Here is a 57,671-nt window from a genome sequence, read left to right as displayed (position 1 = left end):
ACTCTCCCTGGTCGAAGCCCCTAAAGGTGAACTGCCTATCACCGGCATCTACTCAATGGGAAGCACCTCTTCCGTTGGGCAAAACAGCGTGTCCGATTTGGATATCTGGGTTTGCCATCAATCCTGGCTGGATAATGAAGAGCGCCTGAATCTGCAGCGTAAATGTGCCCTGTTGCAAAAATGGTGTGCCTCGCAGGCCATCGAAGTCAGCTTTTTCCTCATTGATGAAAACCGCTTCCGTCACAACGAAAGCGGCAATCTTGGCGGTGAAGATTGCGGTTCTACCCAACATATTTTGCTGCTGGATGAGTTCTACCGCACGGCGGTAAGAATGGCCGGTAAACGTATCCTGTGGAATATGGTGCCAGGCGAAGAAGAGCATCACTATGATGACTACGTGATGTCGCTGTATGCGAAAGGCGTGCTCACGCCAAACGAGTGGCTGGATTTGGGCGGCCTCAGCACGTTATCAGCAGAAGAGTATTTCGGTGCCAGCCTGTGGCAGCTGTATAAAAGTATCGATTCGCCGTATAAAGCGGTGTTGAAAACGTTGCTGCTGGAAGCTTATAGCTGGGAATACCCGGATACTAAACTGCTGGCGATGGACATCAAACAGCGTCTGCACGACGGCGAGATCGTCTGCTTTGGCCTTGATCCTTACTGTATGATGCTGGAACGCGTAACACGCTATCTCACCAGTATTGACGATCAGCCCCGCCTTGATTTGGTTCGCCGCTGCTTCTATTTAAAAGTTTGCGAAAAGCTCAGTAGTGACGATCACCCGCAGCGTAGCGGCTGGCGCCGTGAGATCCTGTCGCAGCTGGTTAAAGCCTGGGGCTGGGACGACGAAAAGATTGCTATTCTGGACAACCGTGCCGAATGGAAAATCGAGCGCGTGCGTGAAGCGCACAATGAGTTGCTGGATGCGATGATGCAAAGCTATCGCAACCTTATCCGCTTTGCCCGCCGCAACAATTTAAGCGTCAGCGCCAGCCCGCAGGATATCGGCGTGCTGACCCGTAAATTGTACGCCGCCTTTGAGGCCTTGCCGGGCAAGGTGACGCTGGTTAATCCGCAGATTTCTCCCGATCTGTCCGAATCCAACCTGACCTTTATTCACGTTCCGCCGGGCCGTGCCAACCGGCCAGGCTGGTATCTGTACAACCAGTCGCCGGACATGAGCTCGATCATCAGCCATCAGCCGCTGGAATATAACCGCTATCTTAACAAGCTGGTCGCCTGGGCCTGGTTCAATGGACTGCTGACCAGCAAAACGCGGCTGCACATCAAGGGCAATGAGCTATGCGATCTGGCGCGCCTGCAGGAACTGGTCGACGACGTCTCCAGCCATTTCCCCCTGCGTCTGCCTGCGCCCACGCCCAAGGCGCTCTACAGCCCGTGTGAAATCCGCCATCTGGCCATCATTGTTAACCTTGAGCACGATCCAACCTCGGCGTTTCGTAACCAGGTGGTGCATTTCGATTTCCGCAAACTCGATGTGTTCAGCTTTGGTCAGCAGCAGCAGTGTTTAATTGGTAGTATAGACCTGCTGTACCGTAACTCGTGGAATGAGGTGCGTACGCTGCACTTCAGTGGCGAACAGGCGATGATCGAAGGCCTGAAAACCATCCTGGGTAAAATGCATCAGGACGCTTCCCCGCCTGATACCGTTGAGGTGTTCTGCTACAGCCAGCATTTACGTGGATTGATTCGTACCCGCGTACAGCAGCTGGTGTCAGAGTGCATCGAACTGCGTCTTTCCAGTACGCGTCAGGAGCCAGGGCGGTTCAAAGCACTGCGTATGGCGGGCCAGACCTGGGGGTTGTTCTTTGAACGCATGGGCGTATCGGTTCAGAAGCTGGAAAACGCCGTTGAGTTTTATGGCGCCATTTCCAACAACAAGCTTCACGGCCTGTCGATTAAAGTCGAGTCTAATCAGACGCCACTGCCGCCTGTGGTTAACGGCTACGCCAGCGAAGGGATCATTCAGTTCTTTTTTGAAGATACCACCGACGATCGGGGTTTCAATATCTACATTCTGGATGAAAGTAACCGCGTCGAGGTCTATCACCATTGTGAAGGCAGTAAGGAAGAGCTGGTACGGGACGTTAGCCGTTTTTACTCCTCGTCGCACGACCGTTTCACCTATGGCTCAAGTTTTATCAATTTTAACCTGCCGCAGTTCTATCAAATCGTGAACACGGGTGAACGTTATCAGGTCATTCCATTCAGAAATCAGGTTCTCACCGATCTCTGTGCCTCGCAGCCTGATAACGACAATAACGATTATCAGCCACGCTATCAGGTATATTGAGTTCGGTAAGCCCGCAATGATGCTGTCTTCAGGGCTTGCCACAACGCTCACGTGATTAGCTGGCATTTCCTGTTGCTTTTCCAACTTCAACTGCGATGATAAGCATCCAGGTCACAGGACATGAAGAGCATAGAGAATGAAGAAAGTGATAAGCCTGTTAGCAATGACAATGGCAGTAACAAGCCTTGCAGGCTGTGGATTGAAAGGACCGCTCTACTTCCCGCCGCAGGACACGCCAAAACAAGCTGCGCCAACGTCAGCACCCACGCAAAAACAGAAAGCCGACGCGTCTAAAGCGGATGTAGGTGGTCTGGTGACGGGTGGTTCAAGCTCAAGCTCACAAATGAAATAACACTTATGGCGCATCCGGCGGAGCAAAAAATGCAGTTCTCCAAAATGCACGGTCTCGGCAATGATTTCATGGTTGTGGATGCCGTAACGCAAAATGTCTTTTTTTCGCCGGAATTGATCCGCCGGCTGTCCGATCGCCATCTCGGGATTGGCTTCGATCAGCTGCTGGTCGTTGAACCGCCTTACGATCCCGATCTCGACTTTCACTACCGCATTTTTAATGCAGACGGGAGTGAAGTCGCGCAGTGTGGAAATGGCGCCCGCTGCTTCGCCCGTTTTGTTCAGTTAAAAGGGCTGACGAATAAAAGCGATATTCGCGTGAGCACCCAGGCTGGTCGCATGGTTCTGAGCGTGACACCAGACGATCTGGTACGTGTGAATATGGGCGAGCCGAATTTCGAACCCCAGCAGGTGCCTTTCCGCGCCAATAAAGCTGAAAACCTTTACCTGTTACGCGTGGCGGAACAAACGGTGATGTTTGGTGCCGTCTCAATGGGCAACCCTCACTGCGTCATCCAGGTGGAAAGCACGAAAACGGCCCAGGTTGAACTGCTGGGACCGATCCTGGAAAGCCATGAGCGTTTTCCGGAACGCGTCAACGTGGGCTTTATGGAAATTATCAGCCCTGAACACATCCGGCTGCGTGTTTATGAGCGCGGTGCAGGGGAAACCCAGGCGTGCGGTAGCGGCGCCTGTGCGGCGGTTGCCTGCGGTATCCAGCAGGGTATTTTAAGTCAGAAAGTGCGCGTTGATTTGCCAGGCGGCACGTTACATATCGCCTGGAAAGGCACCGGACAGCCGCTTTACATGACCGGTCCGGCCACACATGTCTACGATGGGTTTATTCACTTATGAAAAATATCGACGAGCAGGTGGAAAATACTGTCCTGCTGGACGATCAGGCCGTCAGTGATTATCTGCGTCAGCATCCTGATTTCTTTATGCGCAACGCCCGTCAGGTGGAACAGATGGCGGTGCCGCACCCGGTTCGCGGCAGCGTATCGCTGGTGGAATGGCACATGGCGCGCCAGCGCAATCACATCCAGCGTCTGGAAGAAGAAATTACGCTGCTGATGGAGCAGGCGACCGCAAATCAACAGTTATTCTCACGTCTGCTTTCACTGCAAAGTCTCCTGTCCGCCGCCAGCTCACTCCAGGATATGCTTAATCGCCTGCATCGCTGGGCGCGCGATCTCGGACTGGCGGGAGCCAATATCCGCTTGTTTAACGACAAGTGGCGACTGGGTGCGCCGTCTGACTTTGTGCAGCTTGGTCTGGCCCGTCAGGCTTTCGAACCGTTACGCATTCAGCGCTTCGGTAATGAGCAGCACTATCTGGGGAATATCAATGGCCCGGAACTGCTGCTGCTGCTGCCTCAGGCAAAGGCCATTGGTTCAGTCGCCATGTCCCTGATGGGGGATGAGGGCGAACTTGGCATCATTATCTTCAGTAGCCGTGACAGCCTGCACTATCAGTCGGGCATGGGCACCTTACTGCTTCAGCACCTTTCGCAGATGATACCTGCGCTGCTGGAACGCTGGGTGGAGCGCGCATGAGCAGCGTGTTGCAGGAGACCGTTGACGGCTTTCTGCGCCACCTGAAGGTTGAACGCCAGCTCAGCCCGCTTACCTTGAGCAGCTACGCGCGTCAGCTTGCCGCACTGGTGACGATTGCCGATGAGATGAAAATCAGCGCGTGGTCACAGCTCGATCCCGCCATGGTGCGTAGCATGGCCGCCCGCAGCCGTCGTGCAGGTCTGGCTGCAAGCAGTCTGGCATTACGTCTTTCCGCATTACGCAGTTTCCTTGACTGGCAGGTGAGCCGCGACATGCTGGTGGCTAATCCGGCGAAAGGGATCGCCACGCCGCGCAACGGTCGTCATCTACCGAAAAATATCGATGTTGATGACGTTAACCAGTTGCTGGAGATTGATCTCACCGATCCGCTGGCGATCCGCGATCGTACAATGCTGGAAGTGATGTACGGCGGAGGGTTACGTCTTTCCGAGCTGGTCAATATGGACTGCCGCCATGTCGATCTTGAGGCGGGAGAGGTTTGGGTTTTAGGTAAAGGCAGCAAGGAACGGCGCGTGCCGATCGGTCGCACCGCCGTCAGCTGGATCCAGCAGTGGTTGCCGTTACGCACCGCGTTTAACCCTGGGGATGATGCGCTGTTTCTCTCCAGCCGTGGCTCTCGTATCTCTGCGCGCAACGTCCAGAAACGCTTTGCCGAGTGGGGAATTAAGCAGGGTCTTTCCAGTCATATACATCCCCATAAGCTGCGCCACTCTTTTGCCACCCATTTGTTGGAGTCGAGTGGCGATCTGCGAGCGGTGCAGGAATTACTGGGCCATGCGAATCTGTCGACCACCCAAATTTACACCCATCTTGATTTCCAGCATCTGGCATCGGTGTACGATGCTGCACATCCCCGCGCCAAACGAGGAAAGAGTGAATGAAGTTTTATCGTCCTCTGCGTGACATCAAAGCGATCACTTTCGATTTAGACGACACGCTCTACGACAACTACCCGGTGATCCGTAAAACCACGGAAGCCTCTCATGCTGCGCTGCAGGCTTTCCACCCGGCGCTGCGAGCCGTAACGCCGGAAGACGTAGCCGCCTCGCGCAGTCAGTTACGTGCAAGCGAACCTGAGATCTACCATGATGTCTCTGAGTGGCGTCGGCGTTCTGTAGAACATGTCATGTGCCAGGCCGGTTTAACGCCATCCGAAGCCGCGGCGGGCGCGACGCAGGTTATGGATGTGTTCCATCAGTGGCGCAGCCAGGTCGATATGCCCGCTGAAACCCATGACACGCTGAACGCCCTGGCGAAGAAAGTGCCGCTGGTGGCGATCACCAATGGCAACGCGCAGCCTGAAAAACTTGGGTTGGCACACTACTTCCAGTTTTCACTCCGGGCGGGGCCAGACGGGCGCGCTAAGCCGTGGCTGGATATGTATCAGCTGGCCGCGCAACGTCTTAATATCGCCCCGGAACACATTCTGCACGTTGGCGACGATCTCACCACCGATGTGGCAGGCGCGATTCGTTTTGGCATGCAGGCCTGCTGGATTAACCTTCGTGAGGGTAATCTCATGCAGATCGAGGATGCCCGTCTGCTGCCACACGTTGAAATTTCCCAGTTGGCATCACTCACCTCGCTGTTATAATGGCTGTAAATTTATCCAGTCTTATGCTTCGCATTTTCTGACTTATTGGTGCTTATGGACGTTTCTGAACTGCTCGACGGTTTGAATGACAAACAGCGCGATGCCGTTGCGGCGCCGCGCAGTAACCTGCTGGTGCTGGCGGGCGCGGGCAGCGGAAAAACACGCGTTCTGGTGCACCGCATCGCCTGGCTGCTGTCGGTAGAAAACTGCTCGCCGTACTCCATTATGGCCGTGACCTTTACCAACAAGGCGGCCGCAGAGATGCGCCACCGTATTGAGCAGCTCATTGGTACCAGCCAGGGGGGAATGTGGATAGGCACGTTCCACGGTCTGGCACACCGCCTGCTGCGCGCGCATCATCTTGACGCAGGCCTCCCGCAGGATTTCCAGATCCTCGACAGTGAAGACCAGCTGCGCCTGCTCAAGCGCCTGATTAAGGCGATGAACCTGGATGAGAAGCAGTGGCCGGCGCGCCAGGGCATGTGGTACATCAACGGCAAGAAAGATGAAGGTTTGAGGCCGAAGCATATTGAAAGCTACGGCAATCCGGTCGAACAAACCTGGCTGCGGATATACCAGGCTTACCAGGAAGCCTGCGATCGCGCCGGGCTGGTCGACTTTGCTGAACTGTTGCTGCGGGCTCACGAGCTGTGGTTAAACAAACCCCATATCCTGAATCATTACCGTGAGCGCTTCAGTAACATTCTGGTGGATGAGTTTCAGGATACCAATAATATTCAGTACGCCTGGATTCGCATGCTGGCGGGCGACAGCAGCAAAGTGATTATCGTAGGTGACGACGATCAGTCAATTTACGGCTGGCGCGGTGCGCAGGTCGAAAACATTCAGCGCTTTTTAAAGGATTTTCCCGGCGCGGATACCATTCGCCTGGAGCAAAACTACCGCTCGACCAACAACATTTTAAAGTCAGCGAATGCCCTGATCGCCAATAACAACGGCCGACTGGGGAAAGAACTGTGGACTGACGGCAGCGATGGTGAGCCCATTTCGGTTTACTGCGCCTTTAACGAGCTGGATGAATCCCGCTTTGTGGTCAACCGTATCAAGGCCTGGATGGAAAATGGCAATGCGCTGGCGGATTGCGCCATCCTGTATCGCAGCAATGCCCAATCGCGTGTGCTGGAAGAAGCTCTGCTACAGGCCAGCATGCCGTACCGTATCTATGGCGGTATGCGCTTTTTCGAACGTCAGGAAATCAAGGACGCGCTGGCTTATCTGCGACTGATGGCCAACCGCAACGACGACGCTGCCTTTGAGCGCGTGGTGAATACGCCAACGCGCGGTGTGGGTGACCGCACGCTGGATGTGGTGCGTCAGACGGCTCGGGAAAAGCAGATGACCTTATGGCAGGCAACGCGCGAGCTGCTTCAGTCGCGCGCCCTGGCCGGTCGTGCGGCCTCTGCGCTGCAACGCTTCTGTGAGTTAGTGGATTCGCTGGCAAGCGAAACTGTGGATATGCCGCTGCACGTGCAGACCGACAGAGTCATCAAGGATTCTGGCCTGTGGATCATGTACGAGCAGGAAAAGGGTGAAAAGGGCCAGGCCCGTATCGAAAACCTGGAAGAACTGGTGACGGCAACGCGCCAGTTCAGCTACCAGGATGAAGACGAAGATTTGATGCCGCTGCAGGCATTTCTTTCTCATGCGGCTCTCGAAGCCGGGGAAGGCCAGGCGGACAAATGGCAGGATGCGGTGCAGCTGATGACGTTACACTCGGCGAAAGGCCTGGAGTTTAGCCAGGTGTTTATTGTCGGGATGGAAGAGGGCATGTTCCCGAGCCAGATGGCGCTGGATGAGGGCGGGCGACTGGAAGAAGAGCGTCGCCTGGCTTACGTCGGCGTCACGCGTGCCATGATGAAGCTGACCCTGACCTATGCTGAAACCCGCCGTCTTTACGGTAAAGAAGTCTACCATCGACCTTCACGTTTTATTGGCGAACTGCCTGAAGCCTGTATCGAAGAAGTCCGTTTACGCGCCAGTGTGACGCGACCGGTCAGTCATCAGCGCATGGGCACGCCGATCAGCAAAAACGACACGGGATTCGCCCTGGGGCAACGCGTTCGCCATGCCAAATTTGGAGAAGGCACCATTGTGAATCTCGAAGGCAGCGGAGAACACAGCCGTTTGCAGGTGGCGTTTCAGGGGCAGGGGATCAAGTGGCTGGTGGCCGCCTACGCTAAACTGGAAACCGTCTAGGCGCTGGTTGACGACTTTTTCGTCTCAGCGTAACATGCGCGCACTATTATCATGAGAGGACAATGCCTTGGACACGCCCAGTCGATGCTGGCTCATTAACCTGGTTTTCAGGAATAACATCTAAGGCTATCTCATTACGCTGGTAGCCTTAGCGGTTATCAGCGACCTCCCTTTTTAATCCGTCGCACGAGTCAGCACTGATTTATCTTTTATCCGTGTTCAGGTTCGCGGGTCTGCATTCAGACCGGCCGACAGCATTGTCCCATAAAGTCTGCAATGGGGAGTCTTGCTATGCTGAGCGCATTTAAACTTGATAACAGCCGCCTGACGCGTCTGGAACTGGAAGAGGAAAGCGATAAACTGACCACGTCAGTTTGGGTTGACCTGGTCGAGCCTGAAGAAGGCGAGCGCGACCGCGTACAATCTGAACTGGGCCAGAGCCTGGCCACGCGCCCTGAACTGGAAGATATCGAAGCCTCGGCGCGTTTCTTCGAAGATGAAGACGGCCTGCACATTCACTCCTTCTTCTTTTTTGAAGATGCCGAAGATCACGCCGGTAACTCCACCGTGGCGTTTACCATCCGCGAAGGGCGTTTATATACGCTGCGCGAGCGCGAGCTTCCCGCTTTTCGTCTTTATCGAATGCGTGCCCGTAACCAGACATTGATCGATGGCAACGCTTATGAGCTGCTGCTCGATCTGTTCGAGACGAAAATCGAACAGCTGGCAGACGAGATAGAAAACATCTACAGCGCACTGGAAAAGCTCAGCCGCGTTATCATGGAAGGCCAGCAGGGTGAGGAATACGACCAGGCACTCTCGCGTTTAGCCGAGCTGGAAGATATCGGCTGGAAGGTGCGCTTGTGTCTGATGGATACGCAGCGTGCGCTTAATTTTCTGGTTCGAAAAGCCCGTTTGCCGGGTAATCAGCTGGAGCAGGCGCGCGAGATCCTGCGCGATATCGAATCTCTGCTGCCCCACAATGAGTCGCTGTTTCAAAAGGTCAACTTCCTGATGCAGGCGGCGATGGGCTTTATCAACATAGAGCAGAACCGCATCATCAAGATCTTCTCGGTGGTTTCTGTGGTCTTCCTGCCACCGACGCTGGTGGCATCCAGCTACGGTATGAACTTTGAGTTTATGCCTGAACTGAAGTGGAGCTTTGGTTACCCTGGCGCCATTAGCCTGATGATACTGGCAGGCCTGGCACCTTATCTCTATTTCAAACGTAAAAACTGGCTTTAACAGGCGCGCGGGCCGTGAATTCGGCCCATTAAGCTGGCCTGTCGCCTTAATTCTGCTACTCTGGCCGCTCAATTTTCATAATTGATTAATCATTCTATGGACGCTCTTTCGTTGCGCTGGCAATGGCTGCTGCTGTTAGTGTCATCTGTATTACTTGGCGCAATCTTCCAGTATTTTCACGTGCCGGCCGCCCTGTTACTGGGACCAATGATCGTTGGCGTGCTCATGGGCTTATCCGGTGCCACTCTGCGTATGAACAAGCGCTTATTCCTGCTGTCGCAGGCGGTACTGGGCTGCATGATAGCGCAGAGCCTGTCACCTTCTATCCTGACGCCGCTGTTGCAGGACTGGCCAGTCGTGTTAGCGGTACTGCTGCTGACGCTGGCCGCCAGCGGTCTGTCGGGTTTCCTGCTGGTGCGTTTCAGCCAGCTTCCGGGCCCGACGGGCGCATGGGGATCTTCCCCTGGTGGTGCCTCTGCGATGGTTGCAATGGCGGGTGAGTTTGGCGCGGACGTCCGACTGGTTGCGTTTATGCAGTATCTGCGGGTGCTGTTTGTGGCGGGCGCGGCGGCCATGGTGGCGCGGATCGGGCTGGGCGACGGCGGTCATGCCGGCTCGCTGGTGTGGTTTCCGGCGCTTAACAGCGGTTTCCTGGTGACAATGTGCCTGGTGGTTTGCAGCGCATGGCTTGGCCCATGGCTGCGTATCCCATCTGGCGCGTTACTGATACCTGCGCTGATTGGTGCAACCCTGCATTCAACCGGTACGGCGGTGCTTCAGATGCCAGAATGGCTGCTTGCCCTGGCGTACGCCATGATTGGCTGGAGCGTGGGGTTACGTTTCACCCGACCGATCTTCAGGCTGGCGTTAAGCACGCTGCCGCAGATGCTGCTGTCCATTTTTGGCCTGATGCTGCTGTGCGGTGGGCTGGCATGGATGTTAACCCGCGTGTTGCATATTGACCTGATGACGGCGTACCTCGCCACCAGCCCAGGCGGGCTGGACACGGTGGCGATTATCGCTGCCGGAAGCCGGGTAGATATGGCCTTTGTGATGGCGATGCAGACCCTGCGATTATTCACCATCCTGCTGACCGGACCGGCAATGGCGCGCTTTCTTTCACGCTTTGCGCATTCGGCTCCGCGCTGAAAACGCCACGGCATCCAGAATAAAGACCAACAGAGCCAGCCAGATAAAGCCAAAGGTTACCATTTTATCTGGCGTAACGGTTTCACCATAAAACAGCACCGCCAGCAAGAACATCAGCGTAGGGCCCAGATACTGAAAGAAGCCCACCGTTGAGAGGCGCAGTCGGGTACAAGCCGCGGCAAAGAACATCAGCGGAATCGTGGTGACAATGCCTGCGGCGATCAGTAACAGGTTCAGGCTCATGGGGTTCGCGCTAAGGTGGCTGGTGCTGCTGTCAGCAAAGCCAAACAGATAGAGCGCGGCCAGCGGAAACAGCCACAGCGTCTCAATCAGCATGCCGCTCTGCGCATCCACCTGAATTTTCTTCCTCATCAGGCCATAAAACGCGAAGCTGAACGCCAGTCCTAAGGCAATCACCGGCACTGAGCCAAATTTCCACAGTTGCAGAAGCACGCCGCCAGCCGCCAGGGCGACCGCCAGCCACTGCAGGCGGCGGAAACGTTCACGCAGGAAAATCATGCCAAACACAACGTTAATCAACGGGTTGATAAAATAGCCCAGGCTGGCTTCAAGCATATGCTGATTGTTCACCGCCCAGATAAACAGCAACCAGTTTCCCCCTACCGTTACCGCCGTAAGGGCCAGTAGCAGCACTTTTTTTGGCTGGCGCAGCACGCTTCTGACCTGTCCCCAACTGCGACTCAGGGTAATCAGTAACAACATGAACAGGGCTGACCAGATCACCCTGTGGGTCATGATTTCAGTCGCCGGTACGGCCTTCACTAATTTGAAGTAGGCGGGCGCAATGCCCCAAATAAAGTAGGCGCCAAGTGCAAAGCCGATGCCCTGACGGGTTTGCTGTGTATCCATAATTCATCCTGAAAATGCGTACTGTACCGGAGGTCACTGAAATACGGCGGTGTGACAGAGGGCCGCAATGGTAACGCAGTCCTCGTTATCTCTGTAGCCCGATCTGGCGATAATGCTGGGTCAGTCTTTCTTCTGCTCCAGCGCGCGCTGGCGAGAAAGGCAGATGGCATGATGATGGTTATCTGCCCATGCAATTAATTGCTGCATGGGTTCAAGGAAGGAACGGCCTAAATCCGTCAGGCTGTACTCAACGCGCGGCGGCACATCCGGATAAAGTGTGCGCAGGATATAGCCATCCATTTCCAGCCGTTTCAGACTGCGTGACAGCACCTGACGGGCAACATCGCCAATATGACGGTGAAGTTCATTGAAACGTAAGGTCTGTCCCGCCAGCGCTTCAAGAATCAATAAACTCCATTTGTCGCCTATCCGGTCAAGCACATCCCGGATGGGGCAAGGTTGTTGATACGTAAAGGTTGCGGGTGAAGATTTGGGCATCGGGTCGGTTCCTGTACATCGCTAAGCGTCACTTTCAGGTGATTAAGTCACTCTGGTGTGACCTCTTGTTATCGATTTTGCGTGAATGTAACATCCGTCACGACGTCAGTCTATTTTTGTGACCAGGTGTCTGAGCGAAACCCTGTCTCGCATTCGACAGACGTCAGGCAATCCCTGTGTAGTCAAAATCTGTTACCTCGCGACGCGCGAGATGACGAACGATCAAGGAGAATGATGATGGTAGCTTTTCTGAAAACCCTGTTGCTGGCGGCAGGTATCCTGACCGCAGGTGCAGTTTACGCGGCACAACCTGGCGAAGGCCGCGATATCAAGGTGGAAGAGGCCAATCGTGCACTGGTGATCCATTTCTATGATCAATTTTTTAATCACCACAAGGTCGCTGAAGCGGCCCAAGTTGTCGCGGATAATTACCGTCAGCATAATCCCGGCGTGCCGAACGGCAAGGCACCGCTTGTTAACTTTTTTACCGACTATTTCAGGAAAAACCCGCAGTCAAAGGCACGCATCGTCCGAAGCGCGACCGATGGCGATTTGGTCTGGCTGCATGTTCACTCCACTAACGGTGAACACGATCGTGGCCAGGCCGTTACGGATATTTTTCGCGTGAAAAACGGCAAAATTGTCGAGCACTGGGATGTGATTCAGGCTGTACCGGCGACGTCGGCGAACACCAATACGATGTTTTGATTCAGGCAGGATAACGCGTGGCAGTACCCAAACGCTGCCACGCGTTCCGTTCTGTAATTAACCTGTCAGATAGGTGGCTGTGGCGGTCGCGATGTAAACGCCCTGATCATTGTGTAACTCCACCCGCGCCACAGAGACTTTATTACCGGCGCGCAGTAAACGACTGGTGGCGATAAAACGCTCGCCGCGACCGGGACGCAGATAATCTACCCGCATATCAATCGTTCCCATGCGAGACAGTCGCTGACGGAGCATTTCCTCACTGATTGTTTCCTCACGCGTCAACGCGTGACTCACGCACACCATGCCTGCCGCAACGTCCAGTACAGCGGCGGTAACGCCACCGTGGAGAATCTGTTGAGCGGCATTGCCGACCAGCATGGTTTTGTTCACAAAACTGATTTCAGCGTAGTCGGCGTCAAGGTGATCCAGTTCCAGACCAAGTGCCTGGTTAAACGGCATATGATAAATAAAAATTTCACCGACCAGGCGGCGAGCGTCCTGCTGAGTCAATAGCACGGATGACATGGTGTTTAGTCCTGAACAGCTGGCAAATGAACTGTAGATGTTAATGATTTGTTTATTCTATGCTTCGCTCGACAGGGTTTCCAGTTTAGGAAATCAGCGCTGATGTTCACTCACATTTGTGTGTAGAATGTCCTGCTTTTTACAACACCCATTCGCTTTTATGAATACGCAGTTTCCACTGGAGAATCCTATGCGTAAGCATCGCGCCTTGCTGGCGGCAATGTTACTTCCTGCTTTGGCGCAGGCGGACGAAGCCACGATCAAACACGTTCACGACGCACCCCAGGTGCGTGGCAGCATTATTGCCAACCTGCTGGAGCAGCATGACAACCCGTTTGTGCTTTATCCTTACGAAAATAACTATCTGCTTTACACGTACACCAGCGACATGAATAAAGAGGCGATCTCCTCTTATAACTGGGCAAAAAATGCGCGTAAGGATGAAGTGAAATTCCAGCTCAGTCTGGCGTTTCCACTGTGGCGCGGCATCGTCGGTGACAACTCCGTGTTAGCCGCTTCCTATACGCAGCGCTCGTGGTGGCAGCTATCCAATAAAAAAGAGTCGTCGCCTTTCCGCGAGACAAACTATGAGCCGCAGATTTTCCTGGGCTGGGCGACCGATTATTCGTTTGCCGGCTGGACGCTACGTGATGTTGAAGTGGGCGTGAATCATCAGTCCAATGGCCGTAGCGATCCCACGTCACGCAGCTGGAACCGTGTGTATACCCGCCTGATGGCGCAAAACGGTAATTTCCTCGCAGAGATCAAACCCTGGTTCCGTATTTCTGAGAGCGCCAGCACGGACGACAACCCGGATATTACAAAATACATGGGTTACTACCGGGCGAAAGTGGGCTATGCGATGGGTGACAGCATTTTCAGCGTGGAAGGCAACTATAACTGGAATAGCGGTTACGGCGGCGCTACGCTGGGCTGGAGTTATCCCATCACCCAGCACGTGCGTTTTTACACCCAGCTGTTTAGCGGCTATGGTGAATCTCTCATTGACTATAACCACCGTCAGACTCGTTTAGGCGTAGGTGTGACCCTTAACGATTTGTTCTAACCAACCATTAAGTCAGGAATACAGTGGCAACCTCGGCAGTTCTTAATCAGGAAGCGTTGGCGCAGCAGGTATTGCAGGATACCTTCGGCTACCAGCAGTTTCGTCCCGGTCAGCAGACAATCATAAATGAAGCGCTGAGCGGGCGGGATTGCCTGGTGGTGATGCCGACCGGCGGCGGTAAATCACTCTGCTATCAGATTCCGGCGCTGGTGCGAGAGGGGCTGACACTGGTCGTGTCGCCACTCATCTCTCTGATGAAAGATCAGGTGGATCAGCTCCTGGCAAACGGCGTGGCCGCGGCCTGCCTGAACTCAACCATGACGCGCGAACAGCAGCAGGTTGTCATGGCCGATTGCCGCAATGGGCGCGTGAAGCTGCTCTATATCGCGCCAGAACGTCTGATGATGGACAACTTTCTTGACAGTCTGGCGCACTGGCAGCCCTGTATGCTGGCCGTTGATGAGGCGCACTGTATTTCCCAATGGGGGCATGATTTCCGACCAGAATATGGCGCGCTGGGACAGATGCGCCAGCGCTTTCCCGATCTGCCCGTCATGGCGCTGACAGCGACCGCTGACGAGACGACCCGTCTTGATATCATTAACCTGCTGCATATGCAGGATCCGCTGATTCAAATCAGCAGTTTTGACCGTCCCAATATTCGTTACACGCTGGTGGAAAAATTTAAACCCACTGAGCAGTTGCTGCGTTACGTACAGGATCAACGAGGCAAATGCGGCATTATCTACTGTAACAGCCGGGCAAAAGTTGAGGATACCGCCGCACGTCTGCAAAGCCGGGGGTTAAGCGTTGGGGCATATCATGCCGGAATTGACAGCGCCCAGCGCGCCCGCGTACAGGAAGCGTTTCAGCGCGACGATTTGCAAATCGTGGTGGCGACCGTGGCATTTGGGATGGGCATCAACAAGCCGAACGTGCGTTTTGTGGTGCACTTTGATATTCCGCGCAACATTGAATCCTATTATCAGGAAACAGGACGTGCCGGACGTGACGGCCTGCCGGCAGAAGCCATGATGCTCTACGATCCTGCTGATATGGCCTGGCTGCGCAAATGCCTGGAAGAGAAGCAGCCTGGCCCGTTACAGGATATTGAACGTCACAAGCTGAATGCGATGAATGCTTTTGCCGAAGCGCAGACCTGCCGTCGTTTGGTGCTGCTGAACTACTTTGGTGAAGGACGTCAGCAGCCCTGCGGGAACTGTGATATTTGCCTCGATCCGCCTAAGCGCTATGACGGCCTGGTGGAAGCCCAAAAGGCACTCTCCAGTATTTACCGCGTCGGCCAGCGCTTTGGTATGGGCTACATTGTTGAAGTATTGCGCGGTGCCAATAATCATCGTATCCGCGAACAGGGACACGACAAGCTGCCCGTTTATGGGCTGGGTAAAGAAAACAGCCATGAGCATTGGGTCAGCGTCCTGCGTCAGCTGATTCATCTGGGGCTCGTGACGCAAAACATCGCCATGCATTCTGCGCTGCAGCTCACTGAAGCGGCCAGACCGGTATTACGCGGTGAAGTTCCGCTGATGCTGGCGGTGCCCAGACTGATTACCGCCAGACCGAAAAGCAGCGGGTCGGCAAAAGTGTATGGCGGCAACTACGACCGCAAGCTGTTTGCCAAGCTGCGTAAACTGCGTAAAGCGATAGCCGACGAAGAGAATATCCCCCCCTATGTTGTGTTTAACGATGCAACCCTGCTTGAGATGGCAGAACAGATGCCGGTGAGTGCCTCAGAAATGCTCAGTGTGAACGGCGTGGGGCACCGCAAACTGGAACGTTTCGGTAAGCCATTTTTGCTGATGATTAAAGAACATCTCGATGAAGAGTAAAGAGGAGTTACCATGTTGATTTTGTTCGGCACGATTGCCCTGGTCCATCTTGTTGCCCTTATGAGTCCCGGCCCGGATTTCTTTTTTGTCTCGCAAACCGCGGCCAGCCGTTCGCGCAAAGAAGCGATGTTGGGCGTTCTGGGCATTACCCTGGCGGTCATGATCTGGGCCGCGGTAGCGTTGATGGGCCTGCATCTGATTTTGCAAAAGATGGCCTGGCTACACCAAATCATCATGGTCGGTGGCGGACTCTATCTGCTATGGATGGGTTGGCAGTTAATTGGTTCAGCCCGTCAGCGCCACAAACAGCCCGTGCAGCAGGAACCTGTCGTCGAACTGCCCAGGAAAGGCATGAGCTTTATTAAAGGCCTGCTGACCAACCTGTCGAATCCCAAAGCGGTTATCTACTTTGGTAGCGTTTTTTCCTTGTTTATCGGTAACGATGTGGGGGGGCTGGAACGCTGGGGGCTGTTCGTCCTGATAAGCGTTGAAACCTTCGCCTGGTTTTCTCTGGTCGCGGCTGTTTTTGCCCTGCCGTGGATGCGGGATAAGTATCAACGCGCTGCGAAGTGGGTAGACGGTGTGGCGGGCGTGCTGTTTGCCGGTTTTGGCATTCATCTGATCCTGTCGCGCTGAGAGCCGGTTGCCGGGCACGTCAGTCGTTACGGCAAGCCGCCGACAGCGTCACTGTCGTGCGGCAGTCTCAGCCGGGTCAGGCGATACGTCTGGCGCTGGCCAGCAGTCCCCCAATCGCGATGAATAAGCCGCCGAAAACGCGGTTCATTAGCTTCATCTGCCTGGGCCCTTTGATCCATCCTGCAATGCGCGTGGCTAATGTGGCATAGCCAATCATGACGATGATATCCACCAGAACGGTGGTAACGCCCAGCACCAGATACTGCAACATCAGCGGCTGGTGGGGCAGGATAAACTGGGGAAACAGCGCCGCCAGAAACACAATGCTTTTGGGATTCGTCAGGTTCACCATTACCGCCCGCTTGAACAGGCGACGCCGCGGCATGGCTTTCGACATAGCGTTGAGGTCAATCGCGCCCGCAGTGCGCCACTGTTGGATGCCCAACCAGACCAGATAGCCTGCACCGGCCCACTTTAAAATTTCAAACGCCAGCAGCGACTGGGAAAAAAGCGCCCCAAGACCGATCCCCACCAGGGCGATATGCAGGGCAAGACCAACCTGCAGGCCTGAAATGGACGCGACCGCGCCACGATAACCGTGGCTGATGCCCGTGCTCATGGTGTTAATGGCACCAGAGCCGGGTGAAAGGCTAAGAATTGTGGTGGTAAGAAGATAAGTCAGCCACCATTCGATGGTCATGGGTTGTACTCCCTGTCACGTCTGAAGTGTGACACAATACGCCAGAATGCTGCGCAGGGCTATGGACATCATGCGGCCGTTCAGACTCTTTTTTCCGGCAATCAGGAGGGCGGATGAAGCAACACAGAGCAAGCTGGCTGCAACGCGAAAAGGCCTTCGCTGCCTTCGCGACCGGCCCACTGCTTGATTTCTGGCACAGCCGTGAAGAGTGTGAATTTACCGGCGTTGAGAATCTGACCTTACGTTACGTTCGGTTCATTTCACCGCAACACAAGCGCGTTATTGTAATCGTTCCAGGGCGCATTGAGAGCTACGTTAAATATCCCGAGCTGGCCTACGATCTGTTTCACTGTGGGTTCGATGTGATCGTGCTCGATCACCGTGGTCAGGGGCGATCCGATCGCCTGCTGGATGATTCGCATCTTGGACATGTGGTGGCGTTTTCCCACTATGTTGATGACCTTGAAACGCTCTATCTGAAAGAGATTGTGAGCCGTCATTATCAGCAACGTTATGCGTTGGCGCATTCAATGGGGGGCGCCATTTTGGCTCTGTTCCTGGCGCGTCAGCCTGGCGCGTTCCACGCTGCGGCTCTGGTTGCGCCGATGTTTGGCATCGCGCTGCCGTTACCCTCTTTTCTGGCGCATAAGATCCTCGACTGGGCAGAGAAACGACCTGCCGTTCGCGATGGCTATGCATTAGGCACGGGGCGCTGGCGGGCTCATCCCTTTGGCATTAACCGTCTGACGCACAGTCATGAACGTTATCGTCGCAGCCTGCGTTTTTATGCGGACGACCCGGCGATTCGTGTTGGCGGCCCCACCTATCACTGGGTACGGGAAGGCATTCATGCCGGACGCAACATATTCAGTCAGGTTGATAAAATAACGACGCCGCTGCTGCTGCTACAGGCAAGCGAAGACAGCGTGGTGGATAACCGCTCACAAGATCTGTTTTGCGCCGCCATGGCAGCGGCCGGCCATCCGTGCGAGGGCGACAAGCCGCACGTTATCAACGGCGCACGCCACGAGATTCTGTTTGAAAAAGACAGCATGCGTGCCGAAGCATTGAATGGGATCGTCGATTTCTTTTTATCGCATCACTAGTTATCCGTTTACATTACCGGCTACGGCCAACCGACACAGATACCCGAGGTTTTCATGTACCACATTGTTGTGTCCGACCTGGACGGCACACTGCTCTCACCCGAACACCGCCTCACGCCTGATGCCCGAGAAACGTTGCAGCAGCTGGTTGCAAAAGGCATTCACTTTATTTTCGCCACAGGCCGCCATCACATTGATGTCGGACAAATGCGCGACAAGCTGGGGATTCCGGCGTATATGATTACGTCAAACGGTGCCCGCGTGCATAATCCAGCCGGCGAACTAATTTTTAGCCATAACCTGGATTGGGATATCGCCCAGGATCTGTTCGGCCTGCAGTACCATCATCCGGAAGTGCTGACCCATGTTTATCGTGACGATGAGTGGTTTGTCAGCCGTTGCAGTCCGGCAGAGAAAGATTACTTTCGCGAATCTGATTTTCATTATCAGGTTTATGAACCGGGCATATTGCCCACTGACGGCATCAGCAAAGTCTTTTTTACCTGCGAAGAGCCTGAACACCTTATTCCAATGGAGCTGGCGATTGAAGCGCGTTGGGGAGACAGGGTCAACGTCAGTTTTTCACTGCCCACCTGTCTGGAAGTGATGGCGGGCGGCGTCTCAAAAGGCCACGCGCTCGAATCTGTGGCAAAACAGTTAGGCTTTACGCTGAAAGACTGTATTGCCTTTGGTGATGGTATGAACGACGTTGAAATGCTGAGTATGGCAGGCAAAGGCTGCATTATGGCTAATGCGCACCAGCGCCTGAAAGATACCTTGCCAGAGCTGGAAGTGATTGGCAGCAATGTTGAGGATGCCGTGCCGGCGACGCTCAGAAAGTTGTATTTATCCTAGTGCGCCTGAGCAGAAGGCCGGTTAACCGGCCTTCTGACGGCTAGGCCAGTTTTTGCTTGTGTTTATGCTCGCTGACCATAGTAAGTAGCAACAAAATCACTGCCAGCACACAGCCCACAATCATGACTAAAAATCCGCCATCCCAGCCAAAATAGTCCACCGTGTAACCCACAATGGCGCTGGCTGCAACCGATCCTCCCAGATAACCGAACAGCCCGGTAAAGCCCGCGGCCGTCCCGGCGGCTTTTTTCGGCGCCAGCTCCAGCGCGTGGAGTCCTATCAGCATTACCGGCCCGTAGATCAGGAAGCCAATAATAATCATACAGGCCATGTCCACACCGGGATGACCCGGCGGATTTAACCAGTACACCACCGTTGCGATGGTCACCAGCGTCATAAAGAACACGCCCGTTGCGCCACGGTTTCCGCGAAACACCTTATCGGACATCCAGCCGCACAGTAGCGTGCCAGGGATCCCCGCATACTCATAGAAGAAGTAAGCCCAGGATGACTTATCCAGCGTGAAGTGTTTCACCTCTTTGAGGTATGTGGGCGACCAGTCCAGAATGCCGTAACGCAGCAGATAAACAAACACGTTTGCCAGGGCGATATACCAAAGTAATTTATTTGGCAGAACATACTTCATGAAGATTTGTTTCGCCGTGAACTCTTCTTCATGGCTTTCATTGTAGTCAGCCGGATAATCGTTTTTGTAGGCCTCGATGGGCGGCAGACCGCAGGACTGCGGCGTATCCCGCATCAGGGCAAAGGCCAGGATGGCAATGACAATGGCGCCAAAGGCCGGCATATAAAGGGCCGCCTTCCAGTCGTTAAACCAGGCCATTCCCAGCAGAAACAGCAGGGGAGGAATGCCGCCGCCGACGTTATGGGCACAGTTCCACACCGAAACAATGCCGCCGCGTTCCTTTTGCGACCACCAGTGCACCATAGTGCGTCCGCAGGGGGGCCAGCCCATACCCTGGAACCAGCCACAAATAAACAACAGCACAAACATCACCATGATGCTGGAGGTCGCCCAGGGAACAAACCCCATGACCAGCATCACGAAAGCGGCCAGAATTAATCCTGCGGGCAGAAAGACCCGTGGATTAGAGCGGTCAGACACCGAGCCCATAATAAACTTGGAAAAGCCGTAAGCGATGGAGATACCGGAAAGCGCAAACCCCAGATCGCCTCGTGAGAAACCCTGTTCAACCAGATAAGGCATGGCCAGGGCAAAATTCTTTCTAACGAGGTAGTAAGCCGCATAGCCAAAGAAAATACCGATAAAGATTTGCCAACGCAGGCGGCGGTAGAGTGGATCGATACGATCCTCTGCCACCTGGGGCTGGTGTGGTGCAGGTTTAAAAATACTTAACATTAGGTGGCCCTCCGGGCGCATTATGGTTTTGATTCCCCAGCAGGTTGGGTCGAAAGAAAAAAGGGTGCTCGCAATGCACCATTGCGCGCAGAGAATAGACAGAGACGGACTGGGTTACTGTGATGAATGACAAATTTGTTACAGTCTTATTACAGTAAAGCGCGAAAATGCCAGGCAGATGCGCTTTTTCGCCCATTTTTAACCTCAGGCGTGCTCTCTTGAGCGAATAAAAGTTGGGCTAAGAAAGCGTTGCCTGAGTGCCTGGTAAATAACCAGATGTCAACCAGATAATGCAGCTCTGATTCAGGACATTGTTTACACTGACGCTCTGTTTATTTCGGGGTTGTTACCGTGCTTTTATTGATTGTTACTACCATTCTGTGGGCATTCTCCTTTAGCCTGATCGGTGAATACCTTGCCGGGCAAGTGGACAGCTGGTTTTCAGTACTGATGCGCCTGGCGCTGGCCGCCATTGTGTTTCTGCCGTTCCTGCGCTGGCGCGGCTACCGGCCCTCGACGCTCTTGCTCTATATGCTGGTAGGGATGTTGCAACTGGGCATTATGTATTTGCTGAGTTTTGAAGCCTATCTGTATCTGAGCGTGTCAGAGTTCCTGCTGTTCACCGTGATGACGCCGCTGTATGTCACCTTAATCTACGACCTGATCAGCCGAAGGCCCCTGCGCGTGGGCTACATTTTCAGTGCGTTGCTGGCCGTTGCTGGCGCGGCAATTATTCGTTATGACAAAGTCAGCGATAACTTCTGGTTTGGTCTGCTGCTGGTCCAGTTGGCGAATATCTGCTTCGCGGCCGGTATGGTGGGCTACAAACGTTTGCAGGAAACCCGTCCAATGCCGCAACATACGGCGTTTTCATGGTTTTATCTGGGCGCGGTTCTGATTGCGAGCGTTGCCTGGGCAGCCTGGGGCAATCCCCATAAATTGCCGACCACGACGCTGCAATGGGGCATTCTGGTCTGGCTGGGCGTCGCGGCTTCGGGACTGGGTTATTTTATGTGGAACTATGGGGCAACGCAGGTCGATGCCGGCACGTTGGGCATTATGAATAACATGCACGTTCCGGCCGGATTGCTGGTTAACCTTGCGATATGGCAGCAAAAACCGCACTGGCCAAGCTTTATCGCAGGTGCTCTCGTGATTATGGCATCGCTGTGGGTACACAAGCGCTGGGTCGTCGGTAACAGCGCGAAATAGCCTGGATGACCTTAGCGGGAAAAAAGGTTGGTGAGAGATGAGCAGGCGCGTTGAGCGCCTTGTCCGGCGAGCGACGGACGCCTGATGCGCTAAAGGCTGAACGGCCTAAGTTTACTCGTGATGACAGATTTCCCGAGCCAGCGACAGGACACCGCCTCTGGTCTCAGGCGGGAAAGCAAACGGGCACAGATGTTTGTTTTCCCGACCGGGTGAAATACTATCGGGCTGCGTTTTAAACGGGTTTACCTGTGGCGGGCCGATGAATCATCGTCAGCCCTTTAAGAAAGTTACGCAGGATCTGATCACCGCACTCGCGGTAGTTTTTATGGTCCGGTTTGCGGAAGATGGCGCCAATCTCAGCCTGAGAGACCGTAAAGTTGGCTTTTTTAAGCACGTCAGGAATATCGGTCGTTTTCAAATCAAACGCGATGCGCAGCTTTTTCATAAAGATATTGTTGTTCATCTTGCGCTCGATGGAGGGCGCAGGCGCGTCTTCACTTTTTCCACGGCGATGAAAAATTAAACCGTTAAGGAAATATCCCATCACCACATCGGGGCAGGGGCGAAACGCCGCATCCTCATCTTTCTTCAGCCAGCTGGTGATGTCCGCCTGAGGCACATCACATTCAGCCAGCGCAAAAATCGCCACCATTTTGGCATCGTTCAGATCGAGCATATAGCGCACGCTGCGCAGAATATCGTTGTTAGTCATGGTGAGATCTTCTCATGGTAAATCGACAGGCTGCGCATTATAGGGGATTTTGCCTGCTATCGCGCAGCTTTGTCACTCACGCGATAAAACCTTCGCAGGATGCGCGGCGTCCCTGACAAAGGGCAGATGCTCGCAGGCATGCTGACGGGCAAAACGCATAAACGCTTCCAGTACCGGCTGGCGCTGTTCACCATCGCGCACCGCGGCGTAAAGACGACTCCATAATCCTTCGCCCAGCGTTTTGGTGATCACCAGTCCCTGTTTTTCAAAACTTTCGACGACCCAGTGCGGCAGCGCAGCAATCCCCATCCGCGCCGAGACCATTTGAATCATCAGCAGCGTGTTATCGACATTCTTGAGCGCCGGACTGATCCCCGCAGGTTGCAGAAAGTGACGCCAGATATCCAGGCGCTGACGCTGTACCGGATAAATCATTAGCACTTCATCCGCCAGGTCTTCAGGTGAAATGTGTTCAACCTGCGCCAGAGGGTGATCCGGTGCCAGCACCAGGCGGACTTCGAAATCAAACATGGGTGAGTAGAACAAGCCTGAGCGCGGCAGGATATCCGACGTCAATACAATATCCAGTTCGCCCTGCTGCAGCGCGGGCTGCGGATCAAAGGTCACGCCCGATTTAAAATCCATCATCACCTGGGGCCAGCTCTGACGAAACTTATCTAAAGCCGGTGTCAGCCACTGAATGCAACTGTGGCATTCGATCGCGACGCGCAGGGTGGTCTGATGCGGTTCGTGGCAGGCCTGAAGCGCCTGCTGAATTTGCGGCAGTATCTGCTCTGCCAGCTGCAATAAAATTTCGCCCTGCGGGGTAAAACGCAGTGGCTGACTTTTACGAACAAACAAACGGAATCCCAGCCGCTGTTCCAGATCGCTGAACTGATGTGATAACGCCGACTGTGTCTGATGAAGCTGAGCCGCCGCAGCAGCCAGCGAACCCGTATTCTGCAGAGCCTGAAGCGTCCGGAGGTGTTTGAATTCGATCATGAGAGTCCTTCACATCGAAGCTGAATAATTTGCGCTTGAGCAACATACAGTACCCGCAGAATATAGCGGTGTAAACATCTGGACGGCTAAACATCTTTGACGGCCCGCCAAAGCCGAAGACTTTCTGGAGAATAGTGAATGACTATCTTAAATCATACTCTCGGTTTTCCACGTATTGGTCTGCGTCGCGAGCTGAAAAAAGCACTTGAAAGCTACTGGGCTGGCAACAGCACGCAGGAAGAATTACAGGCGGTGGGTCGCGAGCTGCGTGCGCGCCACTGGCAACAACAAAAAGCGGCCGGCATCGATAAAGTGCCGGTGGGCGACTTTGCCTGGTACGATCATATTCTGACGACCAGCCTGATGCTGGGCAACGTGCCTGCTCGCCATCGAAATCAGGACGGATCGATTGATCTGGATACGCTATTCCGCCTGGGCCGGGGGCGTGCCCCGACGGGTGAGCCGGCCGCGGCGGCAGAAATGACAAAATGGTTTAACACGAACTATCACTACATCGTGCCAGAATTCACGCAAGGCCAGTCTTTTTCTTTAACCTGGACCCAACTGCTGGATGAAGTGGATGAAGTGGATGAAGTGGATGAGGCGCTGGCGCTGGGTTATAACGTTAAGCCTGTGTTGTCAGGGCCGTTAACCTACCTCTGGCTGGGTAAGGTAAAAGGAAAACCCTTTAATCGTCTGTCACTGCTGAACGATATCCTGCCCATTTATCAGCGGGTCCTGACCGAACTGAACGCACGCGGCGTTGAGTGGGTACAGATTGATGAACCCGCCCTGGCGCTGGAACTGCCGCAGGAATGGCGCGAGGCCTTCAAAGTGGCTTACGCTGCGTTAAACGGTCAGGTCAACCTGCTGCTGACCACCTATTTCGACAGTATCGGCCAGAATCTGGATATTATCCGCACGTTGCCAGTGCAGGGCCTGCACGTGGATCTGGTGCAGGGGCAAGATGATATCCAGCATGTGAACCAACTACTGCCCGCAGACTGGGTGTTATCAGTCGGCGTGATTAATGGCCGCAACGTCTGGCGTGCCGATCTCAGCCGTTGGTTTGAGCGTCTGCAGCCGCTGATCGCCACACGTGAACACTTGTGGATTGGCACATCCTGCTCGTTGCTGCACAGCCCTATTGATCTGAGTGTGGAGACCCGTCTGGACGAGGAGGTGAAAAGCTGGTTTGCCTTTGCCTTGCAAAAATGTGAAGAGCTGTCGTTACTGAGTACGGCGCTTCGCCGCAACGATCCCGCCTCGCTGGAGGAATGGAGCGCTCCGGTTCAGGCACGTGCGCACTCCCGACGCGTCCACAACGCGGCTGTCGCACTGCGTCTGACAAATGTTCAGGCCAAAGACACCGAACGTGCCAGCCCTCACGCCGGGCGTGCCAGCACACAACGTCAGCGTTTCAACCTGCCCGCCTGGCCAACCACCACCATCGGTTCCTTCCCACAGACCCCTGAAATTCGAGGATTACGACTCGACTTCAAAAAAGGCGCGATTGATCGCGCGCATTACCGTACCGGTATCGCGGAGCACATTAAGCAGGCGATAGCTGAGCAGGAACGTTTGGGACTGGACGTGCTGGTTCACGGAGAGGCGGAACGCAACGATATGGTGGAATACTTTGGCGAGAATCTGGACGGCTTCGTCTTTACACAAAATGGTTGGGTACAAAGCTACGGTTCACGTTGTGTCAAACCGCCGGTCATTATTGGTGACGTCAGCCGTCCGGAAGCCATTACCGTGGCGTGGGCAACCTATGCGCAGTCCCTGACTGACAAGCCGGTAAAAGGCATGTTAACCGGCCCGGTGACCCTTCTCTGTTGGTCATTCCCGCGGGAGGATGTATCACGTGAAACGATCGCCAAACAGATTGCACTGGCGCTGCGGGACGAAGTTGCGGATCTGGAACTCGCTGGCATTGGCATTATTCAGATTGATGAGCCCGCACTGCGTGAAGGATTGCCGCTGCATCAGTCCGACTGGGCAGATTATCTGCGTTGGGCCGTGGAGGCGTTTCGGTTAACCGCCGCTGTCGCGAAAGACGAGACGCAGATTCACACGCACATGTGTTACTGCGAGTTTAACGACATTATGGCATCCATTGCGGCACTGGATGCGGATGTGATTACCATCGAGACCTCACGTTCCGATATGGAGTTGCTGGATGCATTCAACGCATTTGAGTATCCGAATGAAATCGGGCCCGGCGTGTACGATATTCACTCCCCCAATGTACCCGACGTCGAGTGGATAGAAAATTTGTTACGCAAGGCCGCACAGCGTATCCCTGAGGAAAGTCTGTGGGTGAATCCGGACTGCGGCCTGAAAACCCGCAGCTGGCGTGAAACCCGACAAGCGCTGGCTAATATGGTCAAAGCGGCAAGAAACCTGCGGGGCGAAACCGCCTGATTTCCTGGTGTTGTGTCAATACGTTGCCAGTGTGTTGGGGCGCCTGAGCGCCCCTTTTTTCAGTCACTTCGCGGGGGCAACACCGTATTGCGCAAACCAGGTTAACATGCGCGCCCAGCCATCGGTGGCCGATTCGGCGTGATAGCTTGGACGATAGTCGGCGTTAAAAGCATGTCCTGCCTCGGGATAAACAATGATCTCAGCTTTGGCATTGGCCGCGTGCAGTGCCTGGCGCATCTGCTCGACGCTCTCCAGCGGAATGCCGTCATCCTGACCGCCATACAACCCCAGCACAGGCGCGTTCAGATCAACGGCGATATCGATAGGATGTTTTTGCTGCTTCATGGTTTTTTCACCCACCAGGCGACCATACCAGGCTACGGCGGCGCGCAGCTGCGGGTTGTGCGCGGCATAAAGCCAGCTGATGCGTCCGCCCCAGCAGAAGCCGGTAATCCCCATGCGGCGAATATCTCCCCCGTTACGGGCAGCCCAGTTCGCCGCGTGATCGAGATCTGCCAGCACCTGGCTGTCGGGCACTTTACTGACCAGCTCGTTGAACAGGGTAGGGATGTCGTTGTAATCGTTGGGATCGCCTTCACGGAAGTACAGTTCTGGCGCGACGGCCAGATAGCCCTCCAGCGCCAGCCGACGGCAAATGTCGCGAATATGTTCGTGAACGCCAAAAATTTCCTGTACCACCAGAACGACCGGCAACGGACCTTCTGCTGACTGCGGCTTCGCATAAAACGCAGGCAGATTTTCACCCTGGCTCGGAATGGAGGTTTCCCCCGCATGGATGTTGGCGCTGTCGGTAATAATGGTGGTCGCTGCTGTGGGTTGAACTGCCGGAGCAAACGCGCCTGCAGCTGATTTTTGTGTCATATTATCTTCGGTTTTCATCGTTCTCTCCGTGCAAGCATAGGCGCAATCACGTAACTATAGCCTGGCCACCCATGACAGGTACCGGGCATTGAGTAACAGAGCTGTTAACCAATAAAATTACACTTCTCTTTAACATTCCCGCGATAGCTTCCACATCACCATATGTAGCAATACGCAAGGCGAGAGATGGATGTGTGATCTAAATCACCTTATTATTCTTTGGGAATGTAACTTTCATTTTCTTAAGTGAATTTAGTCACATATTTACCTCGCCTGGTGACGTAAAGTGGCGTAAAAATTTTCCTTACCCCGGAGTCTGATATGACACAGTCTGACGTATTCCATCTTGGCCTGACTAAAGCTGACCTGCAGGGGGCAACGCTGGCCATTGTTCCTGGCGATCCAGAGCGCGTGAAAAAGATTGCCGGACTGATGGAGGATGCACAGCATCTTGCTTCCCATCGCGAGTTCACCACCTGGCTGGCTAAGCTGGATGGCAAACCGGTTGTTGTGTGTTCGACAGGTATTGGCGGACCTTCTACATCGATTGCCGTTGAGGAGCTGGCACAGCTTGGCGTGCGTACGTTCCTGCGCGTGGGCACCACAGGGGCGATTCAGCCCCATATCAACGTCGGCGATGTTTTGGTCACCACAGCATCAGTGCGCCTGGACGGTGCCAGCCTGCATTTTGCCCCCATGGCGTTTCCGGCAGTAGCGGACTTTACCTGTACGACGGCATTAGTCGCGGCGGCGGAAGCCTGTGGCGCTAAAACCCATATCGGTATTACGGCCTCGTCTGACACCTTTTACCCGGGTCAGGAACGATACGATACCTTTTCAGGCCGTGTCGTAAAAAGCTTCCAGGGCTCAATGCAGGAGTGGCAGCAGATGGGCGTGTTGAATTACGAGATGGAGTCGGCGACCCTGTTAACCATGTGTGCCAGCCAGGGGCTGAGAGCCGGAATGGTAGCGGGCGTTATCGTCAACCGCACCCAAAAAGAGATTCCGGATGCCGTCACGATGAAGCAGACGGAAAGCGACGCGGTGAAAATCGTGGTAGAAGCCGCGCGCCGTTTACTGTAATTCCTCTGTTTTAACAGACAGGCCCGTGATCGGGCCTGTCTGTCCTGCCACTGACAAGCCTTTGCGTCGCCTCTTCCAACGCCAGCAAATATATCTGGACATTCATACAGTGCGAATTTACCTTTTCCTTCATTAGCCTGACCAGCGGGGAAAACATGGATCAGCACATCATTATCTACATCTGCCTGGCGCTTGCCGGCCTTGGTGTGGGCTGGATACTGGCGCAAATGCGGGTCGGCCATCAGCTGGCCAGCTTTTCTACAGAACGTCGCCTGCTAAACGAGGGGCAACAGCGTCAGCAGCTGCATATCGAACAGCTCCAGCAACAGGTGCAGCAGCGTGAACAGGAGCTGAGACAGCTTCATGGCGCGTTAAGCGGGGCCAATGAGCGCCTGCAACAGCTCGACTACTGGCGCAACGAGAGCGAACAACTCACCCGTGAACTGCGTAATCAGCTCGAAGTGAACAGCGCGCAGGAAGCAGAGCTGCGCGAGGTCACGATTCGTCTGGAAGAAACCCGCTTTGCAGCAGAAGAAAAACAGCGACTGCTGACAAACAGCGAGCAGCGACTCAGCGCGCAGTTTGAAAATCTGGCCAACCGTATTTTTGAAAACAGTGGACGTCGGGTTGATGAGCAGAATCGTCAAAGTCTTAACAGCCTGATAGGGCCGCTCCGGGAGCAGCTTGACGGGTTTCGCCGCCAGGTGAATGAAAGTTTCGGTGCTGAAGCCCGTGAGCGCCACACGCTCACTCACGAGATTCGTCAGCTGCAGCAGTTGAATGCCCAGATGGCTCAGGAGGCGCTCAACCTCACGAAGGCGCTCAAAGGCGACAATAAAATTCAGGGCAACTGGGGCGAAGTGGTACTGAGCAGGGTGCTGGAAGCGTCTGGGCTGCGTGAAGGCTATGAGTACGACATTCAGGTCAGCATACAGAATGAACAGCAAAGCCGGATGCAGCCGGATGTGATTGTTCGCCTGCCACAGGGAAAAGATGTGGTTATTGACGCTAAAATGACGCTGGTGGCCTACGAGCGTTATTTTAATGCCGATGACGATGTGGAGCGCGAGCAGGCTATTCAGGAACATGTCAGCGCCATGCGCGGGCACATTCGCCTGCTGGGCCGCAAAGATTATCAACAATTGCCCGGTTTACGCTCGCTGGATTATGTGTTGATGTTTATTCCTGTTGAGCCGGCCTTCCTGTTGGCTATTGATCGTCAGCCCGAACTCATCAGTGAAGCCCTGCAGCAGAACATCATGCTGGTCAGCCCGACTACGCTGCTGGTGGCGCTGCGGACGATTAATAATCTCTGGCGCTATGAGCACCAGAGTCGAAATGCACAGCGCATTGCAGAGCGGGCCTCCAGACTGTATGACAAAATGCGGCTGTTTGTAGACGATATGAGCGGGATTGGTCACAGCCTTGATAAAGCGCAGAACAGCTATCGCGAGGCGATGAAGAAACTGGCAGAGGGGCGGGGCAACCTTATCGCCCAGGCTGAAGGTTTTCGCGATCTGGGTGTAGAAGTAAAACGCGCCATTAATCCGCACCTGGTTGAACAAGCCATGCCTGAGAATGAGCACGACAGTGAGCAAAATGACAAGGACAACGCAGACGAAAGTCATGAACAGGTTCGGCACCTCCGCGAATAAGCAGGTCGCCAGCGTGCCTGACCTCCATGACTCTGATACACTTCAGTGAGTATTGTTTGTGGAGCAGGTAAAACCGATGGCAGATGAATCACAGCAGGAAACTACCCATTTTGGCTTTCAGACGGTCGCCAAAAGCGAGAAAGCCGATAAAGTCGCGGACGTGTTTCACTCCGTAGCGGCAAAATATGACCTGATGAACGATTTAATGTCGTTTGGCGTCCATCGAGTCTGGAAGCGTTTTACCATTGACAGCAGCGGCGTGCGCCGTGGTCAGCGCGTGCTGGATCTGGCAGGTGGAACCGGCGATCTTACCGCGAAATTTTCGCGCCTGGTGGGTGAAACCGGTCAGGTTGTGTTGGCTGACATTAACAGCTCAATGCTGAAAATGGGCCGGGAAAAACTGCGTAATCTGGGCGTGGTAGGCAACGTCAGCTATGTGCAGGCCAACGCCGAAGCATTGCCGTTTCCTGATAACTACTTTGACTGCATCACTATTTCGTTCGGTCTGCGTAACGTGACTGAAAAAGAGAAGGCACTGGCCTCGATGTTCCGCGTGCTCAAGCCAGGTGGACGCTTACTGGTGCTGGAGTTCTCTAAACCTGTTATCGAACCTCTTAGCAAAGCTTACGATGCTTACTCGTTCCATATTTTGCCCCGTATTGGGCAACTGGTCGCCCAGGACGCTGAAAGCTATCGCTACCTTGCTGAGTCAATTCGCATGCATCCCGATCAGGAAACTCTGAAAGCGATGATGAATGACGTGGGATTCGAAAACACGACCTATTCCAACATGACGGGTGGTATTGTGGCGCTGCATCGTGGGTTTAAATTTTAACCATTATGGCAATGACCTTAACACCTGTAATTACTGCCGGTATTGAAACGGCGTTAAACCGCATACTGTATCGCGATCGTAGCCTGAAAAGCGCACGTCAACGCCTGGTCGGTAAGGTACTGATGCTGCGTTTAAGTGAGCTATCCTGGCCGCTGGTGCTGGTGTTCAGTGAACACCAGCTTGACGTGCTCAGTGACTGGCAGGACAGCAGTGACTGCACGGTCATTACCCAGCTTAAGTCCCTGCCAAAGTTACGCGATCGCCAGCAGCTGACGACCTTGATTCGTAGCGGTGAGCTGCAGGTTGAAGGTGACTTGCAGGTGGTTCAGCACTTTTCTGCGCTGATGGATTTGGCCGAGCTGGATCCTGCTGAATACCTTGCTCCCTGGATCGGTGATATCGCCGCTCAGGGGATGAGCCAGGGCGCGCAGCGTGTGTGGCGTTTTTTCAAAGCAGAAACGCAACGGCGTCAGGACTATCTTGGTCAGGCATTAACCGAAGAGTGGCGGGTTGCGCCGGGCGCCCTGGAATTTGCCTGGTTCTCTGAGGAGGTTAGCGCGATGGAACGTTCGCTTGAGGCGCTTGATGCGCGTCTGGCACAGCTGGAGGCGAAATGAGTTTTGGAGAGATCCGCCGGTTATATTTTATTGTTAAGGTGTTTTTGACTTACGGCCTTGATGAACTGATTCCGCAGATGCGTATTACCCTCCCGCTTCGACTGTGGCGGCGTTGCGTGTTCTGGATCCCTAACCAGCACAAGCACGAGCAGATGGGCATTCGGCTACGTCTGGCCATGGAACAACTCGGCCCCGTCTGGATCAAGTTCGGACAGATGTTGTCCACGCGGCGCGATCTGTTCCCGCCGCAAATCGCCGACGAACTGGCCATTCTTCAGGACCGCGTTGCGCCTTTCGATGGCGTGAAAGCTAAAGCGCAAATTGAAGCCTCAATGGGCGCACCGATTGAATCCTGGTTTGATGACTTCAATATCACTCCACTGGCCTCAGCCTCTATCGCTCAGGTACATACCGCAACCCTGAAATCCAATGGCAAGAGCGTCGTTATCAAGGTAATCCGCCCGGATATTCTGCCGGTCATCAAAGCGGACATGAAACTCATCTACCGCATTGCCCGCTGGGTGCCACGACTGCTGCCGGATGGCCGCCGTCTGCGCCCGGTTGAAGTGGTACGGGATTATGAGAAGACCCTGCTTGACGAATTAAACCTGTTGCGTGAAGCCGCCAATGCCATTCAGCTTCGCCGCAACTTTGAAAACAGCCGCATGCTATATGTGCCAGAGGTCTATTCGGACTATTGTAGTGAATCCATGATGGTAATGGAGCGCATTTACGGCATTCCCATCTCTGATGTGGCGACGCTGGAGCAGCACGGCGTCAACATGAAGCTGTTAGCAGAACGCGGTGTACAGGTATTCTTTACCCAGGTTTTCCGCGACAGCTTCTTCCATGCCGACATGCATCCCGGCAATATTTTTGTCAGTTACGATCATCCTGAAGATCCTCAGTATATCGGCATTGACTGCGGCATCGTCGGTTCGCTGAATAAAGAAGATAAGCGCTATCTGGCTGAGAACTTTATTGCCTTCTTCAATCGTGATTATCGCAAAGTGGCGGAACTGCATGTCGATTCGGGCTGGGTGCCTGCCGACACCAACGTTGAAGACTTCGAGTTCGCTATCCGTACCGTATGCGAGCCCATTTTTGAGAAACCGCTGGCAGAAATCTCGTTTGGGCATGTGCTGCTGAATCTGTTTAACACGGCGCGTCGCTTCAATATGGAAGTCCAGCCGCAGCTGGTGCTGTTGCAAAAAACCTTGCTTTACGTTGAAGGTATCGGTCGCCAGCTCTATCCACAACTGGACCTTTGGAAAACGGCAAAACCCTTCCTTGAGGACTGGATTAAGGATCAAATCGGGATTCCGGCGATTATCCGTGCGGTAAAGGAAAAAGCCCCTTACTGGGCAGAAAAACTGCCAGAACTGCCAGAATTGTTTTACGACAGCATGCGGCAGCATAAGCAATTACGCCTCAGCGTGGATAAACTCGCGAACGATTTAAGTGTCCAACGTTCACGTCAGCAGCAGGCGCGTTACCTGTTTGGCGTAGGCGCGACGCTGTTGATTAGCGGAACGGCGGTGCTCCTCAGCAGGCCTGAGTGGGACCTGTTCCCAGCGGCATTAATGGCGGCGGGCTTTGTCAGTTGGTTAATCGGCTGGCGTAAGACAAACTGATTGTCACCTGCGCCAGAAACGCGGTAATGTCGCTGATTCGAGCCCGAATAAACACGGGTTTCGTGGTGCGTGACCCCGCATTTTTTAACAATAAAATCGAGGCTATCTCATGGGCGGTATTAGTATTTGGCAGTTGTTGATTATTGCCGTGATTGTGGTTCTTCTGTTCGGTACCAACAAATTACGTAATCTGGGTTCGGATTTGGGTTCTTCTATCCGTGGGTTTAAGAAAGCCATGAGCGACGAAGACGATAAAAAGGATCAACCGAAAGAGCAGGATGCTGATTTCCATGCCAAAACGCTGGCGGATAAACAGCCAACGTCGGTTCAGAAAGATGACGTCAAGAACGACAAGCAGGTGTAAGCCGTGTTCGATATTGGTTTTGGTGAATTGGTATTGGTGTTCGTGATCGGGCTGATCGTTCTTGGCCCGCAACGTCTGCCGCATGCGGTCAAGACGGTTGTCGGTTGGATCCGGGCGATCCGTTCGCTGGCCGCCAATGTCCAAAGTGAGTTAGCGCAAGAGCTGAAGCTTCAGGAATTGCAGGACAGCCTGAAAAAGGTGGAAGAAGCCGGCCGGGGCACACTGTCCCCCGAGCTTAAGGAATCCATGGAAGAGCTGCGGAAAACGGCTGATTCAATGAAACGCTCGGTCAGGCAGAGCATTGATATCGAAAGAGACGAAGACGAAGCCAATACCATCCATTCTCCTCACCCTGTATCGACCACCGAAACGCTGCACCCCGTTACACCTGCCGCCAGCGAACATCAGGCGCAGGCACCTGTGCAGGCTCCGCTGCCGACGTCTGAACCTGCGGCTTCTCAACCGGCCGACAGCCGCGTTGAGTCCTCACCAGATCAGCCGCGACCTGTCTCAGGGCATGCCAGTGCACCGCCACAGTCGCCCGCTCATGCCGATGCGCAAACCGCGGCTAGGCCCGTTAGCGCTGTGTCGCCGGCAGGTTCAGTTTCTACTCCTTCTGCAAGTGATGAGCGATAATGGCCGTTGAAGATACCCAACCCCTGATCAGCCATTTGATTGAGCTGCGTAAGCGTCTGCTGAACTGTATTGTTGCCGTGTTAGTCATCTTTCTGGCGCTGATTTACTTTGCCAACGATATCTACCATGCGGTGGCGTCGCCGCTAATCAATCAGATGCCCGCAGGCGCCAGCATGATCGCCACGGATGTCGCGTCACCGTTTTTTACCCCGATCAAGCTGACCATGATCGTATCGGTATTCCTTGCCGTTCCGGTTATCCTCTACCAGGTCTGGGCCTTTGTCGCGCCAGCCCTCTATCGCCACGAACGCAAGTTGGTCATGCCGCTGCTGTTCTCCAGTACGTTGCTGTTTTACGTGGGCGTCGCTTTTGCGTACTTCATCGTCTTTCCGCTGGCTTTTGGTTTTTTCGCCAAAACCGCGCCCCAGGGCGTCACTATTGCAACGGACATTACCAACTATCTTGATTTCGTGATGACGCTGTTCATGGCCTTTGGCGTGGCATTTGAAGTGCCGGTCGCGATTGTGCTGCTCTGCTGGACGGGCATTACCAACCCCGACGATTTGAAAAAGAAACGCCCCTATATTCTGGTTGGCGCGTTCGTTGTTGGGATGCTGCTCACACCACCAGACGTTTTTTCCCAAACTTTGCTCGCTATTCCGATGTACTGCCTGTTTGAAGTCGGCGTATTCTTCTCACGTTACTATGTGGGAAAAGGCCGCCAGGCAGAGGATGAGGAACATAACGCCGATTCCTGATGTCTGATTGGGCACAACCCGCAAGGCGGGAGAGGAAAGTCAAAAACCGCCGCCAGGCGGTTTTTTGTTTAGGGTGTTATTGATAAAGAGTGGAAAAAATATGTTTGATATCGGTGTAAACCTGACCAGCACGCAGTTCGCCTCCGATCGGGAAAAGGTGATCTCACGCGCGCGCGAAGCGGGCGTCACCGGCATGTTGATTACCGGCACCAACGCACTCGAAAGTCAGCAGGCGCAGAAACTGGCTGAGGCTCATCAGAATTATTGTTGGTCAACTGCTGGCGTGCATCCACATCATGCCAGCGAATGGTCAGCGGACGTTGCCAACACGCTGCGCCGCCTGGCAGAGAAAAAAGACGTAGTGGCAATAGGCGAATGCGGGCTGGATTTTAATCGTAACCTGTCAGCTCATGAACAGCAGGAATATGCGTTTGACGCTCAGTTGGCACTGGCGGCAGAGCTTAATATGCCGGTGTTTCTTCACTGCCGGGAAGCCCACGAGCGCTTTGCGGCAGTTCTTGAACCCTGGCTGCCCAAATTGCCTGCTGCAGTGATTCACTGCTTTACCGGCACGCGCGAGGAGCTGACCGATTGCCTGGACATGGGGCTGTCGGTAGGGATTACGGGCTGGGTATGTGATGAGCGTCGAGGTATCGCGTTGCGTGAGATGCTGCCATTGATTCCGGCAGAGCGGTTACTACTGGAAACGGATGCACCTTACCTTCTGCCGCGTGATATGCGTCCCCGCCCCACGTCGAGACGAAATGAACCCTGCTTCTTGCCGCATATCCTGCAGCAGGTCGCAAACTGGCGCGGGGAGAATGTTGAGATGCTGGCACGTCAGGTGGATCACAATGCGCGTAAGCTATTCGGGCTGATTTAGGCTTTGCGGAACTGACGGTTATCCACGCTGCGTACGATCTGCTTGTTGAGCAGATTCAGCAACAGAATTGAGCGTGCTTCGCCATCCGGCTCAGAGAATATCGCACGTAAGCCCTCGAACGTGCCTTCGGTGATGATCACTTCATCACCGTTTTGCGGCGTTTCGGGATCGAGCAACGTCTGGGGGACGTCGGTTTGCAAGGCATCAATCACCAGGGCGGGCACGGTTGCCGGTGTTGTACCAAAGCGCACAAAATGGCTGACGCCACGCGTACTGCTTATGGTCGTGGTATGAATAGCTTCCGGATCAAATTCGATAAACAGATAGTTTGGAAACAGCGGCTCATTCACGGTCGTCCGCTTACCGCGCACGATCTTCTCCATCGCGATCATTGGACTCAGGCATTTTACCTCTTGCCGCTCAAGATGCTCTTTCGCACGCAATAGCTGCCCACGTTTGCAATAGAGTAAATACCAGGATTCCATAACTGCTCCCAATGAATGGACGCTAAGAATAGCAAACCTCCAGCCAGAGTTATAGCGCATTGGGGCCTGTAACGCGGCGTTGCCTGGAAAATAAACTAAGATTGTTCTGAATGATCAGTGCCACCGCATGAAGTGAGTAAACGTAAGTCATTCGCAACACTCGGGACAAGAAAGATCGCCGTACCCAGCCTGACTGTCGTAAGTTACAGGCCAGGTATAAGATGGGGCGCATAAAGCTCAACACATCCCCACAATCAGCCCTATAATGGCCCATTCACTCTGGCCGGAAAGTTGAAGCCGCATGAAATATCAGGATTTAAGAGACTTTATTGCGCTGCTTGAACAGCGTGGTGAACTTAAGCGTATATCGCACGAGATCGACCCCGAACTGGAAATGACGGAAATTGCTGACCGCACCTTACGTGCAGGCGGCCCGGCATTACTGTTTGAGAACCCTAAGGGTTACGACATGCCCGTTCTGTGCAACCTGTTTGGCACGCCAAAGCGCGTGGCGATGGGGATGGGGCAGGAAGAGGTCAGCGCACTGCGAGAAGTGGGCGAATTGCTGGCCTTTCTCAAAGAACCCGAGCCGCCAAAAGGCTTCCGTGACCTGTTCAGCAAAATGCCGCAGTTTAAGCAGGTGCTGAATATGCCGACCAAAAGGTTACGTAATGCGCCCTGTCAGGAAGAGGTCTTCAGCGGCGATGAGGTCGATCTGACGCGGATTCCCGTAATGAAATGCTGGCCAGGCGATGCAGCACCCTTGATTACCTGGGGACTCACGGTAACCCGCGGTCCGCATAAAGAGCGACAAAACCTGGGCATTTATCGCCAGCAGGTGATTGATAAAAACCGTCTTATCATGCGCTGGCTTTCTCATCGCGGCGGGGCACTTGATTATCTGGAGTGGACGAAAGCCCATCCTGGCGAGCGTTTCCCGGTATCTGTTGCGCTGGGTGCCGATCCGGCGACAATTCTTGGCGCGGTGACCCCGGTACCGGACACGCTGTCAGAATATGCCTTTGCCGGCCTGCTGCGGGGCAATAAAACCGAAGTGGTCAGATGTATTTCCAACGATCTGGAAGTGCCTGCCAGCGCGGAAATCGTGCTGGAAGGCTACATTGAACCCGGCGATATGGCCCCCGAAGGTCCCTATGGCGACCATACGGGCTACTATAATGAAGTCGACAGCTTCCCGGTTTTTACCGTAACGCATATTACTCAGCGGCATCAGCCTGTTTATCACTCGACCTACACCGGACGTCCGCCAGATGAGCCAGCCGTCCTTGGCGTGGCGTTAAATGAAGTGCTGGTACCGATTCTGATTAAGCAGTTCCCGGAAATCGTCGACTTTTATTTACCACCCGAAGGATGCTCCTACCGGCTGGCGGTTGTCACGATTAAAAAACAGTATGCCGGTCATGCCAAGCGCGTAATGTTTGGCGTTTGGTCGTTTCTTAGACAGTTCATGTACACCAAATTTGTTATTGTGTGTGACGACGATGTTAATGCCCGTGACTGGAACGACGTCATCTGGGCAATTACTACGCGTATGGACCCGGCACGCGATACCGTATTGGTAGAAAACACGCCAATCGATTATCTTGATTTTGCGTCACCGGTGTCAGGACTGGGTTCTAAAATGGGCCTGGATGCGACAAATAAATGGCCGGGCGAGACACAACGAGAGTGGGGCACGCCGATTGTTAAAGATCCGGCAGTCACTGCGCGTATCGACGCTATCTGGGATGACCTCGGTATTTTTAAACAGCCATCACAGCGTTGATGGCGCGCAATAACCATAAAGACGACCCGACAGAGGGAACGCATGACAACGTTAAGCTGTAAAGTAACTTCAGTTGAAGCGATTACCGACACGGTGTATCGCGTTCGCCTGATTCCGGAAGCGGAATTTAGCTTTCGTGCAGGACAGTATCTTATGGTAGTGATGGATGAGCGCGACAAGCGTCCGTTTTCTGTAGCCTCTACGCCAATGGAAACCGAAATCATTGAGCTGCACATCGGCGCGTCGGAGCTTAACCTGTATGCGATGGCCGTGATGGATCGCATTCAGCAAGACGGGCATATCGTTGTTGATATTCCCCACGGCGACGCATGGTTGCGTGAAGAGAGTGACAAACCGTTAATCCTGATTGCGGGCGGCACGGGCTTTTCCTATGCGCGCTCCATCTTACTGACGGCGCTTGCCCAACAGCCAGACCGGGATATTGCGATTTACTGGGGCGGTCGTGAGCTGAAACACCTGTACGATATGGATGAACTGGACGCGCTGGCCATTAAGCATCCTAATCTCAAAGTAATTCCGGTAGTAGAACAGCCTGAAGCAGGCTGGCAGGGTCGTTCCGGCACCGTATTAACGGCCGTCATGCAGGACTTTACTACGCTGAGTGAGCATGAGATTTATATCGCCGGGCGCTTTGAAATGGCAAAAATTGCGCGCGATCGCTTCTGTTCTGAGCGTGGCGCAGTGGAATCACAAATGTATGGCGATGCCTTTGCCTTTATCTGATTTCATGCAGCAAGAAAAAACCCGCCCCTGACAGGCGGGTAAATCCCACAATAACGTCCCAACGTATCAAACGCGTTCGATAACGGTTGCGATGCCCTGACCCAGGCCAATACACATTGACGCCAGGCCAAACTGCGCATCGCGGCGTTCCATAATATTTAGCAACGTCGTAATGATGCGTGCGCCTGAACAGCCCAGTGGATGACCCAATGCAATGGCGCCGCCATTTAAGTTGACCTTGTCATCCAGTTTGTCTGACAGTCCCAAGTCCTTAATGCAGGGCAGAACCTGCGCTGCAAAGGCTTCGTTGAGCTCGAAGATGTCAATGTCGTTCACGCTTAGCCCAGCGCGTTTCAACGCCAGCTTGCTGGCGGGCACCGGACCGTAGCCCATGATTGAGGGATCGCAGCCCACCACCGCCATACTTTTAATACGGGCGCGGGGTTTCAGGCCCAGCTCCCGTGCGCGGCTTTCACTCATAATCAGCATGGCGGCGGCCCCATCTGACAGGGCCGAGGATGTGCCTGCAGTGACCGTCCCGGTCACGGGATCAAATGCAGGTCGAAGAGCCGCAAGCCCTTCCAGGCTGGTATCTTCACGGATCACTTCATCAAAGTCGTAGCGTTTCAGCACGCCTTCGGCGTCGTGGCCGTGTATTGCAACAATTTCATTTGCGAAATCGCCGCGCTGTGTCGCCTGCCATGCACGGTGATGGGAACGCAAAGCGAATGCATCCTGCTGCTCGCGGCTGATGTGGTGCATGCGCGCCAGCATCTCTGCGGTCAATCCCATCATCCCTGCCGCTTTCGCAACGGTACGCCCTAAGCCGGGATGAAAATCTACGCCATGGTTCATGGGTACATGTCCCATGTGCTCCACACCACCAATCAAACAGGCATGTGCATCTCCCACCATAATAGCGCGTGCGGCATCGTGTAGGGCCTGCATTGATGATCCACACAGACGGTTGACCGTTGTGGCGGGTACGACATGCGGGATTTCGGCCAGCAGCGCGGCGTTGCGGGCAATATTAAAGCCTTGCTCCAGCGTTTGCTGTACGCAGCCCCAGACAATGTCATCCAGGGTGGCAGCATTGACTGCCGGATGCCGACTCAGCAGTTCACGCATAACGTGCGCTGACAGGTCTTCAGCACGTACGTGACGAAAGGCACCGCCTTTCGAGCGGCCCATTGGCGTGCGCACTGCGTCAATAATGACTACATTTTCCATTTTTTATCACCTCAGGCGCTTCTGAACGCGGCTTCATCAATCGGTTTGACGGCGGGATACCAGCTTTCATGTTGGCGCGCTTTTTCTGACAGCAGGGCAGGCAGCTCATACAGGCCGCCCAGTGCCGTGTAGCGTTTCGCCTGATCCACGACATTACTGTTCCCCAGCGTGTCGAGATAACGGAAAGCCCCACCACGGAATGGCGGGAATCCCAGGCCGTACACCAGCGCCATGTCTGCCTCGGCAGGTGAAGCAATAATCTTCTCTTCCAGACAGCGGACAACTTCATTAAGCATTGGCAGCATCATGCGGTTCAGGATTTCTTCATCACTGAAGATCCGTTTAGGCTGGCAGGCAGGTTCAAGCAGCGCATCGACCTCGGGATCAGAGACTTTTTTAGGTTTGCCTTTCTTGTCTTCTTCCCAACGCCAGAAGCCTTTACCATTTTTCTGACCAAAGCGTTTTGCTTCAAACAGAATATCAATAGCGTCGCGATAGTCCTTTTTCATACGCTGCGGGAAACCATCCGCCATCACGCTTTGCGCATGATGTGCGGTATCAATCCCCACGACATCCAGCAGCCAGGAAGGGCCCATCGGCCAGCCAAACTGTTTTTCCATCACTTTATCGATTTGGCGGAAATCCGCACCATCGCGCAACAACATGCCGAACGCGGCAAAGTAAGGGAACAGAACACGGTTTACGAAGAAGCCTGGGCAGTCATTCACCACGACAGGGGTTTTGCCCATCTTGCTGGCCCATGCCACGACTTTACCCAACGTCGCTTCACTGGTTTTCTCTCCGCGAACCACTTCAACCAGCGGCATACGGGGAACCGGATTAAAGAAGTGCATACCGCAGAAGTTTTCGGGACGCTGCAGTGCCTGCGCCAGTTGGCTGATGGGGATCGTAGAGGTATTCGAGGCCAGGATGGCATCACTGCGCATATGTTTTTCTGTTTCAGCCAGCACGCTGGCTTTGATCTGAGGATTTTCGACTACCGCTTCGACCACAACATCTGCCTGATCGAATCCAGCATAATCCAGCGTGGGTTGAATAGTGGCAATGACGGCAGCCAGCTTATTCCCGTCTATATTACCTCGCTCCAGCTGCTTGTTCAGAAGCTTACTGGCTTCGTTCATGCCCAGGGCCAGCGCCTGCGGATGAATATCCTTCATCTTGACCGGCACACCTTTCCACGCCGACTGATAGCTGATACCGCCACCCATAATCCCGGCGCCCAGCACGGCAGCCTGCTTCGGCGCACCATTTTCGCTGCTGCGTTTTTTTGCCAGACCTTTAATGTACTGATCGTTAAGGAAGATTCCGACGAGCGCGCGAGCCACATCCGATTGCGCCAGCGGAACAAACGCCGCCGTTTCCAGTTTTAACGCATCGTCACGGCCTAATGCGGCTGCGGCCTCGATCGTCTTCACGGCGGTGAGCGGCGCAGGATAATGTTTTCCGGCCGTTTGCATGACCATGCCTTTAGCGATCGTAAAACTCATTGCGGCTTCAACAGGGCTGAGTTTTAACGGTGCTAATTTAGGCGCACGACGTGCCTGCCAGCTGCCGTCGTTGGCGGCTGCTTTCAGCATGGTCAATGCGGCATCACGCAGCTTATCTGGGCTGACAACCGCATCGACCAGGCCAAGCCTGAGCGCGGCCATACCATCAATATCTTTACCCGCTGCAATGATTTCCAGCGCGCTGTCAGCACCCAACAGACGGGGCAGGCGAACGCTGCCGCCAAAACCCGGCATGATGCCCAGTTTGGTTTCAGGTAAGCCCAGGCGAGCGGTCGGCGTGGCAACCCGTAAGTCCGTCGCCAGAACACATTCACAACCACCGCCCAGCGCGTAGCCATCGATCGCGGCGATGGTGGGAACGGGTAAATCTTCCAGACGATTAAAAATGCTGTTGGCAAACGTCAGCCACTGGCTCAGCTTTTCCGTTGGCGCGTCAAAAAGCGCAAGGAATTCGGTGATGTCAGCCCCAACGATAAAGGCGGGTTTGGCTGAACTCAGCAGCACGCCGCGCAGATTGGCGTGTTGCTCCAGCACAGCAATCGCTTCGCCGAGGCTGGCAACGGTTTGTGTATCCAGCTTGTTAACGGAGCCGGGGGCATCAAACACCAGCTCGACAATGCCGTCGTCCAACTGATTAAGAGTGAGGTTAGCGCCTTGGTAGAGCATGTACGTCTCCTGAAACCGCGAAAGGTGATCTGGTCATACCAGATGATCGTGAGTTTGGGAGTGATGTTAATTTTTTGCAAACAGCTCTTTGTTTATTTGCTAACAAGATCACAGCCACGTGGAACCCGGCATCCGTATTTCGGCTGTGATAAACTGCGGCTTTTCCGGACACTGGAGAGGCGGCAATGGATTCACTTAAGAGCTTGTATCACGCGCATATCACGACTTTGCAACAACGTGCTCAGCAGGTATTAGCACGTCATAAACTGGATGCCATGCTGATCCATTCCGGCGAATTACTCACCGTGTTTCTGGATGATCATACTTATCCGTTTAAGGTTAACCCGCAATTTAAGGCCTGGGTGCCCGTAACCCAGGTGCCAAACTGTTGGTTGTGGATTGACGGTGTGAACAAACCGAAATTGTGGTTTTACTCTCCGGTGGACTACTGGCATAACGTTGAACCACTTCCGCACAGTTTCTGGACCGATGACGTTGAGATTATCGGCCTGGCAAACGCGAATGCCATCGGCGATCTTCTGCCAGCCCAACGTGAAAACGTCGCCTACATTGGCCCGGTGATCGAACGTGCGGCGCAAGTAGGGATTAAGGCGGGAAATATTAATCCAAAAGGCGTGATCGATTTCCTGCATTACCATCGCAGCATAAAAACCGACTACGAGCTCAGCTGTATGCGTCAGGCGCAAAAAATTGCCGTGGCCGGGCATCGTGCGGCGAAAGAAGCCTTTTCTGCCGGCCTGAGTGAATTTGATATTAATCAGGCTTACCTGACAGCAACCGGACATCGCGATACCGATGTGCCCTATGGCAATATCATCGCCCTGAATGAACATGCCGCCGTGTTGCACTACACCAAACTGGACCATCAGCCACCGGCTAAGCGTTACAGTTTTTTGATTGATGCCGGAGCGGAATATCAAGGCTATGCCGCCGATCTGACGCGCAGTTATGCCGCACAAAGCGGCACGCTGTATGCCAAAATGGTTGAGGCGATGAACGCGGAAGAGCTGGCGTTGATTGCTACGCTGAAAGCGGGCGTGCGCTACACCGATTATCATCTGCAAATGCATCAACGTATTGCAAAATTGCTGACTAAATTTGATTTGGTGCACGGGATAAGCGAAGAGGCGCTGGTAGCCGAGGATTTGATCGGCCCCTTTATGCCACACGGTTTAGGCCATCCGCTGGGCTTGCAGGTCCACGATGTTGCGGGCTTTATGCAGGATGAAACCGGTACGCACCTGGCCGCGCCAGAGCAATATCCTTATCTGCGCTGCACCCGGGTTATCCAGCCTGGGATGGTGTTAACCATCGAGCCAGGCTTCTATATTATCGATTCACTGCTGGCCCCGCTGCGAGAAGGCAAATTCAGCGCGCACTTTAACTGGCAGGCACTGGATGCGCTTAAGCCTTATGGCGGTATTCGCATTGAAGATAATGTGATTATTCATGCTAACCGCGTTGAGAACATGACGCGCGACCTGCATCTTGCCTGATGGAGGCGTTTGATATTCCTGCGCAGGCGCTCAGCGTCAGCGAGGAGACGATAAAAAAAAGCCGGTTTATTACGCTGCTGGCTCACACCTGTGGCGTGGACGCGGCGCGGGCTTTCGTCCAGCAGGTAAAGCAGGATCATCCCACTGCCCGTCATCATTGCTGGGCCTGGGTAGCGGGTGCGCCCAACGACTCACAGCAGTTGGGCTTTTCCGATGATGGTGAGCCTTCCGGTACGGCAGGTAAACCCATGCTCGCGCAGCTAATGGGCGCTGATGTCGGAGAGATTACGGCAGTAGTCGTGCGGTACTACGGCGGCATCATGTTGGGCACCGGCGGTCTGGTGAAAGCCTATGGCGGCGGTGTTCAGCAGGGATTAAAGCAGCTGGCGCGTCAGCGGAAGGTGCCCGTTAAACACTTCACCCTGCAGTGTGAATACGCGCAGCTCAGTGATATTGAGCGTCTGGTGCAACGCTTCGACGGCAGCATCACAGAAAGTGAATATCTTGATCGTATCTTTCTGACACTGGCGCTGCCTTATGGACAAATTGATGGATTCAAGCAAAATCTGTCAGACTTCAGCCGGGGTGCGTTAACACTTCTTCCGCTTACACCATGATGTTTTTCTCTTTGATTAAAGGAACGGCTTAATGCACTTTCGCGCCATTACCCGCATTGTCGGTCTGTTGGTGATCCTCTTCTCGGTAACGATGATTTTACCTGGTCTCGTTGCATTGATTTACCGCGATGGCGCCGGACGTGCCTTCAGCCAGACGTTTATGATGGCCCTGGTGATTGGTTCATTACTGTGGTGGCCAAATCGCAAGAAGAAAACGGAACTCAAGCCGCGCGAAGGGTTTCTGATAGTCGTATTGTTCTGGACCGTGCTGGGCAGCGTCGGTGCCATGCCCTTTATCTTTGCCGAACAGCCGCACCTGTCCGTTACGGATGCCTTTTTTGAATCCTTTTCCGGATTAACAACCACGGGCGCGACCACGCTGGTGGGGCTGGACTCCTTGCCCAAGGCCATTTTGTTCTATCGCCAGATGCTGCAGTGGCTTGGCGGTATGGGGATCATTGTGCTGGCCGTGGCTATCCTGCCGATTCTGGGTGTAGGTGGCATGCAGTTGTATCGTGCTGAAATGCCTGGCCCATTGAAAGACAACAAAATGCGCCCGCGCATTGCGGAAACGGCCAAGACGCTCTGGCTCATCTATGTGTTGCTGACGATTGCCTGCGCGCTGGCCCTGTGGTTTGCCGGGATGCCAGCCTTTGACGCAATCGGCCACAGTTTTTCCACTATCGCTATTGGCGGTTTTTCAACACATGATGCCAGCATCGGCTATTTCCAGAGTGGGACCATCAACACGATCGTTGCGGTGTTCCTGCTGATATCCGGCTGTAACTACGGTCTGCACTTTTCATTACTGAGTAACCGCAATCTGCGAGCCTACTGGCGCGATCCCGAGTTCCGGATGTTTATCGGGGTGCAACTGACGCTGGTGCTGATTTGCACCATCGTCCTGTGGCTCCACAATGTGTATGACAGCGGCTGGCAAACGCTGAACCAGGCTTTTTTTCAGGTGGTCTCTATGGCAACCACTGCCGGATTCACCACGGACAGTATCGCGCGTTGGCCGCTGTTTCTTCCGGTGCTGCTGTTGTGTTCTGCATTTATTGGCGGCTGTGCGGGTTCAACCGGCGGCGGTTTAAAAGTGATTCGTATTCTGCTGCTGTGCAAACAGGGTAATCGTGAACTTAAGCGCCTTGTCCATCCCAATGCGGTTTACACCATTAAACTGGGCAATCGTGCGCTGCCAGAACGCATTCTTGAAGCCGTATGGGGATTCTTTTCGGCTTATGCACTGGTGTTCCTGATCAGCATGCTGGCGATTATTGCCACCGGCGTTGATGATTTTTCTGCGTTTGCTGCGGTTGCGGCAACGTTAAACAATCTTGGCCCGGGCCTGGGCGTGGTTGCCGATAACTTCACCTCAATGAACGATGTAGCTAAGTGGATTTTGATTTCTACTATGCTGTTTGGTCGCCTTGAGGTTTTCACGTTGCTGGTGTTGTTCACGCCGACCTTCTGGCGGGAATAACGAATAAGGATGATCCTAATGAAAGCGTTAATTCTCTTTTCCACCCGCGATGGTCAGACGCAAAAAATAGCCTCGGCTATTGCTGATGAGATTAAGGGCCAGCAATCTTGCGATGTCATCAATATCCAGGATGCAAAGACACTCGACTGGCAGCAGTACGATCGGGTGTTGATTGGTGCTTCAATCCGCTATGGTCATTTCCAGCCTGTCGTAAACGAATTTGTTAAGCACAACCTGCCTGCACTGCAGCAGCGCGTAAGCGGCTTTTTTTCTGTTAACCTGACGGCGCGCAAGCCTGAGAAGCGCTCGCCGGAGACGAATGCTTATACCGCCAAGTTTTTAGCACAGTCGCCCTGGCAGCCTGATTGCTGCGCCGTCTTTGCTGGCGCACTCTATTATCCGCGCTATCGCTGGTTTGACCGGGTCATGATTCAATTCATTATGCGGATGACCGGCGGGGAAACGGATGCATCTAAAGAAGTGGAATACACGGACTGGCAACATGTGCAGCGTTTTGCCAGGGATTTTGCACAGTTACCAGGCAAATCGTACTGAAATAACGCGATTTGGCGAAATTTGAGACGAACAGTAATCTTTTTGCAATTAACCCTTGTCAGGCCGCGCGAACTCCCTATAATGCGCCTCCATCGACACGGCACAACGGCTTACGGAATGCGGTGTTGAGAGGGTTCAGGAGACTGAACCGCCGGAGAAAAACTTCTGAAAAAAGAGGTTGACTCTGAAGGAGGAAAGCGTAATATACGCCACCTCGCGACAGACGGTTAACCCGCTGTTCGCACTGCTCTTTAACAATTTATCAGACAATCTGTGTGGGCACTCGCAGGATTGATATCAGCGTCTCCGGACGTAAAAAATATCAAGTCTTAAGAGTGAACACGTAATAAATTCATTACGACGTTTTCCTTGAGCATCGCTGAACTGGTTTCAGCAAATCAAACTTTAAATTGAAGAGTTTGATCATGGCTCAGATTGAACGCTGGCGGCAGGCCTAACACATGCAAGTCGGACGGTAGCACAGAGGAGCTTGCTCCTCGGGTGACGAGTGGCGGACGGGTGAGTAATGTCTGGGGATCTGCCCGATAGAGGGGGATAACCACTGGAAACGGTGGCTAATACCGCATAACGTCGCAAGACCAAAGAGGGGGACCTTCGGGCCTCTCACTATCGGATGAACCCAGATGGGATTAGCTAGTAGGCGGGGTAACGGCCCACCTAGGCGACGATCCCTAGCTGGTCTGAGAGGATGACCAGCCACACTGGAACTGAGACACGGTCCAGACTCCTACGGGAGGCAGCAGTGGGGAATATTGCACAATGGGCGCAAGCCTGATGCAGCCATGCCGCGTGTATGAAGAAGGCCTTCGGGTTGTAAAGTACTTTCAGCGGGGAGGAAGGCGATAAGGTTAATAACCTTGTCGATTGACGTTACCCGCAGAAGAAGCACCGGCTAACTCCGTGCCAGCAGCCGCGGTAATACGGAGGGTGCAAGCGTTAATCGGAATTACTGGGCGTAAAGCGCACGCAGGCGGTCTGTTAAGTCAGATGTGAAATCCCCGGGCTTAACCTGGGAACTGCATTTGAAACTGGCAGGCTTGAGTCTCGTAGAGGGGGGTAGAATTCCAGGTGTAGCGGTGAAATGCGTAGAGATCTGGAGGAATACCGGTGGCGAAGGCGGCCCCCTGGACGAAGACTGACGCTCAGGTGCGAAAGCGTGGGGAGCAAACAGGATTAGATACCCTGGTAGTCCACGCCGTAAACGATGTCGACTTGGAGGTTGTTCCCTTGAGGAGTGGCTTCCGGAGCTAACGCGTTAAGTCGACCGCCTGGGGAGTACGGCCGCAAGGTTAAAACTCAAATGAATTGACGGGGGCCCGCACAAGCGGTGGAGCATGTGGTTTAATTCGATGCAACGCGAAGAACCTTACCTACTCTTGACATCCACGGAATTCGGCAGAGATGCCTTAGTGCCTTCGGGAACCGTGAGACAGGTGCTGCATGGCTGTCGTCAGCTCGTGTTGTGAAATGTTGGGTTAAGTCCCGCAACGAGCGCAACCCTTATCCTTTGTTGCCAGCGATTCGGTCGGGAACTCAAAGGAGACTGCCGGTGATAAACCGGAGGAAGGTGGGGATGACGTCAAGTCATCATGGCCCTTACGAGTAGGGCTACACACGTGCTACAATGGCGCATACAAAGAGAAGCGACCTCGCGAGAGCAAGCGGACCTCATAAAGTGCGTCGTAGTCCGGATCGGAGTCTGCAACTCGACTCCGTGAAGTCGGAATCGCTAGTAATCGTGGATCAGAATGCCACGGTGAATACGTTCCCGGGCCTTGTACACACCGCCCGTCACACCATGGGAGTGGGTTGCAAAAGAAGTAGGTAGCTTAACCTTCGGGAGGGCGCTTACCACTTTGTGATTCATGACTGGGGTGAAGTCGTAACAAGGTAACCGTAGGGGAACCTGCGGTTGGATCACCTCCTTACCTGAAGATACTTTCCCGCGAAGTGCTCACACAGATTGTCTGATAGAAAGTCACGAGCAGAAAAAACCTCTACAGGCTTGTAGCTCAGGTGGTTAGAGCGCACCCCTGATAAGGGTGAGGTCGGTGGTTCAAGTCCACTCAGGCCTACCAACTTCGCACTCATGCTGCGTTATGTCTCCGGCTCGCATAGTTCACTATGCTTCGCGGACACACGCCTTGCCTGAGCACGAAGTGCATTTCTCACGAAGTGCACGCGGTTGAGTGGTGGTAGTGGTCTCTGCAGTAACTGTATGGGGCTATAGCTCAGCTGGGAGAGCGCCTGCCTTGCACGCAGGAGGTCAGCGGTTCGATCCCGCTTAGCTCCACCATACTCACTACTGTATTTTTTTCTGAAAATACTTCAGAGCGTACCGGCAACGGTGTGCTGCGAAGTATTCTGCTCTTTAACAATCCGGAACAAGCTGAAAATTTGAAACGACACAGGGTCGCACTCTTCCGTAATAAAGAATGATGACAATGTGTTCGAGTCTCTCAAAAGCTCATGACACGCGGCGTAAAACGCCTGTGGGTTGTGAGGTTAAGCGACTAAGCGTACACGGTGGATGCCCTGGCAGTCAGAGGCGATGAAGGGCGTGCTAATCTGCGATAAGCGCCGGTAAGGTGATATGAACCGCTACAACCGGCGATACCCGAATGGGGAAACCCAGTGTGATTCGTCACACTATCATGCAGTGAATACATAGCTGTATGAGGCGAACCGGGGGAACTGAAACATCTAAGTACCCCGAGGAAAAGAAATCAACCGAGATTCCCCCAGTAGCGGCGAGCGAACGGGGAGGAGCCCAGAACCATCATCAGCTTGTGCATCAGTGGAAGCGTCTGGAAAGTCGCAGGGTACAGGGTGATACTCCCGTACACAAAGGTGCACAGGCTGTGAGTTCGATGAGTAAGGCGGGACACGTGGTATCCTGTCTGAATATGGGGGGACCATCCTCCAAGGCTAAATACTCCTGACTGACCGATAGTGAACCAGTACCGTGAGGGAAAGGCGAAAAGAACCCCGGCGAGGGGAGTGAAACAGAACCTGAAACCGTGTACGTACAAGCAGTGGGAGCACCTTCGTGGTGTGACTGCGTACCTTTTGTATAATGGGTCAGCGACTTATATTCTGTAGCAAGGTTAACCGTATAGGGGAGCCGCAGGGAAACCGAGTCTTAACTGGGCGTTAAGTTGCAGGGTATAGACCCGAAACCCGGTGATCTAGCCATGGGCAGGTTGAAGGTTGGGTAACACTAACTGGAGGACCGAACCGACTAATGTTGAAAAATTAGCGGATGACCTGTGGCTGGGGGTGAAAGGCCAATCAAACCGGGAGATAGCTGGTTCTCCCCGAAAGCTATTTAGGTAGCGCCTCGTGAACTCATCTCCGGGGGTAGAGCACTGTTTCGGCTAGGGGGCCATCCCGGCTTACCAACCCGATGCAAACTGCGAATACCGGAGAATGTTATCACGGGAGACACACGGCGGGTGCTAACGTCCGTCGTGAAGAGGGAAACAACCCAGACCGCCAGCTAAGGTCCCAAAGTCATGGTTAAGTGGGAAACGATGTGGGAAGGCCCAGACAGCCAGGATGTTGGCTTAGAAGCAGCCATCATTTAAAGAAAGCGTAATAGCTCACTGGTCGAGTCGGCCTGCGCGGAAGATGTAACGGGGCTAAACCATGCACCGAAGCTGCGGCAGCGACACTATGTGTTGTTGGGTAGGGGAGCGTTCTGTAAGCCGTCGAAGGTGGCCTGTGAGGGCTGCTGGAGGTATCAGAAGTGCGAATGCTGACATAAGTAACGATAAACAAGGTGAAAAACCTTGTCGCCGGAAGACCAAGGGTTCCTGTTCAACGTTAATCGGAGCAGGGTGAGTCGACCCCTAAGGCGAGGCCGAAAGGCGTAGTCGATGGGAAACAGGTTAATATTCCTGTACTTGGTGTTACTGCGAAGGGGGGACGGAGAAGGCTATATCGGCCGGGCGACGGTTGTCCCGGTTTAAGCGTGTAGGTGTGTGTTCCAGGCAAATCCGGTTCACTTTACACTGAGGCGTGACGACGAGGCACTACGGTGCTGAAGTGATAAATGCCCTGCTTCCAGGAAAAGCCTCTAAGCATCAGGTAACACAAAATCGTACCCCAAACCGACACAGGTGGTCAGGTAGAGAATACCCAGGCGCTTGAGAGAACTCGGGTGAAGGAACTAGGCAAAATGGTGCCGTAACTTCGGGAGAAGGCACGCTGTCGGTAGGTGAAACCCCTCGCGGGTGGAGCTGAAGGCAGTCGAAGATACCAGCTGGCTGCAACTGTTTATTAAAAACACAGCACTGTGCAAACACGAAAGTGGACGTATACGGTGTGACGCCTGCCCGGTGCCGGAAGGTTAATTGATGGGGTTATCCGTAAGGAGAAGCTCTTGATCGAAGCCCCGGTAAACGGCGGCCGTAACTATAACGGTCCTAAGGTAGCGAAATTCCTTGTCGGGTAAGTTCCGACCTGCACGAATGGCGTAATGATGGCCAGGCTGTCTCCACCCGAGACTCAGTGAAATTGAAATCGCTGTGAAGATGCAGTGTACCCGCGGCAAGACGGAAAGACCCCGTGAACCTTTACTACAGCTTGACACTGAACACTGAGCCTTGATGTGTAGGATAGGTGGGAGGCTTTGAAGCGTGGACGCCAGTCTGCGTGGAGCCAACCTTGAAATACCACCCTTTAATGTTTGGTGTTCTAACGTAGGCCCGTGATCCGGGCTGCGGACAGTGTCTGGTGGGTAGTTTGACTGGGGCGGTCTCCTCCCAAAGCGTAACGGAGGAGCACGAAGGTTGGCTAATCCTGGTCGGACATCAGGAGGTTAGTGCAATGGCATAAGCCAGCTTGACTGCGAGAGTGACGGCTCGAGCAGGTGCGAAAGCAGGTCATAGTGATCCGGTGGTTCTGAATGGAAGGGCCATCGCTCAACGGATAAAAGGTACTCCGGGGATAACAGGCTGATACCGCCCAAGAGTTCATATCGACGGCGGTGTTTGGCACCTCGATGTCGGCTCATCACATCCTGGGGCTGAAGTAGGTCCCAAGGGTACGGCTGTTCGCCGTTTAAAGTGGTACGCGAGCTGGGTTTAGAACGTCGTGAGACAGTTCGGTCCCTATCTGCCGTGGGCGCTGGAGAATTGAGGGGGGTTGCTCCTAGTACGAGAGGACCGGAGTGAACGCACCGCTGGTGTCCGGGTTGTCACGCCAGTGGCACTGCCCGGTAGCTAAGTGCGGAAAAGATAAGTGCTGAAAGCATCTAAGCACGAAACTTGCCCCGAGATGAGTTCTCCCTGAGCCTTTAAGGCTCCTGAAGGGACGTTGAAGACGACGACGTTGATAGGCCGGGTGTGTAAGCGCAGCGATGCGTTGAGCTTACCGGTACTAATGACCCGTGAGGCTTAACCTTACAACGCCAGAGGCGTTTTGGTTGAGAGACAGAGAATTTTCAGCATTGTTTCCCGGATAAAGAATTAGCGGTGTCCTGCGGACGTGAGTCCGACGGATTTTGCGCTGAGGCAAGGCGTCGACTGAGGCGTTACGAAGGAGCATACGTGGGTATGTGACTGAGTGGCGCGAGGGAAGACAACACAGCATCAGCACAAAAGACACAGGACAGTGCACCAAGATTTGCCTGGCGGCTGTAGCGCGGTGGTCCCACCTGACCCCATGCCGAACTCAGAAGTGAAACGCCGTAGCGCCGATGGTAGTGTGGGGTCTCCCCATGCGAGAGTAGGGAACTGCCAGGCATCAAACAAGTGAAGAAGCCCTGAACTGACGTTCAGGGCTTTTTTACGTCTGCGTTCTGCCGGATAACCCCCCGTCATATTCCGTCTCATCATGACCCCGATACAACCGCGGGTCTGCAACGCCGCTCCTGGTGCCTTAACCATCCCCCGCACTGAGTCATTCTGAGCATCATCTGAAACAAAGCTGTGAAAATCGTTACCCGCCAGCCTTCCGGTATCCACCCATCACTTTATTACTGTCGCTATCAGGATTTTCAGGGGCCGCAAAATCGTTGAAAGCCTTTCATTGCATGCAAATTCCCCCGCATTACCGTTGTGATGCGGTAAACTACCGGCAGATTAACCCGTTAAGGCCGTATCATGTCCAGTTCGTATATCTCATTAAAAGCCGACAACACGCTGGGGCTTGATGTCAGCGCAAAAACACGTATTGTCGCCGAATCGCCGGAAGTCATACTTTCAGCCTGGCAAATGAGCCAGCGTAGCCAGCAACCTTTTCTGATCCTCGGGGAAGGCAGCAACGTGCTCTTCCTTGAAGACTTTGCAGGCGTGGTGGTGATCAACCGCATTGCAGGGGTTGAAATCCTTGATGAGACTGAGCACTGGAAACTGCACGTTGGCGCGGGCGAGAACTGGCACCAACTGGTAAAAACTACCCTGGAAAAAGGGATTTCGGGTCTGGAAAATCTGGCACTCATTCCTGGAATGGTAGGATCAGCGCCCATACAAAATATCGGTGCCTATGGCGTTGAGTTAAAAGATGTATGTGAATACGTCGATGTACTCAATCTGCATACCGGTCTCACACAGCGTTTGAGCCGTGACGATTGCCAGTTTGGTTATCGCGACAGTATTTTCAAACATCAGTATCAGTCAGGCTACACGATTATCGCTGTCGGATTTTCATTGAAAAAACACTGGCAGCCTGTCCTGACCTACGGTGATTTAAAAACGCTAAACCCTGCCACGGCAAATGCCTGGGATGTTTTTCATGCGGTCTGTCATATGCGACAGAGTAAATTACCGGATCCGAAAATAACCGGTAACGTGGGCAGTTTTTTTAAAAATCCCGTGATAACCGGCCAGCAGGCGGCTGTGCTGTTAAATGAGTACCCAGCGATGCCACATTATCCCCAGCCTACGGGTGATATTAAACTGGCTGCAGGCTGGCTCATCGATCAATGCCAGCTTAAAGGCAGCCGAATTGGCGGTGCGGCAGTGCATCAGCAGCAGGCATTAGTGTTAATCAATGCTGAAAATGCCACACCCGACGACATTGTCGCGCTGGCAAAAAAGGTACGTACCCGGGTAGGTGAAAAATTTAATGTCTGGCTGGAGCCAGAAGTTCGTTTCATTCAGGCTCAGGGTGAATGTTACGCTGTAGAGGTCATCTCATGAAGGATCATAGCGTACCGCTTAAATTAATCGATATCCTGGCCGATGGTGAATTTCACTCGGGTGAGCAACTCGGTGAAACGCTTGGCATGAGCCGTGCGGCGATTAATAAACATATTCAAACGCTAAAAAGCTGGGGCCTTGAGGTGTATACCGTCACAGGTAAAGGCTATAGTTTTCCAGCCCCACTTCAGTTACTGAATGAACAAGAGATTTTGGGGCAACTGTCTCAGGCTGATATAGCTGTAATACCGGTTATTGATTCAACTAATCAGTATTTACTCGAACGTATGCATTCTCTGCCGTCAGGGTCTGTCTGTCTCGCTGAATATCAGCAGGCAGGACGTGGCCGACGCGGACGCCACTGGTTTTCACCCTTTGGTGCCAACCTCTATATGTCTATGTACTGGCGCCTGGAGCAGGGCCCGGCAGCGGCAATGGGACTGAGCCTGGTCATTGGTATCATTATGGCGGAAACGCTGCGGTCGTTAGGTGCGCAGGACGTACGGGTAAAATGGCCTAACGACATTTATCTTCATGATCGGAAGTTAGCGGGGATCCTGGTTGAATTAACCGGTAAAACCGGCGATGCAGCACAAATCGTGATGGGCGCCGGAATTAATCTGGCGATGAGAACTGCCGAAGCGGCGCAGATTAATCAGGGCTGGATTAACTTACAGGAAGCCGGCGTGACGATTAATCGCAATGAACTGGCAGCAACACTGATTAATCGCCTGCGAGAAGCACTACCCGTATTTGAGCAGGAGGGATTAACGCCCTTTGTGACGCGCTGGGCCGAACTAGACAACTTCATTAATCGCCCGGTTAAATTACTAATTGGTGAACGTGAAGTGCACGGCATTGCTCGTGGCATTGATAATCAGGGTGGTTTGCAGCTGGAACAAGACGGAAAAATTCAATCGTGGGTAGGCGGAGAAATATCTCTTCGACCGGTTTGAAAATAAAATAAAGCCTGCTTTTTGGCAGGCTTTATCGCCACCTGTTATTTTCTGAGACGCAGTTTTTCCACCGCGTGGTTACCGCTTTTCGTCATGATTAAGCTGGCTCTTTCACGTGTGGGAAGGATATTTTCCTTAAGATTCAACCAGTTAATCTCCCGCCACAATGAGCCAGCAATATTAACGGCTTCGTCTTCAGGCAACTGAGCATAGTGATGAAAATAAGAGTTAGGATCGGTAAAAGCGCCCTGGCGAAATTTAAGGAAACGATTTACATACCAGCGCTGCAAAAGATCTTCTTCAGCATCCACATAGATTGAAAAATCCACAAAGTCGGAAACAAAAACATGGTGTGGATCGTGAGGATAATCCATGCCGCTCTGCAGCACATTTAAGCCTTCCAGAATCAGAATATCAGGTTGCTGGACAACCTTATCGCCATCCGGAATAACATCATAAATTAAATGGGAATAGACGGGAGCGGTAACCTGGCTGGCGCCCGACTTAAGGTCGGAAACAAATTTCACCAGTCGATGCATATCATAGGACTGAGGAAAGCCTTTTTTCTTCATTAAGCCGCGCTCTTTCAGCACGGCGTTGGGATGAAGAAAACCATCTGTCGTAATTAACTCAACTTTACGGTGTCCGGGCCAGCGGCTCAGAAGCGCCTGCAAAACACGAGCAGTGGTGCTTTTGCCCACCGCAACGCTGCCCGCAATGCTGATGATATAAGGAATTTTTTGCCCGTTCGTTCCCAGAAACTGCTCCAGCACGGCCTGACGGCGGACATTCGAACTTATATAGAAATTAAGCAGACGTGAGAGAGGCAGGTAGATTTCTGCCACTTCCTCAATTGAAAGATCTTCATTGATCCCTTTCAATTGCGCGATCTCATCCTCTGACAGCGTCATTGGAACCGAGTCGCGTAATGCCGCCCACTGTTCACGAGTGAACTGTAAATAAGGCGTCGTAAGTGATGTCGTTTTATCCATAAGTATACATTTGACTGCAGATTCAAACCGATCTGTACATTTTCGCCGATGACGAGTCGGGCCGTGTAGAGAAATGAATTGCCGGTCACAGGGCTATTAACGAGAACAATGGGCTGGAGGGTATCACCAGTATAGCTTTTAAAAGAAGTAAAAAATAAACGGCGATATGCTTTCGCAAGCCTCTCCGCAGATTTGATAAATCGTCGGTACAGAGACTTGAAATCTTTAATCGTTATGCTTTTTATTGCCCTTCATACATCAGACAATTTTTTGCAAAGGCCTTTGTGGCTTTCGCACCGCTGTTATCGTGACGCATGGTTCAGGCAGGGTGCATGGCATCAGATTTGCCCGGATATATCCATTTGATGTTGCACAGTTGATGCTATAGCACCGTGTGCGTGCCTGCTGTTCGAAAGGCAGGCGCGTCATGTCGTACTGGAGCATGAAGATTGTCAGCGCTTGCTCTTCATTGCGTGAACCCGGCCTGCCCTGACGTCTTCGGTCTCGTGCTGCTGTATTAAGGACATCCATAGCTTATCTGTCAGCGACGCTAGTGCGTCAGCCATGCTTATAGAGGCTGTCAGCGACGTTCTTTATCGCATCTGAGTTTCATGCTTACCCGTCCTGCTATGCGGTGGACAGCATGACAGGCTGTCTGTGAGTCACACAGCCGATATACGAACGCTTATGCAAATTATCAGCCCTTTTTCTCTTCAGGCACCGAACCGCCCCACAGGCGGTCTGTCAGCCGTGATGTTTTCATCCGCCTTTTGCCTGATACTTATCTTCATGCCGGGCAGTGTCGCTTAAAACTTTAAGGCGATAACACCCAAGGTTGCGGCTGTAGTTAGGGCCGTGTTGCGATAAAAACACGGCTGAGGCGATTGAAAACTGAGCAGTTAATGCATTTTTCTGGCAGAGGCCTAAGAAAACCTGAGGGATGAAGACAGCAAAGCGGGCGAGACAAGGGGAGTGAGCAACATTATCGGAAAGAGAGCGAAGAGAAATTTTAACCAATAATTGGATGTTATTTCTGCATATCAGGGGTAAATTGCGATGCTTTGCACAAATAGTAAGCGATAGAACAAAAACAGTGATTTTTTTGTTGCATCCTTCTGCCGACCTTCCTAGAATGCGCGTCACTTGATGCCGGCTTAGCTCAGTTGGTAGAGCAACTGACTTGTAATCAGTAGGTCACCAGTTCGATTCCGGTAGCCGGCACCATCAAGTAGGTGGGATTCCCGAGCGGCCAAAGGGAGCAGACTGTAAATCTGCCGTCACAGACTTCGAAGGTTCGAATCCTTCTCCCACCACCATTTCAACCCCTGGGTTGAAAAACAGATAAACAACCTGTTTATCTGGCAGGTGAGTCGCTTCTTCTCACCCTGAATTCAGATTGGGTGTAAGCTCAGTCAAAGTCAGTCAGCTTCGCTGACGGGCGAAGGATAACAGAGGACATCCTCTGTTATTCACAAGCTACAGAAAGAACAGGTAGCCGAGTTCCAGGATGCGGGCATCGTATAATGGCTATTACCTCAGCCTTCCAAGCTGATGATGCGGGTTCGATTCCCGCTGCCCGCTCCAGATGTGCTGATATGGCTCAGTTGGTAGAGCGCACCCTTGGTAAGGGTGAGGTCCCCAGTTCGACTCTGGGTATCAGCACCACTTCCTTTATCTCCCTCCTGATTTTCTCTGTAACTCCTTGCAGTCAGGCAATGCCTGGTTAATGTGACGATATCTTTGATATATCCGTGTCTTAGAGGGACAAGCGATGGCTAAAGAGCAATTTCAACGTAACAAACTGCACGTAAACGTGGGAACCATCGGTCACGTTGACCACGGTAAAACCACCCTGACTGCAGCGATCACCACCGTTCTGGCTAAAACCAACGGCGGCCAGGCACGTGCGTTCGATCAGATCGACAGCACCCCTGAAGAAAAAGCACGTGGTATCACCATCAACACTGCACACGTTGAGTATGAAACCCCGTCTCGCCACTACGCACACGTAGACTGCCCAGGCCACGCCGACTATGTTAAAAACATGATCACCGGTGCTGCTCAGATGGACGGCGCGATCCTGGTTGTTGCTGCGACTGACGGCCCAATGCCTCAGACGCGTGAGCACATCCTGCTGGGTCGTCAGGTAGGCGTTCCTTACATCATCGTGTTCCTGAACAAGTGTGACATGGTTGATGACGAAGAGCTGCTGGAACTGGTTGAGATGGAAGTTCGTGACCTGCTGTCACAGTACGACTTCCCGGGCGACGATACCCCAATCGTTCGCGGTTCAGCCCTGAAAGCGCTGGAAGGCAACCCAGAGTGGGAAGAGAAGATCGTTGAGCTGGCTGGTCACCTGGATAACTACATCCCGGATCCAGTACGTGCAATCGATATGCCGTTCCTGCTGCCAATCGAAGACGTCTTCTCAATCTCTGGCCGTGGTACTGTTGTAACCGGTCGTGTAGAGCGCGGTATCGTTAAAGTCGGCGACGAAGTTGAAATCGTGGGTATCAAAGATACTGCGAAATCAACCTGTACCGGTGTTGAAATGTTCCGCAAACTGCTGGACCAGGGTCAGGCAGGCGAAAACTGTGGTG

General features: G+C 53.5%; 48 protein-coding genes, 6 tRNA genes and 3 rRNA genes (2 of these 57 running past the window's edge). 44 read left to right on the top strand and 13 right to left on the bottom strand.

Features of this window, described 5'->3' with window-relative positions; all coding sequences use genetic code 11:
• The 9 genes from GKC68_RS21730 to GKC68_RS21690 all read left to right on the top strand — a co-directional run.
• Positions 1-2,314: the 3' portion of a class I adenylate cyclase gene (locus GKC68_RS21730; protein ID WP_047714890.1), read on the top strand. It extends 245 nt beyond the left edge of the window; 2,314 of the gene's 2,559 nt are visible here — the last part of the coding sequence; its start codon lies off the left edge, out of view; its stop codon occupies positions 2,312-2,314.
• 136 nt (positions 2,315-2,450) lie between these two features.
• Positions 2,451-2,666: a lipoprotein gene (locus tag GKC68_RS21725; RefSeq protein ID WP_072015869.1), complete on the top strand. Its 216-nt coding sequence runs from the start codon at positions 2,451-2,453 to the stop codon at positions 2,664-2,666.
• Between the two features lie 29 nt (positions 2,667-2,695).
• Complete coding sequence (gene dapF / locus GKC68_RS21720) at positions 2,696-3,520, top strand: diaminopimelate epimerase (protein ID WP_028722935.1); 825 nt, start codon at positions 2,696-2,698, stop codon at positions 3,518-3,520.
• A complete protein-coding gene (locus tag GKC68_RS21715; protein ID WP_064365754.1) occupies positions 3,517-4,221 on the top strand; it encodes a DUF484 domain-containing protein in 705 nt (234 codons plus the stop codon). The genes dapF and GKC68_RS21715 overlap by 4 nt, the downstream gene beginning before the upstream one ends.
• The gene (xerC, locus tag GKC68_RS21710; RefSeq protein WP_064365755.1) at positions 4,218-5,123 is read left to right on the top strand and encodes a tyrosine recombinase XerC; all 906 of its coding nucleotides are present in this window, start codon (positions 4,218-4,220) and stop codon (positions 5,121-5,123) included. Before GKC68_RS21715 ends, xerC begins: the two co-directional genes overlap by 4 nt.
• Entirely contained in the window at positions 5,120-5,836 is a 717-nt protein-coding gene (gene yigB / locus GKC68_RS21705) for a 5-amino-6-(5-phospho-D-ribitylamino)uracil phosphatase YigB (RefSeq protein ID WP_028722937.1), read from the top strand. Before xerC ends, yigB begins: the two co-directional genes overlap by 4 nt.
• Before the next feature lie 54 nt (positions 5,837-5,890).
• Positions 5,891-8,053, top strand: coding sequence for a DNA helicase II (uvrD, locus tag GKC68_RS21700; protein WP_047714892.1), 2,163 nt, complete (start codon positions 5,891-5,893; stop codon positions 8,051-8,053).
• 291 nt (positions 8,054-8,344) lie between these two features.
• Positions 8,345-9,298 (top strand): magnesium/cobalt transporter CorA, encoded by a 954-nt coding sequence (gene corA / locus GKC68_RS21695; protein WP_028722939.1) that lies wholly within the window; start codon positions 8,345-8,347, stop codon positions 9,296-9,298.
• A gap of 96 nt (positions 9,299-9,394) precedes the next feature.
• Positions 9,395-10,447 (top strand): AbrB family transcriptional regulator, encoded by a 1,053-nt coding sequence (locus GKC68_RS21690; RefSeq protein WP_058707009.1) that lies wholly within the window; start codon positions 9,395-9,397, stop codon positions 10,445-10,447.
• On the opposite strand, the gene rarD is transcribed toward GKC68_RS21690, so the two are convergent.
• Together rarD and GKC68_RS21680 are read right to left on the bottom strand one after the other, a co-directional pair.
• Positions 10,418-11,317, bottom strand: a complete 900-nt coding sequence (gene rarD / locus GKC68_RS21685; protein ID WP_014595016.1) for an EamA family transporter RarD — start codon at positions 11,315-11,317, stop codon at positions 10,418-10,420. The genes GKC68_RS21690 and rarD overlap by 30 nt on opposite strands.
• Before the next feature lie 120 nt (positions 11,318-11,437).
• The gene (locus tag GKC68_RS21680) at positions 11,438-11,815 is read right to left on the bottom strand and encodes a helix-turn-helix domain-containing protein (protein WP_028722941.1); all 378 of its coding nucleotides are present in this window, start codon (positions 11,813-11,815) and stop codon (positions 11,438-11,440) included.
• Positions 11,816-12,049: 234 nt separating this feature from the next.
• Here GKC68_RS21680 and GKC68_RS21675 point away from each other — a divergent pair, with 234 nt between their 5' ends.
• A complete protein-coding gene (locus GKC68_RS21675) occupies positions 12,050-12,523 on the top strand; it encodes an ester cyclase (RefSeq protein WP_047714894.1) in 474 nt (157 codons plus the stop codon).
• A 57-nt stretch (positions 12,524-12,580) separates the two neighbouring features.
• Here GKC68_RS21675 and GKC68_RS21670 read toward each other — a convergent pair whose 3' ends face one another.
• Positions 12,581-13,051: a thioesterase family protein gene (locus GKC68_RS21670; protein ID WP_014595018.1), complete on the bottom strand. Its 471-nt coding sequence runs from the start codon at positions 13,049-13,051 to the stop codon at positions 12,581-12,583.
• Between the two features lie 190 nt (positions 13,052-13,241).
• Between GKC68_RS21670 and pldA the strand changes: the two genes are divergently transcribed.
• Genes pldA through rhtC form a run of 3 tightly spaced genes read left to right on the top strand, consistent with a single transcriptional unit; the run spans position 13,242 to position 16,603 of the window.
• A complete protein-coding gene (gene pldA / locus GKC68_RS21665; RefSeq protein ID WP_089528810.1) occupies positions 13,242-14,117 on the top strand; it encodes a phospholipase A in 876 nt (291 codons plus the stop codon).
• Positions 14,118-14,140: 23 nt separating this feature from the next.
• On the top strand, positions 14,141-15,967 hold the full coding sequence (gene recQ / locus GKC68_RS21660) for an ATP-dependent DNA helicase RecQ (protein ID WP_013024082.1): 1,827 nt from the start codon (positions 14,141-14,143) through the stop codon (positions 15,965-15,967).
• 12 nt (positions 15,968-15,979) lie between these two features.
• Positions 15,980-16,603 carry a threonine export protein RhtC gene (rhtC, locus tag GKC68_RS21655; RefSeq protein WP_013024083.1) on the top strand — a complete coding sequence of 208 codons (624 nt, stop codon included), beginning with the start codon at positions 15,980-15,982 and terminating at the stop codon, positions 16,601-16,603.
• A 76-nt stretch (positions 16,604-16,679) separates the two neighbouring features.
• Here the strand turns inward: rhtC and rhtB are convergent, their stop codons facing one another.
• Positions 16,680-17,303, bottom strand: coding sequence for a homoserine/homoserine lactone efflux protein (gene rhtB, locus GKC68_RS21650; protein WP_028722944.1), 624 nt, complete (start codon positions 17,301-17,303; stop codon positions 16,680-16,682).
• Positions 17,304-17,416: 113 nt separating this feature from the next.
• On the opposite strand from rhtB, the gene pldB reads away from it, so the two are divergent.
• Together pldB and yigL are read left to right on the top strand one after the other, a co-directional pair.
• Positions 17,417-18,409 (top strand): lysophospholipase L2, encoded by a 993-nt coding sequence (gene pldB, locus GKC68_RS21645; RefSeq protein WP_058707006.1) that lies wholly within the window; start codon positions 17,417-17,419, stop codon positions 18,407-18,409.
• 54 nt (positions 18,410-18,463) lie between these two features.
• Complete coding sequence (gene yigL / locus GKC68_RS21640) at positions 18,464-19,264, top strand: sugar/pyridoxal phosphate phosphatase YigL (protein WP_013024086.1); 801 nt, start codon at positions 18,464-18,466, stop codon at positions 19,262-19,264.
• Positions 19,265-19,304: 40 nt separating this feature from the next.
• Here yigL and glpT read toward each other — a convergent pair whose 3' ends face one another.
• Complete coding sequence (gene glpT, locus GKC68_RS21635; protein ID WP_028722947.1) at positions 19,305-20,645, bottom strand: glycerol-3-phosphate transporter; 1,341 nt, start codon at positions 20,643-20,645, stop codon at positions 19,305-19,307.
• Positions 20,646-20,996: 351 nt separating this feature from the next.
• Between glpT and GKC68_RS21630 the strand changes: the two genes are divergently transcribed.
• Entirely contained in the window at positions 20,997-21,857 is an 861-nt protein-coding gene (locus tag GKC68_RS21630; protein WP_028722948.1) for a carboxylate/amino acid/amine transporter, read from the top strand.
• 232 nt (positions 21,858-22,089) lie between these two features.
• Here the strand turns inward: GKC68_RS21630 and GKC68_RS21625 are convergent, their stop codons facing one another.
• Both GKC68_RS21625 and metR read right to left on the bottom strand, forming a co-directional pair.
• Complete coding sequence (locus tag GKC68_RS21625; protein WP_028722949.1) at positions 22,090-22,569, bottom strand: DUF1456 family protein; 480 nt, start codon at positions 22,567-22,569, stop codon at positions 22,090-22,092.
• Positions 22,570-22,641: 72 nt separating this feature from the next.
• Positions 22,642-23,571, bottom strand: coding sequence for an HTH-type transcriptional regulator MetR (metR, locus tag GKC68_RS21620; RefSeq protein WP_022623771.1), 930 nt, complete (start codon positions 23,569-23,571; stop codon positions 22,642-22,644).
• 138 nt (positions 23,572-23,709) lie between these two features.
• Here metR and metE point away from each other — a divergent pair, with 138 nt between their 5' ends.
• On the top strand, positions 23,710-25,998 hold the full coding sequence (gene metE, locus GKC68_RS21615) for a 5-methyltetrahydropteroyltriglutamate--homocysteine S-methyltransferase (RefSeq protein WP_342656495.1): 2,289 nt from the start codon (positions 23,710-23,712) through the stop codon (positions 25,996-25,998).
• 63 nt (positions 25,999-26,061) lie between these two features.
• On the opposite strand, the gene GKC68_RS21610 is transcribed toward metE, so the two are convergent.
• Positions 26,062-26,898, bottom strand: coding sequence for a dienelactone hydrolase family protein (locus tag GKC68_RS21610; protein ID WP_047714897.1), 837 nt, complete (start codon positions 26,896-26,898; stop codon positions 26,062-26,064).
• Positions 26,899-27,201: 303 nt separating this feature from the next.
• Between GKC68_RS21610 and udp the strand changes: the two genes are divergently transcribed.
• The 9 genes from udp (at position 27,202) to tatD (ending at position 35,345) form a co-directional block, all read left to right on the top strand.
• Positions 27,202-27,963 (top strand): uridine phosphorylase, encoded by a 762-nt coding sequence (udp, locus tag GKC68_RS21605; protein ID WP_014606979.1) that lies wholly within the window; start codon positions 27,202-27,204, stop codon positions 27,961-27,963.
• Positions 27,964-28,118: 155 nt separating this feature from the next.
• On the top strand, positions 28,119-29,618 hold the full coding sequence (gene rmuC / locus GKC68_RS21600; protein ID WP_028722952.1) for a DNA recombination protein RmuC: 1,500 nt from the start codon (positions 28,119-28,121) through the stop codon (positions 29,616-29,618).
• A gap of 76 nt (positions 29,619-29,694) precedes the next feature.
• Positions 29,695-30,453, top strand: a complete 759-nt coding sequence (gene ubiE / locus GKC68_RS21595) for a bifunctional demethylmenaquinone methyltransferase/2-methoxy-6-polyprenyl-1,4-benzoquinol methylase UbiE (protein WP_014595026.1) — start codon at positions 29,695-29,697, stop codon at positions 30,451-30,453.
• A gap of 11 nt (positions 30,454-30,464) precedes the next feature.
• Positions 30,465-31,070, top strand: coding sequence for an SCP2 domain-containing protein (locus GKC68_RS21590; RefSeq protein ID WP_047714904.1), 606 nt, complete (start codon positions 30,465-30,467; stop codon positions 31,068-31,070).
• Complete coding sequence (ubiB, locus tag GKC68_RS21585) at positions 31,067-32,704, top strand: ubiquinone biosynthesis regulatory protein kinase UbiB (protein WP_028722954.1); 1,638 nt, start codon at positions 31,067-31,069, stop codon at positions 32,702-32,704. Before GKC68_RS21590 ends, ubiB begins: the two co-directional genes overlap by 4 nt.
• Before the next feature lie 109 nt (positions 32,705-32,813).
• Complete coding sequence (tatA, locus tag GKC68_RS21580; protein ID WP_028722955.1) at positions 32,814-33,068, top strand: Sec-independent protein translocase subunit TatA; 255 nt, start codon at positions 32,814-32,816, stop codon at positions 33,066-33,068.
• A gap of 3 nt (positions 33,069-33,071) precedes the next feature.
• The gene (tatB, locus tag GKC68_RS21575; RefSeq protein WP_058706999.1) at positions 33,072-33,704 is read left to right on the top strand and encodes a Sec-independent protein translocase protein TatB; all 633 of its coding nucleotides are present in this window, start codon (positions 33,072-33,074) and stop codon (positions 33,702-33,704) included.
• Positions 33,704-34,462 (top strand): Sec-independent protein translocase subunit TatC, encoded by a 759-nt coding sequence (gene tatC / locus GKC68_RS21570; RefSeq protein ID WP_013024100.1) that lies wholly within the window; start codon positions 33,704-33,706, stop codon positions 34,460-34,462. Before tatB ends, tatC begins: the two co-directional genes overlap by 1 nt.
• Positions 34,463-34,562: 100 nt before the next feature.
• Positions 34,563-35,345 carry a 3'-5' ssDNA/RNA exonuclease TatD gene (gene tatD / locus GKC68_RS21565; RefSeq protein WP_028722957.1) on the top strand — a complete coding sequence of 261 codons (783 nt, stop codon included), beginning with the start codon at positions 34,563-34,565 and terminating at the stop codon, positions 35,343-35,345.
• Here the strand turns inward: tatD and rfaH are convergent.
• On the bottom strand, positions 35,342-35,830 hold the full coding sequence (gene rfaH, locus GKC68_RS21560) for a transcription/translation regulatory transformer protein RfaH (protein ID WP_028722958.1): 489 nt from the start codon (positions 35,828-35,830) through the stop codon (positions 35,342-35,344). The genes tatD and rfaH overlap by 4 nt on opposite strands.
• Positions 35,831-36,131: 301 nt before the next feature.
• On the opposite strand from rfaH, the gene ubiD reads away from it, so the two are divergent.
• Both ubiD and fre read left to right on the top strand, forming a co-directional pair.
• A complete protein-coding gene (gene ubiD / locus GKC68_RS21555; protein ID WP_342656494.1) occupies positions 36,132-37,616 on the top strand; it encodes a 4-hydroxy-3-polyprenylbenzoate decarboxylase in 1,485 nt (494 codons plus the stop codon).
• A gap of 42 nt (positions 37,617-37,658) precedes the next feature.
• Positions 37,659-38,360, top strand: a complete 702-nt coding sequence (gene fre, locus GKC68_RS21550; protein ID WP_342656493.1) for an NAD(P)H-flavin reductase — start codon at positions 37,659-37,661, stop codon at positions 38,358-38,360.
• A 66-nt stretch (positions 38,361-38,426) separates the two neighbouring features.
• Here fre and fadA read toward each other — a convergent pair whose 3' ends face one another.
• Together fadA and fadB are read right to left on the bottom strand one after the other, a co-directional pair.
• A complete protein-coding gene (fadA, locus tag GKC68_RS21545; protein WP_342656492.1) occupies positions 38,427-39,590 on the bottom strand; it encodes an acetyl-CoA C-acyltransferase FadA in 1,164 nt (387 codons plus the stop codon).
• An 11-nt stretch (positions 39,591-39,601) separates the two neighbouring features.
• Entirely contained in the window at positions 39,602-41,785 is a 2,184-nt protein-coding gene (fadB, locus tag GKC68_RS21540) for a fatty acid oxidation complex subunit alpha FadB (RefSeq protein WP_342656491.1), read from the bottom strand.
• Between the two features lie 185 nt (positions 41,786-41,970).
• Between fadB and pepQ the strand changes: the two genes are divergently transcribed.
• From pepQ to birA, 11 genes are all read left to right on the top strand, one after another.
• Positions 41,971-43,302: a Xaa-Pro dipeptidase gene (gene pepQ / locus GKC68_RS21535; protein WP_342656490.1), complete on the top strand. Its 1,332-nt coding sequence runs from the start codon at positions 41,971-41,973 to the stop codon at positions 43,300-43,302.
• On the top strand, positions 43,302-43,919 hold the full coding sequence (locus GKC68_RS21530; protein WP_028722963.1) for an IMPACT family protein: 618 nt from the start codon (positions 43,302-43,304) through the stop codon (positions 43,917-43,919). Before pepQ ends, GKC68_RS21530 begins: the two co-directional genes overlap by 1 nt.
• 31 nt (positions 43,920-43,950) lie before the next feature.
• Positions 43,951-45,402: a Trk system potassium transporter TrkH gene (gene trkH, locus GKC68_RS21525; protein ID WP_013024109.1), complete on the top strand. Its 1,452-nt coding sequence runs from the start codon at positions 43,951-43,953 to the stop codon at positions 45,400-45,402.
• 18 nt (positions 45,403-45,420) lie between these two features.
• On the top strand, positions 45,421-45,957 hold the full coding sequence (gene hemG / locus GKC68_RS21520; protein ID WP_047714901.1) for a menaquinone-dependent protoporphyrinogen IX dehydrogenase: 537 nt from the start codon (positions 45,421-45,423) through the stop codon (positions 45,955-45,957).
• A 407-nt stretch (positions 45,958-46,364) separates the two neighbouring features.
• Positions 46,365-47,906: ribosomal RNA gene (locus GKC68_RS21515) — 16S ribosomal RNA — on the top strand.
• 73 nt (positions 47,907-47,979) lie between these two features.
• Positions 47,980-48,056, top strand: a tRNA-Ile gene (locus GKC68_RS21510).
• Positions 48,057-48,198: 142 nt separating this feature from the next.
• Positions 48,199-48,274 (top strand) — tRNA-Ala (locus tag GKC68_RS21505).
• A gap of 207 nt (positions 48,275-48,481) precedes the next feature.
• Positions 48,482-51,385, top strand: a 23S ribosomal RNA gene (locus tag GKC68_RS21500).
• 224 nt (positions 51,386-51,609) lie between these two features.
• Positions 51,610-51,725: ribosomal RNA gene (gene rrf, locus GKC68_RS21495) — 5S ribosomal RNA — on the top strand.
• The 16S, 23S and 5S rRNA genes sit together here with 2 tRNA genes alongside, the layout of an rRNA operon.
• A 360-nt stretch (positions 51,726-52,085) precedes the next feature.
• A complete protein-coding gene (gene murB, locus GKC68_RS21490) occupies positions 52,086-53,123 on the top strand; it encodes a UDP-N-acetylmuramate dehydrogenase (protein ID WP_342656489.1) in 1,038 nt (345 codons plus the stop codon).
• On the top strand, positions 53,120-54,079 hold the full coding sequence (birA, locus tag GKC68_RS21485; protein WP_015701287.1) for a bifunctional biotin--[acetyl-CoA-carboxylase] ligase/biotin operon repressor BirA: 960 nt from the start codon (positions 53,120-53,122) through the stop codon (positions 54,077-54,079). The genes murB and birA overlap by 4 nt, the downstream gene beginning before the upstream one ends.
• Before the next feature lie 44 nt (positions 54,080-54,123).
• On the opposite strand, the gene coaA is transcribed toward birA, so the two are convergent.
• Positions 54,124-55,071 carry a type I pantothenate kinase gene (gene coaA, locus GKC68_RS21480; protein WP_013024113.1) on the bottom strand — a complete coding sequence of 316 codons (948 nt, stop codon included), beginning with the start codon at positions 55,069-55,071 and terminating at the stop codon, positions 54,124-54,126.
• A 759-nt stretch (positions 55,072-55,830) separates the two neighbouring features.
• Positions 55,831-56,214: a hypothetical protein gene (locus tag GKC68_RS21475; protein ID WP_342656488.1), complete on the bottom strand. Its 384-nt coding sequence runs from the start codon at positions 56,212-56,214 to the stop codon at positions 55,831-55,833.
• 5 nt (positions 56,215-56,219) lie between these two features.
• Here GKC68_RS21475 and GKC68_RS21470 point away from each other — a divergent pair.
• The 5 genes from GKC68_RS21470 to tuf form a co-directional block, all read left to right on the top strand.
• Positions 56,220-56,295 (top strand) — tRNA-Thr (locus GKC68_RS21470).
• A gap of 7 nt (positions 56,296-56,302) precedes the next feature.
• A tRNA-Tyr gene (locus GKC68_RS21465) sits at positions 56,303-56,387 on the top strand.
• A 193-nt stretch (positions 56,388-56,580) separates the two neighbouring features.
• Positions 56,581-56,655 (top strand) — tRNA-Gly (locus GKC68_RS21460).
• A 5-nt stretch (positions 56,656-56,660) separates the two neighbouring features.
• Positions 56,661-56,736 (top strand) — tRNA-Thr (locus GKC68_RS21455).
• Between the two features lie 106 nt (positions 56,737-56,842).
• Positions 56,843-57,671: the 5' portion of an elongation factor Tu gene (tuf, locus tag GKC68_RS21450; protein ID WP_013027471.1), read on the top strand. Its footprint extends 356 nt past the window's final position; only the first 829 of its 1,185 coding nucleotides appear in the window; its start codon is at positions 56,843-56,845; the stop codon falls past the right edge of the window.

The sequence above is a fragment of the Pantoea sp. RSPAM1 genome (genome assembly GCF_038816185.1).
Classification (GTDB): domain Bacteria; phylum Pseudomonadota; class Gammaproteobacteria; order Enterobacterales; family Enterobacteriaceae; genus Pantoea; species Pantoea ananatis.
Note: the sequence above shows the minus strand (reverse complement) of the source record. Positions and strands in the feature narration are given on the sequence as shown.

Excerpts from the sequence above, each read along its gene's own strand:
- ubiD (WP_342656494.1), top strand. The coding sequence starts at position 36,132 with ATGAAATATCAGGATTTAAGAGACTTTATTGCGCTGCTTGAACAGCGT.
- fadB (WP_342656491.1), bottom strand. The coding sequence starts at position 41,785 with ATGCTCTACCAAGGCGCTAACCTCACTCTTAATCAGTTGGACGACGGC.
- rhtC (WP_013024083.1), top strand. The coding sequence starts at position 15,980 with ATGTTGATTTTGTTCGGCACGATTGCCCTGGTCCATCTTGTTGCCCTT.
- GKC68_RS21670 (WP_014595018.1), bottom strand. The coding sequence starts at position 13,051 with ATGTCATCCGTGCTATTGACTCAGCAGGACGCTCGCCGCCTGGTCGGT.
- GKC68_RS21610 (WP_047714897.1), bottom strand. The coding sequence starts at position 26,898 with ATGAAAACCGAAGATAATATGACACAAAAATCAGCTGCAGGCGCGTTT.
- rarD (WP_014595016.1), bottom strand. The coding sequence starts at position 11,317 with ATGGATACACAGCAAACCCGTCAGGGCATCGGCTTTGCACTTGGCGCC.
- GKC68_RS21530 (WP_028722963.1), top strand. The coding sequence starts at position 43,302 with ATGGAGGCGTTTGATATTCCTGCGCAGGCGCTCAGCGTCAGCGAGGAG.
- pepQ (WP_342656490.1), top strand. The coding sequence starts at position 41,971 with ATGGATTCACTTAAGAGCTTGTATCACGCGCATATCACGACTTTGCAA.
- tatD (WP_028722957.1), top strand. The coding sequence starts at position 34,563 with ATGTTTGATATCGGTGTAAACCTGACCAGCACGCAGTTCGCCTCCGAT.
- yigL (WP_013024086.1), top strand. The coding sequence starts at position 18,464 with ATGTACCACATTGTTGTGTCCGACCTGGACGGCACACTGCTCTCACCC.
- yigB (WP_028722937.1), top strand. The coding sequence starts at position 5,120 with ATGAAGTTTTATCGTCCTCTGCGTGACATCAAAGCGATCACTTTCGAT.
- GKC68_RS21590 (WP_047714904.1), top strand. The coding sequence starts at position 30,465 with ATGACCTTAACACCTGTAATTACTGCCGGTATTGAAACGGCGTTAAAC.
- rhtB (WP_028722944.1), bottom strand. The coding sequence starts at position 17,303 with ATGACCATCGAATGGTGGCTGACTTATCTTCTTACCACCACAATTCTT.
- fre (WP_342656493.1), top strand. The coding sequence starts at position 37,659 with ATGACAACGTTAAGCTGTAAAGTAACTTCAGTTGAAGCGATTACCGAC.
- GKC68_RS21680 (WP_028722941.1), bottom strand. The coding sequence starts at position 11,815 with ATGCCCAAATCTTCACCCGCAACCTTTACGTATCAACAACCTTGCCCC.
- uvrD (WP_047714892.1), top strand. The coding sequence starts at position 5,891 with ATGGACGTTTCTGAACTGCTCGACGGTTTGAATGACAAACAGCGCGAT.
- GKC68_RS21725 (WP_072015869.1), top strand. The coding sequence starts at position 2,451 with ATGAAGAAAGTGATAAGCCTGTTAGCAATGACAATGGCAGTAACAAGC.
- coaA (WP_013024113.1), bottom strand. The coding sequence starts at position 55,071 with ATGGATAAAACGACATCACTTACGACGCCTTATTTACAGTTCACTCGT.
- xerC (WP_064365755.1), top strand. The coding sequence starts at position 4,218 with ATGAGCAGCGTGTTGCAGGAGACCGTTGACGGCTTTCTGCGCCACCTG.
- GKC68_RS21690 (WP_058707009.1), top strand. The coding sequence starts at position 9,395 with ATGGACGCTCTTTCGTTGCGCTGGCAATGGCTGCTGCTGTTAGTGTCA.
- fadA (WP_342656492.1), bottom strand. The coding sequence starts at position 39,590 with ATGGAAAATGTAGTCATTATTGACGCAGTGCGCACGCCAATGGGCCGC.
- corA (WP_028722939.1), top strand. The coding sequence starts at position 8,345 with ATGCTGAGCGCATTTAAACTTGATAACAGCCGCCTGACGCGTCTGGAA.
- GKC68_RS21625 (WP_028722949.1), bottom strand. The coding sequence starts at position 22,569 with ATGACTAACAACGATATTCTGCGCAGCGTGCGCTATATGCTCGATCTG.
- tatA (WP_028722955.1), top strand. The coding sequence starts at position 32,814 with ATGGGCGGTATTAGTATTTGGCAGTTGTTGATTATTGCCGTGATTGTG.
- GKC68_RS21715 (WP_064365754.1), top strand. The coding sequence starts at position 3,517 with ATGAAAAATATCGACGAGCAGGTGGAAAATACTGTCCTGCTGGACGAT.
- hemG (WP_047714901.1), top strand. The coding sequence starts at position 45,421 with ATGAAAGCGTTAATTCTCTTTTCCACCCGCGATGGTCAGACGCAAAAA.
- metR (WP_022623771.1), bottom strand. The coding sequence starts at position 23,571 with ATGATCGAATTCAAACACCTCCGGACGCTTCAGGCTCTGCAGAATACG.
- dapF (WP_028722935.1), top strand. The coding sequence starts at position 2,696 with ATGCAGTTCTCCAAAATGCACGGTCTCGGCAATGATTTCATGGTTGTG.
- murB (WP_342656489.1), top strand. The coding sequence starts at position 52,086 with ATGTCCAGTTCGTATATCTCATTAAAAGCCGACAACACGCTGGGGCTT.
- pldB (WP_058707006.1), top strand. The coding sequence starts at position 17,417 with ATGAAGCAACACAGAGCAAGCTGGCTGCAACGCGAAAAGGCCTTCGCT.
- trkH (WP_013024109.1), top strand. The coding sequence starts at position 43,951 with ATGCACTTTCGCGCCATTACCCGCATTGTCGGTCTGTTGGTGATCCTC.
- rmuC (WP_028722952.1), top strand. The coding sequence starts at position 28,119 with ATGGATCAGCACATCATTATCTACATCTGCCTGGCGCTTGCCGGCCTT.
- GKC68_RS21675 (WP_047714894.1), top strand. The coding sequence starts at position 12,050 with ATGATGGTAGCTTTTCTGAAAACCCTGTTGCTGGCGGCAGGTATCCTG.
- metE (WP_342656495.1), top strand. The coding sequence starts at position 23,710 with ATGACTATCTTAAATCATACTCTCGGTTTTCCACGTATTGGTCTGCGT.
- birA (WP_015701287.1), top strand. The coding sequence starts at position 53,120 with ATGAAGGATCATAGCGTACCGCTTAAATTAATCGATATCCTGGCCGAT.
- pldA (WP_089528810.1), top strand. The coding sequence starts at position 13,242 with ATGCGTAAGCATCGCGCCTTGCTGGCGGCAATGTTACTTCCTGCTTTG.
- ubiB (WP_028722954.1), top strand. The coding sequence starts at position 31,067 with ATGAGTTTTGGAGAGATCCGCCGGTTATATTTTATTGTTAAGGTGTTT.
- rfaH (WP_028722958.1), bottom strand. The coding sequence starts at position 35,830 with ATGGAATCCTGGTATTTACTCTATTGCAAACGTGGGCAGCTATTGCGT.
- ubiE (WP_014595026.1), top strand. The coding sequence starts at position 29,695 with ATGGCAGATGAATCACAGCAGGAAACTACCCATTTTGGCTTTCAGACG.
- tatC (WP_013024100.1), top strand. The coding sequence starts at position 33,704 with ATGGCCGTTGAAGATACCCAACCCCTGATCAGCCATTTGATTGAGCTG.
- glpT (WP_028722947.1), bottom strand. The coding sequence starts at position 20,645 with ATGTTAAGTATTTTTAAACCTGCACCACACCAGCCCCAGGTGGCAGAG.
- udp (WP_014606979.1), top strand. The coding sequence starts at position 27,202 with ATGACACAGTCTGACGTATTCCATCTTGGCCTGACTAAAGCTGACCTG.